This is a genomic window from Spectribacter acetivorans (genome assembly GCF_031846305.1).
Taxonomy (GTDB): domain Bacteria; phylum Pseudomonadota; class Gammaproteobacteria; order Nevskiales; family Salinisphaeraceae; genus Spectribacter; species Spectribacter acetivorans.
In genome coordinates, this window is record NZ_JAVRHY010000011.1 from 1 (window position 1) to 56,783 (window position 56,783).

General features: G+C 66.7%; 53 protein-coding genes, 1 tRNA gene and 1 pseudogene (1 of these 55 running past the window's edge). 18 read left to right on the plus strand and 37 right to left on the minus strand.

The features are described 5' to 3' along the window. The 4 genes and pseudogenes from RM531_RS11605 to RM531_RS11620 all read left to right on the plus strand — a co-directional run. Window positions 1-493: pseudogene (locus tag RM531_RS11605) on the plus strand (PQQ-dependent dehydrogenase, methanol/ethanol family); the annotation flags it as partial. A gap of 133 nt (window positions 494-626) precedes the next feature. Further along, window positions 627-1,214 (plus strand): c-type cytochrome, encoded by a 588-nt coding sequence (locus RM531_RS11610; protein WP_311659449.1) that lies wholly within the window; start codon window positions 627-629, stop codon window positions 1,212-1,214. A 52-nt stretch (window positions 1,215-1,266) separates the two neighbouring features. Further along, window positions 1,267-2,196 (plus strand): quinoprotein relay system zinc metallohydrolase 2, encoded by a 930-nt coding sequence (locus RM531_RS11615; RefSeq protein WP_311659451.1) that lies wholly within the window; start codon window positions 1,267-1,269, stop codon window positions 2,194-2,196. A 5-nt stretch (window positions 2,197-2,201) separates the two neighbouring features. Further along, window positions 2,202-3,050, plus strand: coding sequence for a quinoprotein dehydrogenase-associated SoxYZ-like carrier (locus RM531_RS11620; RefSeq protein ID WP_311659452.1), 849 nt, complete (start codon window positions 2,202-2,204; stop codon window positions 3,048-3,050). Window positions 3,051-3,067: 17 nt separating this feature from the next. On the opposite strand, the gene RM531_RS11625 is transcribed toward RM531_RS11620, so the two are convergent. Continuing rightward, window positions 3,068-3,817, minus strand: coding sequence for a pentapeptide repeat-containing protein (locus RM531_RS11625; protein ID WP_311659453.1), 750 nt, complete (start codon window positions 3,815-3,817; stop codon window positions 3,068-3,070). A gap of 161 nt (window positions 3,818-3,978) precedes the next feature. On the opposite strand from RM531_RS11625, the gene RM531_RS11630 reads away from it, so the two are divergent. Genes RM531_RS11630 through RM531_RS11640 form a run of 3 tightly spaced genes read left to right on the plus strand, consistent with a single transcriptional unit; the run spans window position 3,979 to window position 6,242 of the window. Beyond that, window positions 3,979-4,845 carry a quinoprotein dehydrogenase-associated putative ABC transporter substrate-binding protein gene (locus RM531_RS11630; RefSeq protein ID WP_311659455.1) on the plus strand — a complete coding sequence of 289 codons (867 nt, stop codon included), beginning with the start codon at window positions 3,979-3,981 and terminating at the stop codon, window positions 4,843-4,845. A 45-nt stretch (window positions 4,846-4,890) separates the two neighbouring features. Continuing rightward, the gene (locus RM531_RS11635) at window positions 4,891-5,583 is read left to right on the plus strand and encodes a hypothetical protein (RefSeq protein WP_311659457.1); all 693 of its coding nucleotides are present in this window, start codon (window positions 4,891-4,893) and stop codon (window positions 5,581-5,583) included. 38 nt (window positions 5,584-5,621) lie between these two features. Then, complete coding sequence (locus RM531_RS11640; protein WP_311659459.1) at window positions 5,622-6,242, plus strand: DUF3280 domain-containing protein; 621 nt, start codon at window positions 5,622-5,624, stop codon at window positions 6,240-6,242. Here the strand turns inward: RM531_RS11640 and RM531_RS11645 are convergent. Then, the gene (locus tag RM531_RS11645; protein WP_311659461.1) at window positions 6,137-6,637 is read right to left on the minus strand and encodes a DUF302 domain-containing protein; all 501 of its coding nucleotides are present in this window, start codon (window positions 6,635-6,637) and stop codon (window positions 6,137-6,139) included. The two genes, RM531_RS11640 and RM531_RS11645, sit on opposite strands and share 106 nt — an antisense overlap. Continuing rightward, window positions 6,589-7,551, minus strand: coding sequence for an alpha/beta fold hydrolase (locus RM531_RS11650; RefSeq protein WP_311659463.1), 963 nt, complete (start codon window positions 7,549-7,551; stop codon window positions 6,589-6,591). Before RM531_RS11650 ends, RM531_RS11645 begins: the two co-directional genes overlap by 49 nt. A 112-nt stretch (window positions 7,552-7,663) precedes the next feature. On the opposite strand from RM531_RS11650, the gene RM531_RS11655 reads away from it, so the two are divergent. Beyond that, on the plus strand, window positions 7,664-7,960 hold the full coding sequence (locus RM531_RS11655) for a DUF167 domain-containing protein (RefSeq protein ID WP_311659464.1): 297 nt from the start codon (window positions 7,664-7,666) through the stop codon (window positions 7,958-7,960). 57 nt (window positions 7,961-8,017) lie between these two features. Further along, complete coding sequence (locus RM531_RS11660) at window positions 8,018-8,665, plus strand: hypothetical protein (RefSeq protein WP_311659466.1); 648 nt, start codon at window positions 8,018-8,020, stop codon at window positions 8,663-8,665. Here the strand turns inward: RM531_RS11660 and RM531_RS11665 are convergent, their stop codons facing one another. The 4 genes from RM531_RS11665 to RM531_RS11680 form a co-directional block, all read right to left on the minus strand. Further along, on the minus strand, window positions 8,666-9,091 hold the full coding sequence (locus RM531_RS11665; RefSeq protein ID WP_311659468.1) for a PaaI family thioesterase: 426 nt from the start codon (window positions 9,089-9,091) through the stop codon (window positions 8,666-8,668). It abuts the gene before it with no gap. Continuing rightward, window positions 9,088-9,834, minus strand: coding sequence for a TSUP family transporter (locus tag RM531_RS11670; protein ID WP_311659470.1), 747 nt, complete (start codon window positions 9,832-9,834; stop codon window positions 9,088-9,090). The genes RM531_RS11665 and RM531_RS11670 overlap by 4 nt, the downstream gene beginning before the upstream one ends. Before the next feature lie 119 nt (window positions 9,835-9,953). Continuing rightward, window positions 9,954-10,577 (minus strand): S-(hydroxymethyl)glutathione synthase, encoded by a 624-nt coding sequence (gfa, locus tag RM531_RS11675; RefSeq protein ID WP_311659472.1) that lies wholly within the window; start codon window positions 10,575-10,577, stop codon window positions 9,954-9,956. A 208-nt stretch (window positions 10,578-10,785) separates the two neighbouring features. Then, a complete protein-coding gene (locus tag RM531_RS11680; protein WP_311659473.1) occupies window positions 10,786-12,942 on the minus strand; it encodes a dihydrolipoyl dehydrogenase family protein in 2,157 nt (718 codons plus the stop codon). A 164-nt stretch (window positions 12,943-13,106) separates the two neighbouring features. Between RM531_RS11680 and RM531_RS11685 the strand changes: the two genes are divergently transcribed. Beyond that, window positions 13,107-14,183, plus strand: coding sequence for a 3-deoxy-7-phosphoheptulonate synthase (locus RM531_RS11685; RefSeq protein ID WP_349255439.1), 1,077 nt, complete (start codon window positions 13,107-13,109; stop codon window positions 14,181-14,183). A gap of 37 nt (window positions 14,184-14,220) precedes the next feature. On the opposite strand, the gene RM531_RS11690 is transcribed toward RM531_RS11685, so the two are convergent. Both RM531_RS11690 and RM531_RS11695 read right to left on the minus strand, forming a co-directional pair. Beyond that, entirely contained in the window at window positions 14,221-16,224 is a 2,004-nt protein-coding gene (locus RM531_RS11690; protein WP_311659476.1) for an SDR family oxidoreductase, read from the minus strand. A 78-nt stretch (window positions 16,225-16,302) separates the two neighbouring features. Further along, the gene (locus tag RM531_RS11695) at window positions 16,303-17,280 is read right to left on the minus strand and encodes a TIGR00341 family protein (protein WP_311659478.1); all 978 of its coding nucleotides are present in this window, start codon (window positions 17,278-17,280) and stop codon (window positions 16,303-16,305) included. A gap of 108 nt (window positions 17,281-17,388) precedes the next feature. On the opposite strand from RM531_RS11695, the gene RM531_RS11700 reads away from it, so the two are divergent. Then, the gene (locus RM531_RS11700) at window positions 17,389-17,730 is read left to right on the plus strand and encodes a histidine triad nucleotide-binding protein (protein ID WP_311659479.1); all 342 of its coding nucleotides are present in this window, start codon (window positions 17,389-17,391) and stop codon (window positions 17,728-17,730) included. Window positions 17,731-17,826: 96 nt separating this feature from the next. Further along, a complete protein-coding gene (folE2, locus tag RM531_RS11705) occupies window positions 17,827-18,660 on the plus strand; it encodes a GTP cyclohydrolase FolE2 (RefSeq protein ID WP_311659480.1) in 834 nt (277 codons plus the stop codon). A gap of 454 nt (window positions 18,661-19,114) precedes the next feature. On the opposite strand, the gene guaA is transcribed toward folE2, so the two are convergent. Continuing rightward, a complete protein-coding gene (guaA, locus tag RM531_RS11710) occupies window positions 19,115-20,686 on the minus strand; it encodes a glutamine-hydrolyzing GMP synthase (RefSeq protein ID WP_311659482.1) in 1,572 nt (523 codons plus the stop codon). Between the two features lie 74 nt (window positions 20,687-20,760). After that, window positions 20,761-22,227 carry an IMP dehydrogenase gene (guaB, locus tag RM531_RS11715; protein ID WP_311659484.1) on the minus strand — a complete coding sequence of 489 codons (1,467 nt, stop codon included), beginning with the start codon at window positions 22,225-22,227 and terminating at the stop codon, window positions 20,761-20,763. 87 nt (window positions 22,228-22,314) lie between these two features. Between guaB and xseA the strand changes: the two genes are divergently transcribed. Further along, window positions 22,315-23,688, plus strand: coding sequence for an exodeoxyribonuclease VII large subunit (gene xseA / locus RM531_RS11720; protein ID WP_311659486.1), 1,374 nt, complete (start codon window positions 22,315-22,317; stop codon window positions 23,686-23,688). A gap of 77 nt (window positions 23,689-23,765) precedes the next feature. Further along, window positions 23,766-24,443, plus strand: coding sequence for a hypothetical protein (locus RM531_RS11725; protein WP_311659488.1), 678 nt, complete (start codon window positions 23,766-23,768; stop codon window positions 24,441-24,443). 24 nt (window positions 24,444-24,467) lie between these two features. Here RM531_RS11725 and der read toward each other — a convergent pair whose 3' ends face one another. The 14 genes from der to RM531_RS11795 all read right to left on the minus strand — a co-directional run bounded on the left by der (window position 24,468) and on the right by RM531_RS11795 (window position 36,712). Continuing rightward, window positions 24,468-25,820, minus strand: a complete 1,353-nt coding sequence (gene der / locus RM531_RS11730) for a ribosome biogenesis GTPase Der (protein ID WP_311659489.1) — start codon at window positions 25,818-25,820, stop codon at window positions 24,468-24,470. 17 nt (window positions 25,821-25,837) lie between these two features. Beyond that, window positions 25,838-27,001, minus strand: coding sequence for an outer membrane protein assembly factor BamB (gene bamB / locus RM531_RS11735; RefSeq protein WP_311659490.1), 1,164 nt, complete (start codon window positions 26,999-27,001; stop codon window positions 25,838-25,840). After that, a complete protein-coding gene (locus RM531_RS11740; protein ID WP_311659491.1) occupies window positions 26,998-27,651 on the minus strand; it encodes a YfgM family protein in 654 nt (217 codons plus the stop codon). The genes bamB and RM531_RS11740 overlap by 4 nt, the downstream gene beginning before the upstream one ends. Before the next feature lie 2 nt (window positions 27,652-27,653). After that, a complete protein-coding gene (gene hisS, locus RM531_RS11745; protein WP_311659492.1) occupies window positions 27,654-28,964 on the minus strand; it encodes a histidine--tRNA ligase in 1,311 nt (436 codons plus the stop codon). A gap of 49 nt (window positions 28,965-29,013) precedes the next feature. Beyond that, window positions 29,014-30,003, minus strand: coding sequence for a RodZ domain-containing protein (locus RM531_RS11750; protein WP_311659493.1), 990 nt, complete (start codon window positions 30,001-30,003; stop codon window positions 29,014-29,016). Continuing rightward, window positions 29,996-30,751 (minus strand): type IV pilus biogenesis/stability protein PilW, encoded by a 756-nt coding sequence (gene pilW / locus RM531_RS11755; RefSeq protein WP_311659494.1) that lies wholly within the window; start codon window positions 30,749-30,751, stop codon window positions 29,996-29,998. Before pilW ends, RM531_RS11750 begins: the two co-directional genes overlap by 8 nt. Beyond that, window positions 30,748-31,887, minus strand: a complete 1,140-nt coding sequence (rlmN, locus tag RM531_RS11760; RefSeq protein ID WP_311659495.1) for a dual-specificity RNA methyltransferase RlmN — start codon at window positions 31,885-31,887, stop codon at window positions 30,748-30,750. The genes pilW and rlmN overlap by 4 nt, the downstream gene beginning before the upstream one ends. Before the next feature lie 4 nt (window positions 31,888-31,891). Next, the gene (gene ndk / locus RM531_RS11765; RefSeq protein ID WP_311659496.1) at window positions 31,892-32,320 is read right to left on the minus strand and encodes a nucleoside-diphosphate kinase; all 429 of its coding nucleotides are present in this window, start codon (window positions 32,318-32,320) and stop codon (window positions 31,892-31,894) included. A 110-nt stretch (window positions 32,321-32,430) separates the two neighbouring features. Next, on the minus strand, window positions 32,431-32,760 hold the full coding sequence (locus RM531_RS11770; protein ID WP_311659498.1) for a HesB/IscA family protein: 330 nt from the start codon (window positions 32,758-32,760) through the stop codon (window positions 32,431-32,433). 16 nt (window positions 32,761-32,776) lie between these two features. Beyond that, on the minus strand, window positions 32,777-33,139 hold the full coding sequence (locus tag RM531_RS11775) for an iron-sulfur cluster assembly scaffold protein (protein ID WP_311659499.1): 363 nt from the start codon (window positions 33,137-33,139) through the stop codon (window positions 32,777-32,779). Continuing rightward, window positions 33,139-34,332: a cysteine desulfurase family protein gene (locus RM531_RS11780; protein ID WP_311659501.1), complete on the minus strand. Its 1,194-nt coding sequence runs from the start codon at window positions 34,330-34,332 to the stop codon at window positions 33,139-33,141. The genes RM531_RS11775 and RM531_RS11780 overlap by 1 nt, the downstream gene beginning before the upstream one ends. Then, a complete protein-coding gene (locus RM531_RS11785) occupies window positions 34,329-35,480 on the minus strand; it encodes a cysteine desulfurase family protein (RefSeq protein WP_311659504.1) in 1,152 nt (383 codons plus the stop codon). The genes RM531_RS11780 and RM531_RS11785 overlap by 4 nt, the downstream gene beginning before the upstream one ends. After that, the gene (locus RM531_RS11790; RefSeq protein WP_311659505.1) at window positions 35,477-35,908 is read right to left on the minus strand and encodes an Rrf2 family transcriptional regulator; all 432 of its coding nucleotides are present in this window, start codon (window positions 35,906-35,908) and stop codon (window positions 35,477-35,479) included. Before RM531_RS11790 ends, RM531_RS11785 begins: the two co-directional genes overlap by 4 nt. A gap of 42 nt (window positions 35,909-35,950) precedes the next feature. Next, entirely contained in the window at window positions 35,951-36,712 is a 762-nt protein-coding gene (locus RM531_RS11795; protein WP_311659507.1) for an RNA methyltransferase, read from the minus strand. 89 nt (window positions 36,713-36,801) lie between these two features. On the opposite strand from RM531_RS11795, the gene RM531_RS11800 reads away from it, so the two are divergent. Next, entirely contained in the window at window positions 36,802-37,590 is a 789-nt protein-coding gene (locus RM531_RS11800) for an inositol monophosphatase family protein (RefSeq protein ID WP_311659508.1), read from the plus strand. A 27-nt stretch (window positions 37,591-37,617) separates the two neighbouring features. Here the strand turns inward: RM531_RS11800 and secF are convergent, their stop codons facing one another. The 4 genes from secF to tgt form a co-directional block, all read right to left on the minus strand. Beyond that, window positions 37,618-38,547, minus strand: coding sequence for a protein translocase subunit SecF (secF, locus tag RM531_RS11805; protein WP_311659510.1), 930 nt, complete (start codon window positions 38,545-38,547; stop codon window positions 37,618-37,620). A gap of 1 nt (window position 38,548) precedes the next feature. Further along, window positions 38,549-40,402, minus strand: a complete 1,854-nt coding sequence (secD, locus tag RM531_RS11810; protein WP_311659511.1) for a protein translocase subunit SecD — start codon at window positions 40,400-40,402, stop codon at window positions 38,549-38,551. A gap of 87 nt (window positions 40,403-40,489) precedes the next feature. Next, complete coding sequence (gene yajC, locus RM531_RS11815; RefSeq protein ID WP_349255273.1) at window positions 40,490-40,819, minus strand: preprotein translocase subunit YajC; 330 nt, start codon at window positions 40,817-40,819, stop codon at window positions 40,490-40,492. Window positions 40,820-40,919: 100 nt separating this feature from the next. Beyond that, the gene (gene tgt / locus RM531_RS11820) at window positions 40,920-42,005 is read right to left on the minus strand and encodes a tRNA guanosine(34) transglycosylase Tgt (protein WP_311659580.1); all 1,086 of its coding nucleotides are present in this window, start codon (window positions 42,003-42,005) and stop codon (window positions 40,920-40,922) included. 102 nt (window positions 42,006-42,107) lie between these two features. On the opposite strand from tgt, the gene dacB reads away from it, so the two are divergent. After that, window positions 42,108-43,595, plus strand: coding sequence for a D-alanyl-D-alanine carboxypeptidase/D-alanyl-D-alanine endopeptidase (gene dacB / locus RM531_RS11825; protein ID WP_311659513.1), 1,488 nt, complete (start codon window positions 42,108-42,110; stop codon window positions 43,593-43,595). Window positions 43,596-43,634: 39 nt separating this feature from the next. Then, window positions 43,635-43,721, plus strand: a tRNA-Leu gene (locus tag RM531_RS11830). Window positions 43,722-44,081: 360 nt separating this feature from the next. On the opposite strand, the gene RM531_RS11835 is transcribed toward RM531_RS11830, so the two are convergent. From RM531_RS11835 to ppc, 3 genes are all read right to left on the minus strand, one after another. Further along, entirely contained in the window at window positions 44,082-44,507 is a 426-nt protein-coding gene (locus RM531_RS11835; RefSeq protein ID WP_311659514.1) for a hypothetical protein, read from the minus strand. Window positions 44,508-44,563: 56 nt separating this feature from the next. After that, a complete protein-coding gene (locus RM531_RS11840; protein ID WP_311659515.1) occupies window positions 44,564-45,055 on the minus strand; it encodes a hypothetical protein in 492 nt (163 codons plus the stop codon). Between the two features lie 67 nt (window positions 45,056-45,122). Then, window positions 45,123-47,891, minus strand: a complete 2,769-nt coding sequence (gene ppc, locus RM531_RS11845; RefSeq protein WP_311659516.1) for a phosphoenolpyruvate carboxylase — start codon at window positions 47,889-47,891, stop codon at window positions 45,123-45,125. Window positions 47,892-47,952: 61 nt separating this feature from the next. Here ppc and RM531_RS11850 point away from each other — a divergent pair, with 61 nt between their 5' ends. After that, the gene (locus RM531_RS11850) at window positions 47,953-48,543 is read left to right on the plus strand and encodes an NUDIX hydrolase (RefSeq protein ID WP_311659517.1); all 591 of its coding nucleotides are present in this window, start codon (window positions 47,953-47,955) and stop codon (window positions 48,541-48,543) included. 1 nt (window position 48,544) lies between these two features. Here the strand turns inward: RM531_RS11850 and RM531_RS11855 are convergent, their stop codons facing one another. The 5 genes from RM531_RS11855 to RM531_RS11875 all read right to left on the minus strand — a co-directional run. Beyond that, the gene (locus tag RM531_RS11855; protein WP_311659518.1) at window positions 48,545-49,876 is read right to left on the minus strand and encodes a hypothetical protein; all 1,332 of its coding nucleotides are present in this window, start codon (window positions 49,874-49,876) and stop codon (window positions 48,545-48,547) included. Between the two features lie 76 nt (window positions 49,877-49,952). Further along, window positions 49,953-51,716 carry a hypothetical protein gene (locus tag RM531_RS11860; protein ID WP_311659520.1) on the minus strand — a complete coding sequence of 588 codons (1,764 nt, stop codon included), beginning with the start codon at window positions 51,714-51,716 and terminating at the stop codon, window positions 49,953-49,955. 98 nt (window positions 51,717-51,814) lie between these two features. Beyond that, a complete protein-coding gene (locus tag RM531_RS11865) occupies window positions 51,815-54,898 on the minus strand; it encodes a TonB-dependent receptor (protein WP_311659521.1) in 3,084 nt (1,027 codons plus the stop codon). Window positions 54,899-54,927: 29 nt separating this feature from the next. Next, window positions 54,928-56,133 (minus strand): tetratricopeptide repeat protein, encoded by a 1,206-nt coding sequence (locus RM531_RS11870; RefSeq protein WP_311659522.1) that lies wholly within the window; start codon window positions 56,131-56,133, stop codon window positions 54,928-54,930. A 25-nt stretch (window positions 56,134-56,158) separates the two neighbouring features. Next, a protein-coding gene (locus RM531_RS11875; RefSeq protein WP_311659523.1) for an energy transducer TonB crosses the window boundary here: on the minus strand, window positions 56,159-56,783 show its 3' portion. 17 nt of this gene lie beyond the right edge of the window; 625 of the gene's 642 nt are visible here — the last part of the coding sequence; its start codon lies off the right edge, out of view; it ends in the stop codon at window positions 56,159-56,161.

Sequence of the window (56,783 nt, forward strand, 5' to 3'; positions counted from 1 at the left end):
GCCGTACGTCGGCGCCACCCTGTCGATGTACCCGGCCCCCAACTCGATCACCAATCCGGTCAACCCGGATGAGGCCGACGAGCCGCGGCTGGGCACGTTCATCGCGTGGGATGCCACCAAGGGCGAAATCAAGTGGTCCATCGCCGAGCCCTTCTCGGTGTGGAGTGGCGCCTTGGCCACCGCGGGTGACGTGGTGTTCTACGGCACGCTCGAAGGCTACCTGAAGGCAGTTGATGCCAAGACCGGCAAGGAGCTTTATCGCTTCAAGACGCCGTCCGGCATCATCGGCAACGTCAACACCTGGACGCACGACGACAAGCAGTACATCGGCGTGCTCTCGGGTATTGGTGGCTGGGCCGGTATCGGCATGGCTGCCGGGTTGACCGACCCGAACGCCGGCCTGGGCGCCGTGGGTGCCTACAAGTCGCTGTCGCAGAACACGCAGCTGGGCGGCGTCCTGACGCTGTTCGCGCTGCCGGATAGCGCACTCTAAGTCGACCGACAACCGTTGGTGGACACGCGCCCGCACCCTGCTTCGGGGTGCGGGCGCTTTTCTTGCGGGAAGTGCCCCGGACAGACACACTGAGGCCACCCGACATCGATCACGATATAGGTGCGAAATGAGGATGACCCGCCGACTCTTTTCCCTGTTTTTCCTGACCCTGGTACTGGGCACGGCCGGCCTGCAGGTGGCCTGCTCCGAGAGCCAGAGCAAGACAGCATCGAACGACAGCGCGACCGAGGAACCGGCCGGCGCTGACGAGAGCCAGGACAGCGGCAACACCCAGGTGGCCGCGGCCGACACCGAATCCGAGCCCACCGATGATGCGGCCTCGAACGAAGATGGTGGTGGCGATACGTCCGGCAAGCCGTACGACGTATCCTGTGACGACGATCACTGCGTCGCCAACGAGGCCGTCGTCACCGGCTACGAGAAGTATCACGCCCACTGCCATACCTGCCACGGACCGAACGGCGTGGGCAGCACCTTTGCGCCCAGCCTCGTGGACCGCCTGGAGGACCTGAACCAGGGCGAGTTCACCGGCATCATCGCCAACGGCAAGAAGCGGTTCGATTCGACCACCGGCACCTACTCGGTGATGCCGGCCTGGAAGGACAACCCGGACGTGATGAGCAACGTCGGCCAGCTCTGGGCCTATCTCAAGGCCCGCTCGGATGAAGCGCTGCCGGCGGTTCACCCCGATCCGAAGTAAGGGGCCGCGAGCGGCCACCATTGTGCTGCTGCTCGCCCGACCCTTTCGCCTGATGGCCATCGCGAGATGGCTCGCTTATCGCCTCCTGCCGGCCATGCTGATGGCCGGCAGCGGGGCTGCCGGTGCCGCCCTGCCGGTATCGGAAGTCGCACCCGGCATGTTCGTACACCAGGGGCATACCGAACAGGCCCGTTCGGACAACGGCAATGACATCGCCAATGCCGGCTTCGTGGTCGGCGATGACTGTGTCGCGGTCATCGATACCCTCGGATCACCAGCGCTCGGGCGCCAGCTGGCCGCCAGCGTGGCCCACCGGACGGATCTGCCGATCTGTGCAGTGATCAACACCCACGTGCACCCGGACCATGTGCTGGGCAACAGGGCGCTGACCGGCGATGACCGGCCACTGTTCGGGCATGAGCAACTGCCGCGGGCACTCGCCGCACGCGCGGACGGCTATCTGGCGGCAGCAAACAGGACCTATGTCGCGGATGCCGATACCTCCTGGATTGTTGCACCAACCACCACGGTTGCCGATACGAGGCGAATCGACCTGGGTGGCCGCACCCTGGTACTGGAAGCCTGGCCGACCGCCCACAGCAACACCGATCTGACTGTCTTCGACACAGGCTCGGGCACTCTGTGGACGGGGGATCTGGTTTTTATCGACCGGATGCCGGCGCTCGACGGCAGCATCAACGGCTGGCTGAGCGTGCTCGATGAACTGTCGGGCCGCTCGGACGTCAAACGAATAGTGCCCGGACACGGACCGGCATGTGCGCCCTGGCCGGCCGGCAGCGCCCCGTTACGACGCTACCTTAGCCATCTCCGTACGCAGGTGCGGGACGCGATTGACCAGGGACGCACGATCGAGCAGGCGATCGCGAACATCGGCTATGACCGCGCGCAGGACTGGCCGCTGTTCGATCAAGTTCACCGGCGCAATGTCACCGCGGCATTCGCGGAACTGGAATGGGAGTAGACGTCATGGCCAACCACAGACCGCGCACGATCCGTCGTCTGCTTGCACGGCAATTCATTGCCGCGACCGCAATTGCCGGCCTTCTCGGCCCGACGATGGCCGGCGCCGCGACAGCCGACGACGAACAAATCCCCGAATCCAGCGCCTGGCCCAGCCTCAAGGCGGAACACTTCGGTGACCGGCCGATCCGGGATGGCGAGGCGATCATCGGCCTGGATGCCCCCTATCGCGCCGAGGACGCCGCCATCGTGCCTATCGCCATCACCGACAAGCTGTCATCGGACGATGAGCGTCGTATCGAGCGCCTGTGGCTGGTAATCGACAACAACCCGGTGCCGATGTCGGCCGAGTTCGAGTTCGGGCCGGCCGCGGCCAGTGCCGATATCGCCACCCGCGTCCGGGTGAACGCCTACACCCACATGCGGGCCATCGCGGAAACCGGTGACGGCCAGCTCTACATGACCACCCGCTACGTCAAGGCCAGTGGCGGCTGCTCCGCGCCTGCCTCGAAGGACCCGGACGCAGCCCTGGCCAACATGGGGCAGATTCGTCTGCGCGAGCTCAGCGGGTCGGACAAGCCGGGACGGCGCATCCAGATGCTCACGCGCCACCCCAACCACACCGGCCTGCAGATGAACCAAGTCACCCGGCTGCACGTGCCGGAGCACTACGTGAATGCCATCGAGATCAACGCCGGGGATCGCAATGTCCTGAGTGCCACGATGACGTTCTCACTCAGCGAGAATCCGAGCCTGCGCTTTTCCTATCAGCCGGTCGGCTCGGCACCGCTGACGATTGCGGTTCGGGATACCGAGGAAAACACCTTCACCGCCGAGTACGCGGCCGCGCCATGAGCGCGCACGCGCACGTGTCAGTCGAAGTAGGCGCGGTCGCGCTCCTTGAGGGTGTCGAGCCCCTTGACCGTATCCATGCCCCGGGCACCCCGGAAGTCCGTGCGGGGCACGATGGCGCCGGTGAGGTCGGCATCGGTCAGGTCAGCGCCCCGGAATTCCGCTCCCGCAAGGTCGGCCCGGGACAGGTCCGCCCCGGCGAGATTGGCGTTCGTGAAATCGACGAACTTGAGATAGGCCCGCGACAGGTCGGCGCCGGAAAGATCGGCCGCCACCATCTCCGCGCCGTTGAACACCGCGTTCATCAGGCCCATCGACTGATTCTTCATGTCCGCCCCGCCCCGCAGACCGGACAGATCGGCGCCACTGAAATCGGTGCCCGACAGATCGCCGATGAGCCGCACCTTCGGCAGGCTGGCGTTGACGAAACGCGCGTCCTTGGCCACCACGCTGAACATGCTCGCGCCGGCGAAGCGTGCGCCGCCGAGGTCCGCGCCGATCATGCGTCCCAGATCCAGGTTGACGCCGGCCAGGTCCGCATTGGTCAGGTCGCTGTTCGACACATTGATGCTTCGCAGATCAACGCCGAGAAAATCCAGCCCGGCCAGATCGGCCCCGGCCACTTCGGCATCGTACAGGCCGTTCTGCCGCTGTTGCGCATCCGCCAGGATCGCTTCGACGGCGGTGCGGTCCAGATTGTCGTCCGCGACCGCAGCGCCGGCCATCACCAGGGCGGCGGCTGCCATAACCAATCGTTTACTTGCTGCCATGTGCGGTCTCCTGCGTACCCGGACGGGCGATTGACGTATTCGGTTTCCCGGTTCAGGGTCGATCGGCACCTTTCGGCACCATCCTGTAACCGGACCGTCGGCGCCCGCAAGCCATTGCATCGAACGAGCCACCTTCACCCAGATTGCAAGCGAGGATTCCAATGAAAACACGTTACCCGGCATGGATCGGCGGCATCGTAGCCGCGCTGCTCGGCACCGCCGCCGTGGGCGCGGATGAGCGAGAGGCATTCCGGGCCTGTGCCGATCCGAGCAACATGCCCATGGTCAACGAGGCCGGCGAAGGGTTCGAGAACAAGATTGCCGAACTGTTCGCCGACAAGCTGGGGCTGCCGCTCGAGTATTACTGGGTGCCCCAGCAGATGGGTTTCGGGCGTGTTTCGCTCAAGAACTTCCTCGACGACAAGAACCGCTATGCCTGCGACGTGGTGCTGTCGGCCGGTTCCGGCTTCGAGGTTGGCCAGACCACGCCGGCCTACTTCCGGTCCACCTACGTGATGGTGTTCCCGGAAGGCACCGGGCTGGACGACGTCCAGGAGCCCGCCGATCTGCTCGATCTGCCGGCCGACAAGCGGGAGAACCTGCGCATCGGCGGGTTCACCAAGTCGCCGCCGGTCACCTGGCTGCAGCGCAACGGCATGCTCACCAACCTGGTGGGCTACCGCACCCAGTCCGGCAGCCGCGATTTCGACCCGGGTGACGTGATCCGCAACGAGCTGGTCAACGGCGACCTGGATATCGTCATGCTCTGGGGGCCGATCGGCGGGTATTACGCCCAGCAGATCGACACACCCAAGCTGCGTGTCGTTCCCTTCGAACCCGACGAGGGTCTGGCCGTTTCGTTCCCCATCCGGATGGCGGTACGCTACGGCGAGAACGAATGGATGGAGACCGTATCCAACCTGATCCGCGACAATCGCGACGAAATCGAGTCCATTCTGGCCGATTACAACGTACCCCTGGTACCGCTCACGGAAAGCGACAAGTCCGTGCCGGATGACGACGACTGATACATCGATAACGCATCGCAGACACGCGACACCACGGAGGATGATGTGAAGCGACATACCCTGAGCTGCCTGCTGGCCGCTGCGCTGGCAGTGCCTACCGGCATGGCGGCAGCCGAAACCACCGACGACGAATTCTCACAAGCCAACCAGCTGCTGTTTCTGGAGAATCATCTGGACGGGGCGAGCGGCCCGATGATCTACGAATACCAGCTGACCAAGCGGGCCACCAAGGCCGGCGAGGATGACCTCGACGAAGGCATCCGCATGACCAGCAAGCCCGGCGCGGAAGCCAAGGCGCGCAATGTATCGTTCGATTACGACAGCGGCGACGACAACGATTACGTGCGTAAGGTGCCCTCGGCACGCGGGAATCCGGTGATCATGATGTTCCTGCAGCGCGACGTGGCGGAAATGGATCGCCTGACCGGCGGCTCCTGGCGCTTCTTCCAGAAGCAGGTAAAGCTGGCGCTGGAGCACGAGTCCGAGGTGGAGACGGTCACGGTCGATTACGACGGAAAGCAGGTCTCGGCCCAGAAGATCCGGCTGATGCCCTATCAGGACGAAGACCGGCCGCAAATGGCCCCCTACCGTGGCAAGGTGTACGAGTTCATCGTCTCCGAATCGATTCCGGGCGAAGTGTATGAAATCCGCACGCGAGTCCCCGCGGCGGAGGGTGACCAACCCCTGATCGAGGAATCCCTTCGTTTGACCGGCGTGCAGCCGGCGGGCGATAGCTGATCCGGTTACGGGGCCGGCAACTGGCCGCGCTCACGCTGATGGCGGGCGGCCTGACCCTGGGCACCATCGCCCAGGCGTCGGACCGCGACTGCCGCAGCGTGGCGATCCTGCCCTTCGATCTGCTCGACTCCAGCGTCCAGGCGGATATCGAAGGGCGGCAGGCCGAGGATATCGCCAGGGCACGACGTGCCACCGAGCGCGCCCGCAAGCTTCTCGCCAATCTGCCCGCATTCTGCCCGGTGGACGTCGCCCCGGCGGCGTCGGCCATCGACCAGGCCCGGCAGCGGTATCGCTACCTCCACCGCTGCAACGGCTGCGAACTCGACATCGCGCGCCAGCTCGATGCGGACCTGGTCCTGGTCGGCTGGGCCCAGAAAGTCAGCAGCCTGATCCTCAACATCAACGCGGTCATCCGCGAGGTTGATACCGGCATCGATCTGGCCGGCGGCTCGGTGGACATGCGCAGCAACACCAATGAAGCCTGGCGGCGGGCCACGCGCACCCTGGTCAGCGATATCCTGCGCCGCAGCTACAACGCCACGGTGTCGAAGGTTCAGTCGCCCGAGGCCGCGAAGTCCACGATACCGCGCAGAATCGAGTTGACCTCACGCGCGAATCCGGCCGCGCCCTCGGCCGCGAGCGCTTCCGGCAGCAGGTAGGTCTGGATCAGAACCGTCTCGCCCTGCGCCAGCACAGTGACCTTGCAGGGCATGTACACCATCAGCGCCGGGTCGATATCGATGGCGCGGCGGGCGTACTCCAGATTGCAGAAACTGACGATGTGCGCATCCGGAAAATCCGGGTGGCCGCGCCGGCGAATGGGGTCGCCCAGATTGTTGCGGGCGGTGATTGCGAAATTCTCCTGGGTGATCGCCAGCTCCAGATCAATCATCACATCGGCAACCGGCTTGTCCGTCGATCGCGCATAGCGCAGATCGGCGGCGCTCGGGTCCTGGGTGCAGGCCGCAACAGCGGTGGCCAGCACGACGCTCAGCAGCGCCCGCGTCAGCGCGCCGGCAGGTAGACGCTTGCGCTGCGTAGCGGATTGAGACATCGCTGTTCCAGCCATCCCCGCGGCAGACGCCGCGTTTCACCGGCCCGCGCCATCTGGATCGCGATACAAATGGCGCCGGCAACCACTCCGGGCTGTTCCAGATGCACGTGGTGGCCGCTGTGCTGCGCCACCAGATGCACGGCCCCCGGGTGGGACTCGACGAATTCCTGCTGCATGTCGCGCCATAACTCTTCGGACGCCACCGCCGAGGCGTTGGCCGAGCGGATCGGGCGCCCCCGCGAGACCACCACCAACGGCAGTTCCGGCGGCAGACTGGTTTGCTGCACCTGCAGCGCGCTGTCGCGGAATGCCGCCAGCTCGGTATGGACGGTGCGATTGGTCACCGCACGATAGGTCAGATGCTCCACCACTGCCCGGATACCAGCCGGCAGGGCCGGCGGAATGGTGGCCGGCGAGAACACCATGAAACGGCCCCGCGGCGCCACGGCCGTGCCGGCCTGCTCGTAGCGCTCGATCTGGCGCGCCTGGCTGGCATCAACCAGCACCAGACCGGCCACATCCTCCGGATACTGATGCTCGAACAACTGCATGTTCCAGCCGCCGAAGGAGTGACCGACCAGGACGTAGGGCGGCGCCTCATCCGCCTGCTGCAGCAACTTGTGCAGCTCACGCGCGATCACCGCGCTACTGCGCGTCCCCGGGGTGGCCCGGCTCCAGCCATAGCCCGGGCGGTCATAGCTGCAGACGCGGTTGCTGTAGGACAGCCATGGCTGCACCCGCGACCAGTCGAGGGACGTCCCACCCAGCCCGGAATCCAGCACCACCGTTGGGGCGCCCTGCCCCGTGCAGTGCAGGTGCATGCGATGGCCTTCCACCTCGAACAGCGAGCCCGGCGCCGCATACTCGGTGTCCGCCGACGCCATTCCGACGCCGGTCAGCATCAGTACTGCCAAGCCGAAGATCCGATTTATCATTCGAGCAACTCCCGTGTGAGCACCGGGCCGCATCAAGTGCCAGCCTACCGCATACGGCCGGGCAACGAATCAGGACGCACCAATACCAGGCATGAAACAGGCCAGAACTGTGACCTTGCCGGTCAAGGTCGTGCCCGGCGCCTCGCGCACCGAAATCGCGGGCTGGCTGGGTCATCGGCTGAAGCTACGGGTACGCCAGCCAGCCGATAGGGGACGAGCCAACGCCGCCGTGATCGCGCTGATTGCCCAACAGCTGGCGTTATCGCCGGCTGACGTGCGGATCAGCCGCGGCGCCACCACCCCCGCCAAGACACTGATCATCGGCGGGCTGGACGCCGCTACCCTGCGCGACCGGCTGAAGCACCTGACCGGTGCGACCCCTGATTGACCGGCCAGGGCCGCACCCGGTGTAGACTCGACCCGCGATCACCTCGAATGGTCTGCGATGCCGGATCCCGTTTTCATTATCGGCCTGCTGGGGGCCGTCGGCCTGTTCTTTCTCGCCCTGGGCGGTGCCCGCTTACGCCGACGCCCGGGAGCGGCGCTGCGCAATGGTCTGTTCGGATGCACCAGCCTGGGCCTCGCGGCCCTTCTTGGCGCCATCGGTTTCAATCTACTGACCTACCAGCGGCTCAGCGCGGAGCATCCGGTTGCCACCCTCGCGTTCGAGCAACTCGCGGACCAGCGGTTTCGCGCCCGCCTGGAACTGCCCGAGGCGCCCGCGCGGGTCTACGAACTGGCCGGGGACCAGTGGCAGCTGGATGCCAGATTTCTGAAATGGCACACACCGCTGGTGCTGTTCGGACTGGAACCGCGCTACCGGCTGGAACGGCTGACCGGCCGCTATCGCACCGCCGAGGACGAACAGTACCGCCTGCGCAGCGTGCACCAGCTAACCGACGACGCCGGCCTGGATCTCTGGACCTGGGCCGAGCGCCACCCGGCCTGGCTGCCGATGGTGGATGCCAGTTACGGCAGCGCCACCTATCTGCCCATGCGTGACGGGGCCCGCTACGAGGTCCGGGCCACCGCGTCGGGCCTACTGGCCCGCCCAGCCAACGACATTGCCCGCCGGGCGGCCGGCGACTGGTAGTCAGGCACCGCGCACCGGCGGGAACAGTGAATAGCCGCCGGTGGCATGCAGCACCGGGCGCGACTCACCCTCGCTGTGGATCACCACGGTGCCGGTTACCTGCCGGCGGCCCACGCGCAGCAGCCTGGCCTCCGCGATCAGGTCAGCCGGCGGCGGGCGACGCAGGAACTCGATGTTCAGATGGCTGGTCACCCCGTACTGCCCATGCTCGGCGTGGGCGATCACCGCTGCGTACATGGCCGTATCGACAAGCATCATCAGCACCGGCCCGGAAATCGTCCCCCCGAGGCGCAGCATGCGGTCGTTGTAGTGCAGCTTGACCCGCGCGCCATCGGTCAGGTCGAGGACCTCGAACCGGAAGCCCTCCGCCAGGTCGACGTTGTCGGCAATCATCCGCTCGATGTCGGCGGGGCTCACCTCGCTCATTGCGTTCCTCCCTGTTGCACCAGCCCGATCGCGCCGTCGATACCCAACTGACACGCCAGCACCAGCAGAATCATCTTCACCAGCCAGCGGAAGCGGCTCTCGTCGACCAGCCCGATCAGCCAGCGTCCCAGTGCCGTGCCCGCCACTACTGCCAGGGCCATCGGCCAGAGCAGGTCCAGCTGCCCGTCCAGCCCGAATCCTGCCACGGCGAAGGCCAGAATCTTGGCCGCGTGGCCCGCCGCCTGGCATACCGCCATGGTGGCGATGACGGTCTCCTTCGGCCATCCGCGGTCGAGGAAGAACGGCGCGATGATCAGCCCCGTGGCGCCGACCACCGTGCCCAGGCCACCCGAAAGCGCGCCTGCCACCACCAGGCCCGATGCGCCGGCCAGGCGCAGCCATGTCAGCCACCCCGGCACCAGGGCCAGCAGCAGGAATGCGGCCATCGTGATACGCACCACATCCGCCGGCACTGCCACAACCAGCGGCGCCAGCGCGAACGGTGCCGGCAACGCTCCCACCAGAAACAGCGCGAAACCCGACCACCGCACGTGGGGCAGATAGGCCACCACCCGAGCGGCGTTGGACACCAGCTGGACCGCGGCATGCAGCGGTACCGCCACCGCCGGCGTGAACCCCAGCGCGTACATCGCCGCGATCAGCAACGTGCCGCCACCGAGCCCGGTGAGGCCGGACAGCGTGGCCGCCGCCAGCGCGATACCCGCGAGAACAAGCGCCATCATGGGCGCGAATTCTACGTCGAAAGCGGAACCAGACGCCGCTTTCTGTGTGCTGCAACGAAAACGGGGCCGACGCTCGTGCGCCGGCCCCGTTCAGCGAGGACTGACCTGTAAGGCCCGGATCAGGCCGGCAACGCGCCGGACTTTTTCGCCGTGTGGGTGGCAATAAGGTCCATCAGCGGCGGCGCCAGGCAGTCGTACGGCTCGAGCCCGAGCTCACGCAGCCGGGTGCGCACGGCGTCCATGTTGTCCGGATTCTCCCCCGACTCGATGATCGAGGACACGAATGCGGCAAACTGCGGGGCCGACCAGCCGGACTCCGGCGACAGCTCGGTGTGCACGAAATCCAGCCCGTAGAAGGGATGGTCGGTATTCTCGATGCGACCGAACATGTGCACCCCGCACTCCTTGCAGGCGTGGCGCTGAATGGGGGCGCTTTCATCCACGATCGCCGTCTTGTCGCCGTTCTCGGCCACCGACACCGCATCGCGGGAAACCACCGCGACCAGTGAGAATCGTGCGCCCTCCGGCTTCCAGCACTTGGTGCACCCGCAGGCGTGGTTATGGGCGGTCTGCGCGCCGACCGACACCTTCACGGGATTGCTGGAACAGTGGCACAACAGGGTGCCGCCCTGAAAATTGTCCGATCCCGGCTTGATGCCGTTATCGATGGCCGGATGAATGGACACGTCACCTGCGCCTCCACCGCCGCCTTTCAACGACTCAACAAAAGACTTGATGCTCATTGGCGTTCGCTCCTGATCGGTTGTTATCGCTCCTCCGGCACGGCCCGATTCGCCCTCAGGACGGACCGGCTTCCTCCGTGCAGCCGGGCAACCCGTTCAACAACGGATTCACCCGGCCCCACCATCCTCCTCGGAGAAATAGCGATTGTCCAACCGGGGCGTGTCATCGGCAGGTCAACGACCAACCCGAGTCAGCACCGGCGCGGGATCACAGGCGCCAGGCATGCAACCGCGACAGAAATGCGAGTGCCCACGCCGGCGCATGTGCGCGTTTCCACTCGCCGGCCGCGAACTTGTTGGCCTCGACATACGTGGGGTAGGCGTGGATGGTGCCGAGGATCTTGTTCAGGCCGATCCCCTGCTTCATCGCGGTCACGAACTCGGCGATCAGCTCACCGGCATGCGGGCCCATGATGGTGGCGCCAAGCACCCGGTCCGCGCCCGGCTCGGTGAGCACTTTCACCAGGCCCCGGGCATCACTGTCGGTGATGGCCCGGTCCAGATCGTCGATGCCGTAGGTGGTCACCTCGTACTCGATGCCCTCGCCCGCCGCACTGGTCTCGTTATGGCCGACATGGGCGATCTCCGGGTCGGTGAACGTCACCCAGGGGATCACCGAGTAATCCACCCGGAATTTCCGGAACGTGCCGAACAGCCCGTTGACCGCCGCGAACCAGGCCTCGTGCGCCGCCACGTGGGTGAACTGGTAGGGCGCAATGGCATCGCCACAGGCGTAGATAGTGGGGATAGTCGTCTGCAGGAACTCGTTGACGCCGATGGTGCGGTCTGCCTCGATGCCCAGTTCCGCCAGCCCGAACCCCTCCAGCCGCGCAGCGCGCCCCACGGCCACCAGCAGCCGGTCGAACTCGATTTCCATCGTCTCGCCGCCATGCTCGCAAACCAGCACCTGCCGGCCATCAGTCACCCGCACCGCGACGGCGCGGTGGCCGGTGCGCACATCCACGCCCTCGGCTTCCAGGCGCTGCTGCAGGCCAGCCGCAATTTCCGGGTCTTCCGGCATCATCAGGCGGTCGAGCATTTCCACCTGGGTTACCCGGCTTCCCAGCCGTGCGAAGGCCTGGGTCATCTCGCAGCCGATGGGGCCGCCGCCGAGCACCACCAGACGTTCGGGCAGTTCCCGCAGATCCCAGAGGTTGTCGGAGGTCAGCACCGCCACCGACTCGATGCCCTCGATCGGCGGTATCAGGGGCTCGGCGCCGGTGGCCAGCACGATGGCCCGGGCGGTCAGCCGCCGACCGTCGTCGAGTTCCACCGTCCAGGGATCGACCAGGCGGGCGCTGGCCTGCAGACATTCCACCCCCAGCCCCTCGTAGCGTTCCACCGAGTCATGCGGCTCGATGCGACCCACCACGTCGCGGACCCGGTCCATCACCTGGCCGAAGTCGAATTCCGCCGACGCGGTATGCACGCCGAATGCCTCGCTGCGCTTGACGTCGTGCAGAAAGCGGGCCGTTTTCAGCAGGGCCTTGGACGGCACGCAGCCGGTATTCAGGCAATCGCCGCCCATGCGGTCGCGCTCGATCAGGGTGACCTTCGCCTTGACCGCCGCGGCGATGTAGGCCGCCACCAGCCCGCCCGAGCCCGCGCCGATCACGATCAGGTTGCGGTCGAACCGGGCCGGGCGCCGGTAGCCGCGCAGCGCCTGACGGCTGCGAAACCACTCCAGCCCCTTGCGGGCCACCAGCGGAAACAGCCCCAGCAGCACGAACGACCCGATCAGTCCCGGCGACAGGATGCCGCCCAGGGACTCCACCTGCCCCAGCTGGGTGCCGGCATTCACGTACACCACGGTGCCGGGCAGCATGCCGATCTGACTGACCACATAGAATGTGGCCGTGCGGATGGGCGTCAGCCCCATCGCCAGGTTGATCACGAAGAACGGGAACGCCGGCACCAGACGCAGGGCGAACAGGTAGAACGCCCCGTCCTTCTCGACCCCGCGGTTGATCGCCGTCAGCCGCCGACCGAACCGGCGCTGCACCCCGTCGCGCAGCAGGAAGCGGGCGACCAGGAACGCCAGGGTGGCGCCCACGCTGGAGGCAAACGACACGATCAGCAGTCCCCAGCCCAGGCCGAATACCGCCCCCGTAGCCAGGGTCATCACCGCCGCACCGGGAATCGACAGGGCCGTCACCAGCACGTACACGGTGAAGAAGGCCGCCGCCAGCAGTACCGGCATTTCCTGGCGCAGGCCCTCGATGGCACCCCGCTGGGCATCCAGGCAGGCCAGCGAGAAAAGTTGCCCCTCGCAAGCCCCGCCCAGCCAGCGGCCGGGGTCCAGCAGGAACCAGGCGGTCAGCAAGCCGGCGATGCCGGCCACGAGCAACAGGCGGGTGAAGGTCATCGGCATTATCTCCGTCGCGGTGCCGGAATCGGCTCTGCGCCTGTATGGACCGCGTTCGGCGCCTTCGTATTGCCAGTCCGGCCTGGGACCCCGGGTGGGGTCCCTTGAATCTGCTAGGATACGCGGCCTTTGAACCCGCGCACCGCGCTATTGCCACGCTCATCATGATGTACGAAACCGACAACCTCCGGATCAAGGGCATCAAGGAGCTCGTCACCCCCGACGCGCTGATTGACGAATTGCCCATTACCGACGCTGCGGCCGAAACGGTACACAACGCCCGCACCCAGATTCAGGACATCCTGCAGGGCCGGGACGACCGCCTGCTGGTGGTGGTGGGACCCTGCTCCATCCATGACGTGGCGGCCGCGCGGGAATACGCGGAAAAGCTCATGGCCGCGCGCCACGCTTACCGCAAGGACCTGCTGATCGTGATGCGGGTCTATTTCGAAAAGCCCCGGACCACGGTCGGGTGGAAAGGTCTGATCAACGATCCGGACCTGGATGACTCCTTCCACATCAACAAGGGCGTGCATCTGGCCCGCAAGCTGCTGCTGGATCTGGCCGATCAGGGCATGCCGGCCGGGGTGGAATTCCTCGACCTGATCACCCCGCAGTACCTGGCCGACCTGGTCGCCTGGGGCGCCATCGGCGCCCGCACCACGGAAAGCCAGGGCCATCGCGAACTGGCCTCCGGCCTGTCCTGCCCGGTGGGGTTCAAGAACGGCACCGGCGGCTCCATCAAGCTGGCGGTCGACGCGGTGGGCGCCGCGCATCACCCGCATCATTTCCTGTCGCTGACCAAGGCCGGCAACTCGGCCATCTTTGCCACCAGCGGCAACCCGGATACGCACATCATCCTGCGTGGCGGCAGCAACGGCCCCAACTACGACGCCGACGCCGTGACCGGCGCCGTGGCGCAGCTGGAGAATGCCGGGCTGCCCGGCCACCTGATGATCGACTTCTCGCATGCCAACAGCCGCAAGCAGCACAAGAAGCAGCTGGAAGTCGGGCACGATGTGGCCGGCCAGATTTCGGCAGGCTCGCGCGCCGTGTTCGGCGTGATGATCGAATCCCACCTCAGCGAGGGTAACCAGTCACTGGGCGCGCCCGACGAGCTGGAATACGGCAAGAGCGTGACCGATGCCTGCCTGTCCTGGGCGGACACCGAGCCGCTGCTGGCGGAACTGGCCAAGGCCGTGGCCGAACGCCGGGACGTGGCCACCGCCGAGGCTTCCTGACGCCCGACGGCCACCGCGCCGGGCGCGCCTGTGCGCCCTACCAGTAAGGCCCCGGCAGCAGCGCGGCCATCACCATGCCGCGCAGGGTGGGCTTTTCCTCCTCGGTGCCCGGACGCTTGCCTCGCGCCACCGCCGAGGACGGGAACATGTGGAAGGCCTTGTTCAGCACATAGTCGTTGACCTTGGGCCACAGCGCGTAGCTGACCTGAGCCGTAGTGCCCAGTGGCGAGGCGATGCGCTTGGGCCGCTCGATCACCGCCGATACCACCATGTCCCCCGCCTGCTCGGGCGTGAGGGTCGGCACGTAGTCGTAGAGCTTGGTCGGCGCGATCATCGGGGTGCGCACCAGCGGCATGTAGATGGTGGTGATGTCGATGTTGCGTGACGCCACCTCCCCGGAAATGCAGCGGGAGAAGGCATCCAGGGCCGACTTGCTGGCCACGTAGGCCGAGAATCGCGGCACGTTGGTCAGGCAGCCGATGCTGGAAATGTTGATGATCTGCCCCGTGCGGCGTTTGCCCATGCCCGGCAGCAGCGCCATGATCAGCCGCACCGCGCCGAAATAGTTCAGCTGCATGGTGCGTTCGTAGTCATGAAACCGGTCGAACGACTCGAACGCCGAGCGCCGGATCGACCGCCCCGCATTATTGATCAGGATATCCACGTGGTGGTGGTCGGCCAGCACCTTCTCGGCCATCGCGTCTATGGCTTCCATGTTGTTCAGGTCGCAGGGATAGGTCCAGGATTCAACGCCCATCTTGGCAATGATTTCCTGCGTCTCCGCCAGCTTGTCGCGATTGCGGGCCACCAGGCACACCTTGGCGCCGCCCTTGGCCAGTTTCTTGGCGGTGATGAAGCCGATACCCGATGAAGCGCCGGTGATCAGCACCACCTTGCCGCGGACCCGCGTCATCAGGCGCTTGGGCACCTTGACGTCGTAGTCCATGTGCAGTTCCCAGTAACGCCAGAGCGTCTCGGCATAATCCGCCAGCGGCGGGCACTTGACCTTGCTGCCGCGCAGGGCACTACGGGTGTTGCGATCGTCGAATTCCGTGCGGTTGTTGACGTAGCCCAGAATCGACAGCGGCACGCCGAGCGCCGATGACAACTGCTTTTCCAGCGTGCGGGCCATCGGCACCCGCCCGGCAATCTGGCGAAAGGTCTGCTCGAATCCCGCCGGAATCTCCTGGGTGGGCAGCTGGCGCACGAAACTGGGCCCGTGGGCGGCTTCCATGAACGTCGCCAGCATCTCGCCGGCTGACGGCGGATTCTTCTGCAGCAGGAAGTAGGCCCGGCCGTCCCATTTATCCGCTTCCAGATGGGCGATGCGATCGGTGGCATCCACCACGTAATCCACCGGCGCGATCGGCATCTGCCCGCCGCCGATGCCAAGCAGCGGCATCCATTTCGGTACCCGGTCGCGGATGGCCTGGATCGCCTTGAAGAAATAGTAGGGCCCGTCGACCTTGTCCATCTCCCCGGTTTCGCTGTGTCCCACCACCATGCCGGGGCGATACACCCGCCAGGGGACCTGGGCGTGCTCGCGCACGATCTTTTCGGACTGGAACTTGGTGCGGTAGTAGGGATGCCGCAGGGGCTGACCCTCGTCGAACATCTCGTCGCTGAACACGCCGTCGAATTCGGCCCCGGCAACGGCCACCGACGACATATGGTGCAGACGGACCTTGCCACCCAGCTGGTTGGCGAAATCCACCAGGTTGCGGGTGCCCTCGTTGTTCACGCGGTCGGCCACCGCATCCGACATGCCCATGTCGTAGACCGCCGCCAGGTGAAAGACGTGGTCGATCTCCCCGGCCAGCGATTTGCGCGTGGCGGCGTCGGTCACCCCCTGGCGGGTGATATCTCCCCAGACCGGAATCAGGCGCTCCTCGGACACGCCCAGGCGCTCGCGCAGGGCGTCGTACTTGTCCGCGCTGGCCTTGCGCATCAGCACGTAGACCCGCGAGCCGCGCCGCTTGAGCAGGCGCTCCACCAGAAAACGGCCGATGAAGCCGGTGCCCCCGGTAACCAGATATTTCATGTCACTCGCTCCCCGTTGCCCGACCCGGTCGGTCGCGTTCGCCGCCGACCCCGATGCCCTTATTCTAAACCGGCCGCGTCAGACCACCATGCGCAGGCCGATGACCGCCGACAACACTAACAGGCAAACCAGCCAGACTCCCATTGCCACCAGGCCCGACTGCTGCGCCGAGCGGGCCTCGATCCAGCAGCGCGGCTTCACCCCCTGCCAGCGGAACACGAGGTTGGCGGCCAGGTTCACGCAGACGATGTTCACGGCCAGGAGCAATGCCGCGCCGGCCGCTGCCGACCAGTTTGCCGCCGACAGCATCAGCCCGACCGCCGCCACCGGGGGGAGCAGGGCCACCGCCACCATCACGCCCACAAGGGCCGCGGAAACACCCGTCGTCAGCGACAGCACCGCCGCCGCCCCGGACGCCAGCGCCAGCGCGACCCCGGCCGGACCGACATCCGTGCGGCTGGTCAACTCCGTCGCCGCCTCGAAATTCCCACCCATAATCAGGCCCAGCCCGAAGGCAACCGCACCGGCCAGCACAAGACCGCAACCGGTGGCTGCCGCGGCCCGGGCCATGAGCTGACGGTCCCCCAGCGAGGCCCCCAGGGCCAGCGCGATATTGGGTCCCAGCAGCGGCGCAATCACCATGGCGCCAATGACTACCGCCACGTTGTTCTCGACCATGCCGATAGCGGCGACCACCGCCGACAGCCCGGTCAGCAGAAAGAAATTGAGGTCAATGCGGGCGCCGCGTTCCACTTCGTTGAACAATTCTTCGCGGCTGCGGCCGCCGCTGCCGTTGGACGACTGCGGCTTATCGGTCTCCTCGCGCGGCAGCACGGCTTCGGGCATCTGCAGCACGATGCGCCAGTCGCGTGATTCCGCCGGCGCCTGCAGTGCGTCGAGCAGCGCCTGCAGCGACTCCTCATGCACCAGGACGCGAATGCCCTGGCGGTCGCTGTCGGCCTGCGGCCACCAGCAATCCACCACCTCGTGCGCCCGGGCCAGGTCGGCCACACGTTCGGCGTCCCCCGCCGGCACCGTGATCTCGATCAGCCGCATTGTTCCTCGCCCATTCGCGTTACCGAAGGAATATCAGCGCCTTATGGTATGCGCCGCGGCCCCGCGTTACCATCCGTCCACTGCACACCATCGTCGGGGAGCCAAGCCATGGCCGATACCATCTTCAGCAAGATCATCAACCGCGAGATCGATGCCGACATCGTCTACGAGGACGACCAGTGCCTGGCCTTCCGCGATGTCAATCCGCAGGCACCGCTGCACCTGCTGCTGATCCCCAGGAAGCCGATCGAAAAGCTCGCCGACGCCGACGCGGACGACCAGGCCCTGCTGGGCCACATGATGCTCAAGGCCGGCGACATCGCCCGCGCCGAGGGCTACGGCGAGGCCTTCCGCCTGGTCACCAACAACGGCGCGGACGTGGGCCAGAGCGTGTTCCACCTGCATCTCCATATTCTGGCCGGACGTAGTTTCGACTGGCCGCCGGGTTGATTGCTTTGTGCCGGCCTGAACCGATCGGTTAAACTGTGAACACCGGATGACGGCATGCCGCGCCCGTCCGGTCTCCCCCAGATTCAAGGTGACTGCATGACCGTTGCTTCCCAGGAGATCAACAACCTGGACGGCGAGCCCATCGAGGACGTCCAGGGCCGCCCCGATCCGCGCCGGATTCCCATCAATCAGGTGGGCATCCGCGACATTCGCCATCCCGTGCGCATCCGCGAACGCTCGGGCGGCGACCAGCACACGGTCGCCACGTTCAGCATGTACGTAAACCTGCCCCATCACTTCAAGGGCACCCACATGTCGCGCTTCGTTGAGATTCTCAACAGCCACGAGCGCGAAATCACCGTGGGATCGTTCCGCGACATGCTGCACGAAATGACCCAGCGCCTGGAGGCCGACAACGGCGACATCAAGATGTCGTTCACCTACTTCATCGAAAAGGCCGCGCCGGCCACCGGCGTGACCAGCCTCATGGACTACGAAGTCACCTTCCGGGGCGAACAGAAGGGCGACAGCAGCGACATGTACGTCAACGTTCAGGTGCCGGTGACCACGCTCTGCCCCTGTTCCAAGAAGATTTCCCGGTACGGGGCCCACAACCAGCGCTCGCACGTGAACATCACGGTGCGCGCCGACGAGTTCTTCTGGCTGGAGGAGCTCATCGAGCTGGCCGAAAGCCAGGCCTCGTCCGAGCTTTACGGCATCCTCAAGCGGCCGGACGAAAAGGTGGTCACCGAGCGCGCCTACGAGAACCCGAAGTTCGTCGAGGATCTGGTGCGCGACATCGCCGCGAAGCTCAACGAGGACGAGCGATTCCGGCGGTATGTGGTGGTGGCGGAGAACTTCGAGTCCATCCACAATCATTCGGCCTACGCGAAAATCGAGCGGGACAAGGACGAGAATCCGGTCCACTAGCCGGGGACGCTCGAAGTTGCCCGCACGCCGGCGGTCGCATCCCGGCTGCGCCGGGCCCCTGCTCCGCGCCTCGAACGGGCACTTCTCGTCCATCCACAATCATTCGGCCTACGCGAAAATCGAGCGAGACAAGGACGAGAATCCGGTCCACTAGCCGGGGACGCTCGAAGTTGCTCGTCCGCCGGCGGTCGCATCCCGGCTGCGCCGGGCCCCTGCTCCGCGCCTCGAACGGGCACTTCTCGTCCATCCACAACCACTCGGCCTACGCGAAAATCGAACGCGACAAGGACGAGAATCCGGTCCACTCTAGCCGGTGACGCTCGACGTTGCCCGCTCGCCGGCGGTCGCATCCCGGCTGCGAGATTCGCCATGGCGGGCTGAAGCCCGCCCTACGTTTGCCCCATCAGCGCGGTAGGGCCGGTTTCAACCGGTCCGCCGAACCCGCCTCGAGGGCCTATTCCCATTCGATGGTCGCCGGCGGTTTGCCGGAGATGTCGTAGACCACCCGGCTGATGCCGTCCACGCCGTTGATGATGCGGCGCGAGACATCATCCAGAAACTCGTAGGGCAGATGGGCCCAGCGGGCGGTCATGAAATCGATGGTTTCCACCGCGCGCAGCGCGATGACGTGCTCGTAGCGGCGCCCGTCGCCCATCACACCCACGCTGGCGACCGGCAGGTAGACGGCAAATGCCTGACTGACCTGATCGTAGAGATCGGCGTCGCGCAGACTCTGGATGAAGATGGCGTCGGCGGCGCGCAGCTTGTCGGCGTATTCCTTGTGCACCTCGCCGAGAATGCGCACGCCCAGCCCGGGACCGGGAAACGGGTGACGCATGATCATGTCGCGCGGCAGGCCCAGTTCCAGCCCGATGGCGCGCACTTCGTCCTTGAACAGTTCGCGCAGCGGCTCCACCAGCTTGAGTTTCATCGCCTCCGGCAGGCCACCGACGTTGTGATGCGACTTGATCACGTGCGCCTTGCCGGTGGCGGCCCCGGCAGACTCGATCACGTCCGGGTAGATGGTGCCCTGGGCCAGCCACTCGATACCTTCCAGTTCGGCCGCCTTTTCCTCGAACACGTCGATGAAGGTGTTGCCGATCGCCTTGCGCTTGACCTCGGGGTCGGTCACCCCGGCCAGCCGTTCGAGAAAGCGCTGCTCGGCGTTGACCGCCACCACGTTCACGCCCATGTGCTGGGCGAAGGTCGCCATGACCTGGTCCGCCTCGCCCAGGCGCAGCAGCCCGTTGTCCACGAATACGCAGACCAGCCGGTCCCCGATGGCCTCGTGCAGCAGCGCCGCGGTCACGGATGAGTCCACCCCGCCGGACAACCCCAGCAGCACCCGGCCTTCACCCACCTGCGCGCGGACCCGCGCAATCTGATCGGCGATGATGTCGGTCGACCGCCAGGTGCCGGCGGTGGCGCAGATATCGCGCACGAAACGCGCCAGAATCCGGCTGCCCTGGTTGGTATGCGTGACCTCGGGGTGAAACTGCAGGCCGCAATAGCCGCGCTCGTCATCGGCCATGCCGGCCAGGGGGGCGCCATCGGTCTCGGCGATCGATTTGAAGCCGTCCGGCAGCCGCGTCACCCGATCGCCATGACTCATCCACACATCCAGCAGACCGTGGCCCTGCTCGTTGATGTGGTCCTGAATGTCGGTCAGCAGGCGGGAATGCCCGCGCGCCCGCACCCGGGCGTATCCGAATTCGCGCTGGGCCGAGGTTTCCACGCCGCCACCGAGCTGCGCGGCCATGGCCTGCATGCCGTAGCAGATGCCCAGCAGGGGTACCCCCAGCTCGATCACCACCGGCGGAATCCGCGGACCGTCGTCGATGGTCACCGATTCCGGGCCGCCGGACAGGATTACCCCCACCGGGGCGAATTCGCGGATCGCCGCTTCCGGGGCGTCCCAGGCGTAGATTTCGCAGTAGACGTCGGCCTCCCGAACCCGCCGCGCGATCAGCTGCGTGTACTGGGACCCGAAATCCAGGATCAGTATCTTTTCTTGGTGGATATCCATTTACGTGACTGGTGACTGGTGACTGGCGATTCCTGATCCGTTGCGGCACTGCGGCCAATCACGAATCACGGCAATCAGTCGACGCGGTAGTTGGGCGCTTCCTTGACGATGCTCACGTCATGCACATGGGATTCGCGGATGCCCGCCGCGGTGATCTGCACGAATACCGGCCGGGTGCGCATTTCCTCGATGCTGCTACAGCCGGTATAGCCCATGGAGGCCCGCAGCCCCCCGATCAGCTGGTGCACGATACCCCCCAGCGGCCCCTTGTAGGGTACGCGGCCCTCGATGCCTTCCGGCACCAGCTTCTGGATTTCCTCGCTGGGATCCTGGAAATAGCGGTCCGCGGAGCCCGAGTCCCCGCTCATCGCCCCGAGCGAGCCCATGCCGCGGTAGGACTTGTACGAACGCCCCTGGTAGAGCTCGATCTCGCCGGGCGCCTCCTCGGTGCCGGCGAACATGCCGCCCACCATTACCCCGTTGGCGCCGGCGGCAATTGCCTTGGCCAGATCGCCGGAATAACGGATGCCGCCGTCCGCGATCAGCGGCACGCCGCTGTCACGCAGCGCGGCCGCCACGTTGGCAACAGCGGAAATCTGCGGCACGCCGATACCCGCCACCACACGCGTGGTGCAGATGGAGCCCGGCCCGATGCCCACCTTGATCCCGTCCGCCCCGGCCTCGGCCAGCGCGACGGCCCCCTCGCCGGTGCCCACGTTGCCGCCGATGACCTGGAGATCCGGCCAGCGCTTCTTGATCGCCGCCACCCGGTTCATCACCCCGCGCGAATGGCCGTGGGCGGTGTCGACCACGATCACGTCGACCCCGGCTTCCACCAGGGCGGCGACCCGGTCCTCGGTATCGGCGCTGGTGCCCACCGCGGCGCCCACGCGCAGACTGCCGCCGGTGTCCTTGGCGGCGTTGGGGAAATCGCTGGATTTCTGGATGTCCTTGACCGTGATCATGCCGCGCAGGGAGAAATCATCGCTGACCACCAGCACCTTCTCGATGCGGTGCCGATGCAGCAGCGTCTGGATCTCGTCGCGCGAGGCGCCCTCGCGCACCGTCACCAGCTTCTCGCGCGGGGTCATCACGCTGGTCACCGGGGCGTCAAAATGGGTTTCGAAGCGCAGATCACGGCTGGTGACGATGCCCACCGGCTGGTCGCCGTCCACCACCGGCACGCCGGAGATTCGCCGCGCGCGGGTGAGTTCGATCACCTCGCGAATGGTGGCCGAGGGCGTGACCGTGATCGGGTCGGAAATCACCCCGGATTCGTATTTCTTGACCGTGCGCACATGGGCGGCCTGATCCTCGGCGGTCATGCTCTTGTGCACGATGCCAATACCACCCTCCTGCGCCAGTGCAATGGCGAGACGGGCCTCGGTGACCGTATCCATGGCAGCCGACAGCAGCGGGATGTTGAGCGTGATCTCGCGCGTCAGCCGGGTGGACAGGTCCACGTCCCGCGGCAGTACGTCCGAATAGGCCGGCGTCAGCAGGACGTCGTCGAAAGTCAGTGCTTGCTCGCTGATGCGCATGGGACTACCGTGCCGCGGGAACCGAAGCGCGCCACACCGGGGCGCTTGCCGAGGCGCGATTATAAAGGCCCGCCGCATCGATTGACCATGACCGATTCCGCCAGCACCAGAACCATCTACCAGGTTTCCGAACTGGTGACCGCCGCCCGGGAACTGCTGGAACACAGCTTTCCCCTGCTCTGGGTCGAGGGGGAGGTCTCGAATCTGGCCCGGCCGCGCTCCGGACACTGGTACTTCACGCTCAAGGATGACCAGGCCCAGGTGCGCTGCGCCATGTTCGCCAACCGCAACCGGCGGGTCGCACAACCTCCCGAGGACGGCGACCGCGTACAGGCCCGGGCCCGCGTGAGCCTGTACCCGGCCCGGGGCGAATTCCAGCTGATCATCGAGCATCTCGAGGATGCCGGCGCCGGCGAACTGCAGCGCGCCTTCGAAGCGCTGCGCAACCGGCTGGCCGACGAGGGGCTGTTCGACGACAGCCGCAAGCGCCCGCTTCCGCCAGTGCCCCGCTGCATCGGTGTGGTTACCTCCGCCACCGGGGCTGCCCTGCGGGATGTCCTCTCGGTACTGCGGCGCCGCTATCCCGTGGCCCGGGTGGTGATCTATCCCACCGCCGTTCAGGGCGCGAATGCGGCCGGCGACATCGTCCGGATGCTCGAACGGGCCGGCGAACGGGGTGATTGCGACGTGCTGCTGCTGGTGCGCGGCGGCGGCTCGCTCGAGGACCTGCAGGCCTTCAACGAGGAAACCGTGGCCCGGGCCCTGCGCGCCTGCCCGGTGCCGGTGATCAGCGGTGTGGGACACGAGGTCGACATCACCATTGCGGATTTTGCCGCGGATGTCCGCGCCGCTACGCCCTCGGCCGCGGCCGAGCTGGTCTGCCCCGACCTGGACGAATGGCACCAGCGCCTGGGTGCCCTGATGCGGCGCAGCCACACCAGCCTGCAGCGGCGGATGGCACGTCTGGACCAGCGGCTGACCGGCCTGCACACGCGCCTGGCGCGGCGCCATCCCGCCCGCACCCTGGAACAGCGGATGCAGCGCGTGGATGAGCTGGAACAGCGTCTGCGGCGCCTGGCCCGGCGCCGGCATCAGGAAGCCGGCCAACGGCTGCACGGCCTGACCCGGCGGTTGCAGAGTCATCATCCCGATACCGCCCTGCGCGTTGCCCGTTCCTCACTGGCGGGGCTGGAGCGGCGTCTGGGCATGGCGATGCAGGCCCGGCTGGGCAATGAACACCACCGCTGGCGGCTGGCCACCCGGGCGCTGGACGCGGTCAGCCCGCTCAATACACTCACCCGCGGCTATGCCATTGTCCGTGACGAGCAGCAGCGGGTGATCACCGATGCGGCCGATGCCAGCCCCGGCGACAACATGCAAGTCCGGCTTCGCCGGGGCGGGCTAGTTTGCCGGGTCACCGGTACCATCGCGCAAGACCCGGACAGTGGTGATAAGGTTTGACCGGATAACGCCGATACCCTGAACTGAGTCCCTTCAACAAGCGGCCCGACCGACCGTCCCGGGCCCGGAACATGCCCATGCGGAATCAACCGACACCCCTGATCTCTCGCCGGCGCGCTGCGACGCTTGGCGGCCTGTTCGTGCTGGCCACGCTCGGTGGCTGCGCGAGTATGGAGCCGGCCAAGCCGGCGGCCGTGGATCTGCCCAGCAAGGGCGGGGAAACCCAAGTCACTGCCGCCGACGTGCCGCGCCAGGCGCCGCCGGTGCCCGACCATACCGAGATCGCGCTGCCCAACGGCACGGAAGTTGTCGCCAATACACCGGCCGGCAAGATGATCATCGGCGCCGGGCCGGGCCGCCTGCGAACCTATAGCTGGAACGGCGCCACGCGCTGGGCGGTTCTGGAGCCGCGTCAGGAGCGCTGGGCCGGCAGCCTCGGCCTGCATTACGAGGGCGAACCGGAGGGCTGGCAGCCGCACGAGGGCATGACGCGGGTGAAACTGGAGGAAGGTCAGCGCCACTTCGACAATGTCGACGACGCCATGATCTGGATGCAGATCCGGCGCCTGCACTTCGTGCACAGCAACGACGGCCTGGTGGTGGGCTGGCGTCGCCAGCCGTCGGAAAAGCAACTGCAGGTCGAGGTCTGGCAGTTCTATATCGACGGCGAGAAACCGTCCTTCATGCCCGGCGCCAAGGACTATCTGATCGACGTACGGCAGGCACCGGTTCGCGCCGCCGACAACCGCCCGTAGGCGGCGAACACCGGCACCACGGCGTCAGCGCTTTCGCGGCGACGCGGACCCGCGTTTGTCGTAGGGGTTGTCCCCGGTCCGGAAAACGAGCTCCACCGGCGTGCCGCGCAGACCGAAGGCATCGCGGAAGCGGCGCATCAGATAGCGCTTGTATTCGGCCGAAAGCCGATCGGTCTGGTTACCGTGAATCACGATCCGGGGCGGATTGCGCCCGCCCTGGTGGGCGTATCGCAGCTTGATCCGCCGCCCGTGCAGCGCGGGCGGCGCATGGGCCAGTACCGCCTGCTCGAGCACCCGCGTCAGCGCCCCGGTGGACAGATCGGCCCCGGCGGCATCGCGGGCCTCGCGTATCGCGGCCATCAACTCCCGCAGGCCGGAACCATGCTTGGCCGAAATGGTGCAGATGGTCATGAAATCCAGATGCACCAGCCGGCGGCGCAGGTCTTCGCGCAGCGCCCGGCGGCGGTCCTGATCCAGGCCATCCCACTTGTTGATGGCCAGCACCACTGCCCGGCCCAGGTCGACCATGAGCCCGAGAAGCCGCACGTCCTGCGCCTCGAGGCCACGCTGGGCGTCCACCATGATCACCACGATATGGGCTGATTCCGCGGCCTGCATCGCCTTGATAACGCTGAATTTCTCCAGCGGATCATCGATACGGGACCGGCGCCGGATACCGGCGGTATCCACCACCCGGAAACGCTCACCGTCGTGTTCGAACTCGGCCGCCACCGCGTCACGGGTGGTGCCCGGGGCGTCCATGGTCAGCATGCGGCTCTCGCCGAGCAGGCGATTGACCAGCGTGGACTTGCCGGCATTGGGCCGCCCCACCACCGCCAGCCGGGTGCCGGCCGCGCCGTCGTCGGGATCGGTGCCGGGCGGGAGATCGGCCACAAGGCGCTGAACCAGGGCATCGATACGGCCGCCATGAGAGGCGGAAATGGCGTCGGGCGCGCCCATGCCGAGGGCATGGAATTCCGCCACCGCCTCCTCCGAGGTTCGGCCCTCGGTCTTGTTGACCACCGGGTAGACCGGCACGGTAAGGTGCCGCAGCCGGTCGGCAATCGCCATGTCACCGGGCAGCAGTCCGTCTCGGCCGTCCACCAGGAACACCACGGCGTGGGCCTCGGCCAGCGCCACGTCGGTCTGCGCGGCGGCCAGGGCATCGATTTCGGCGTCGTCCACGCCCAGCCCGCCGGTGTCGACCACCAGGAAACGGCGTTCGCCCGTACGCACCACGCCGTACTGCCGATCGCGGGTGACCCCGGGCCGATCGGCCACCAGGGCGTCCCGCGTGTCGGTCAGGCGGTTGAACAGGGTGGATTTGCCGACGTTGGGCCGTCCGACCAGCACTACCACCGGCAGATCCGGCTGCATGTCAGCGTTGTTCCGGTTCAGTCGTCGGCGTCGTCGGGGAAGATGCCCTCGACCGCGACCACCGTGCCCTCGGCGCCGAGCAGCAGAATCCGGTCACCGACCACAATCGGCGCGGAGCGGATCGGCTCGCCCATCACGTCGGCGTAGCCGATCGGGGTGCCGTCCTCCGGAATCATCCAGTGCAGATAGCCCTCGTAATCGGCCACCATCACGTACGACTTGTACATCACCGGTTGCGTGAGGTTGCGATAGGCCAGCGCCTCGTTGTTCCAGATGGTGGCGCCGCTACGGCGGTTGGTGGCCAGAACGTGGCTACTGCGATCGGTCACGAACAACTGCCCCGGATTGAACGTCAGCCCGGTGCGACTGCCGATATCCCGCGACCAGCGCACCCGGCCACTGGACAGCGCCAGTGATACCAGACGATCGCCGACGCTGGCGGCGTACAACACGCCATCGGCCAGCAACAGTTCGGCATCGACGTCCACTACACGCTCGAGCTCGGTACGCCCGGCCGGCGCGGCGATCCGCTGTTCCCAGAGTTGTTCGCCGGTGCTCAGACTCAGTGCCAGCACCTTGCCGCTATCGAGACCGGCATAGACGGCATCGCCGTCGATCAGCGGCGCCGAGCCACCGCGCAGGGTCAGCGTGGGAACCTGGCGTTCCACCGTCCAGCGCCGCTCACCCGTGGCCAGCTCGAGCGCCACGATCCGGCCATCCAGCGACCGTGCCACCACCGTGCCATTACCGGCAGCCGGCGGCACCAGCAGTTCACTGGACAGGGTCACCGCCCACTGCCGGCTACCGTCCTCGGCCGACAGCGCAACCAGTTCCCCGTCACGGGTGCCGACCAGGAGCCGGCCATCCATATGAACCGGCCCCGACACCAGCCGCAGCTCGGTATCGGCACGCCAGGCGAGGCTGCCGTCCTCGATATTGATGGCGCTGACGCGGCCGTTGCGGTTGGCGGTGTAGACCCGGGCGCCGTCCAGGGCCAGCCGGAAGCCGGACACCTTGTCGCCGGCGCCGTTGCCACCACTGCGCCGCCACAGCACCTCCCCATCGATCAGCTGACGATCCAGATCGGGAAGCGGTGACGGCTCGGGCAATGCCCCGCCGTCGCTGGCGCAGCCGGCCAGCAGGCCGGCGGCGAGGATTGTCAGCCCGGCCAGAACTCTCACGGCGCCTCCGCCGTTGCGGTACGGGTGGGCGCCACGTCATCCAGCTTGCGCTGCAGTGCCGACGGGTCAGCATCCGCCGGCAGGTTGTCCAGGGCCCGCTGGTACGCCTCGCGGGCCGCAGTGCGATCGCCGCGGGCGGCGTGGATGTCGCCGCTGAGTTCCGCATACAACGGGGCAAACAGGTCGGGATGTTCGGTATCCAGTTGTGCCAGGGCCGCCTCGGCATCGCCCTCGCCCCAGATCAGCCTTGCCTGCCGCACTCGGGCCAGATGCCGTAGCGGCGCCTGCTCGGCGTAATCGATCACCCACTGCAGTGCCTGGCGGGCGCGTTCGTTGTCATCCGCCTGCGCGAAATGGCGACCCAGCGCCAGGCCGGCCTTGGCCGCGTAGGGACTGCTACCGTAATCGGACTGCAGCTGTCCCGCCAGATCGACCAGCGCCTGATCGTCGGCACCGCTTTCCTGAAGCGCGGCGAACTGCTGATAGAGATCGGCCGCGGCCATCGACTGGTTCTCGACATAGGCCTGCCAGCCCTGCCAGCCGACAATCACGGCCAGGCCCACCACCACGCCGATCACCAGCGACGCGCCGTTGGCACGCCACCAGCTCTTGATGCGCTGAACGTCCTCGTCTTCGTGCTCGTCTGCCATGGCTATTGCTGTTCCTTGTATTCGTCGTTCCCACCGGGCCCGGCAAGGTACCGCCCGAGGCGGTCCGCCAACTGGTCCCGGCCGACCTGCTCGGCCGCCTGATCGGCCCGCAGATGCTTGATCTGGACCACGCCCTGCGCGGCCTCCTCCTCACCCATCACCAGTGCCAGCGCAGCGCCACTGCGATCAGCGCGCTTGAACTGGCTCTTGAAGCTGCCGCCGCCGGCATGCGTATGCAGACGCAGATGCGGCAGCGCATCACGCAGGGTTTCGGCCAGCAGCATTGCCTGGCGTTCGGCATCGCCACCCTGGTGAACCAAGTAGGCATGCGGCGCCACCTCGTCCGGGGCCGTGCCCTGATCCTGAATCAGCGCTACCAGTCGTTCCACGCCCAGCGCAAAACCCACCGCCGGGGTGGGACTACCGCCGAGCTGGTCCACCAGCCCGTCGTAACGGCCGCCCGAGCATACCGCATCCTGGGCCCCGAGTTGATCGGTCAGCCACTCGAACACGGTACGGGTGTAGTAGTCGAGCCCCCGCACCAGCCGGGGATTCACGGTGTAGTCGATCCCCATCGCATCAAGACGCGCCCGCAGGCCGTCGAAGTGCTCGCGCGACTCGGGGCCGAGGCTGTCCTCAAATGCCGGCGCGGCGGCAATCACCGGCCGCATATCCGGATTCTTGCTATCGAGAATGCGCATGGGGTTACGGTCCAGCCGCCGGCGGCTGTCCTCGTCGAGCTGGTCGACCCGCGCCGAGAAGTAGGCCATCAGTTCCCGGCGATAGTCCTGTCGCTCCTCGACCGTACCCAGCGAATTGATTTCCAGCCGCAGCCCGGTCAGGCCGAGCCGCCGCCACAGGCGTGCGCACAGCGCGATCTGCTCGGCATCAACATCGGGTCCGATCAGACCGTAGGCCTCGACTCCGAACTGATGAAACTGGCGGTACCGTCCTTTCTGCGGGCGTTCGTAACGAAACATCGGCCCGGCATACCAGAACCGCTGCACCTGGTTGTGCAGCAGACCGTGTTCGATGCCGGCCCGTACGCAGCCGGCGGTGCCCTCCGGGCGCAGCGAGACACTGTCGCCGCCGCGATCCTCGAAGGTGTACATCTCCTTTTCCACGATGTCGGTGACTTCACCGACGGCGCGGGTAAACAATTCGGTGCGCTCCAGCAGCGGGAGCCGGATCGGCTGGTAGCCGTAGGCGGCAAAGGTTTCACGACAGACGCGCTCGAGCGTCTGCCAGGCGCTGGCATCGCCCGGCAGGATGTCGTTCATGCCGCGGATAGAGCGCACGCCCCGGCCGCTCATGCGGCGCCCCCGCCCCGCGCCGGGGGCGTTGGCTGTGACGCGCGGCAACTCACTGGATGGAGCCGTCGGCCTGGACGGTAAAACGGGCGGTGCGATCGGGGCCGGCATCCTCGCCGGTGAACAGCGTCTGTTCGCCCATGGTGACGGTGACGCCGGGGGCAAAGCCGAGCACCACGCGGTACGGCGGTTCACCGTCAACCACGCGCATGTTGCCACCACCGATGATGCCCTGGATCAGACGATTGCCGGAAGCGTCCCGCACCTCGACCCAGGATCGATCCTCGAAACGCAGCACCAGGCGGGTGTCGGCAGCCGCGTCACCGGTCCCGGATTCGGCGGCAGCCTCATCAGTCGAGGTGTCGGGTGTTTCCGCCGGCTCGGGTCGTTCGTTCCCCGCCACGGTCTCGTCGGTTGCCGAACTCGACGGGACGGACGGCGACTCATCGGCGCCATCGGTGGCCGGCGTCGGAATGGTCGCACCAGCCGCGGCTGTCGAACTTTCCTCATCGGTTGGAATGCTGGCCGGCTGGTCGCTGGCGGGTGCCGTCGATGCCACCTCGCCATTGCCATCGCCGCCGCCCGGCAGGGCCTGCCAGCCGAATACCGCAACCAGGCCCAGCAGCAGTACCACGGCAACCGCACCCACCACCCGACGGCCGCCGGGGGTGACATCCTGCGGGATCACGTCGACCTGGCCGGGCGATGCCGGCGAGGGTCCCGGCACGCCGGTCCATTCACTGTACGCGGCCATCACCTCGTCCTCGGGCACCCCGAGGACCTTGGCGCACTTGCGGTAGTAGCCGCGCACGAACACCGGCTGCGACAGCCGGTCGAAATCATTGTTCTCGAGGGCCTCGACCGTGCCGCGGGCAAGCAGGGTCTGCGCCGTCACCTCGTCCAGCGACAGGTTCTTCGACTCGCGGGCGCTGCGCAGCAGGTGTCCCGGAGAAACGCGCGCGGGCGCCGACGGTGGCGCGGGCTCGGCCTCGGGTGCCGGGGCCGGCTGGCCGTTGTCATCCTCCTGGGGCTCGTCAATCATCGGATTCGTCTGTCAGTTGATCCATGGTGCGCTCTTCGTCGGGCGCGGCGTCGTTGTAGCGGCGCAGATAGCGCTGGGCGGCGCCTCGTTCGCCCATCGCGAGTTCGTTGCGGGCCGCGAGCAACAGCAATTCCGCGGGCAGCTCGGCCACGCCTTCGCGCCGCTGAACAAAGGCGCGCGCGCTCATGTGATCCCCACGCCGGAACGTGAGCCGCGCCATCTGTGCCAGCGCCGCGCCGTAGGCCGGGTCGGCGTCCAGTGCCCGGCGCAGAAACGATTCCGCGTCGCCGTCACGTCCGGCCCGTGCCAGGCAGATGCCGGCATTGCTCAGAGCAACGGCCGGCGTAGTGTACTCCGGGTGCTTCGCCGCCCGGTCGAATCGGGATATCGCCTCATCCACGCGACCGCGATCACACAGGAATGCGCCGTAGCTGTTCAAGATAGCGGGCGAATCGGTCGACGCCAAGGCCCGCTGGAAATGCGTGTCGGCGCGGTCGAACGATTCCAGTCGGGCATAGACGATACCCAGCCCCCAGTTGGCGCGAACGTGGTCCGGCTCGAAGGACAGGGCCCGCTTGAGTTTGTCCAGCGCCTGTTCGTTGCGGGACTTGCGCAGGTAGTCGATGCCCAGATCGGCATTGGCGTCGGCGGCCTGGGCGGCGTCGGCATCCGCGTTCGGGCCGGTCGCGCAGCCACCCCCGGCCAATCCGAGGCCCAGCAACAGGGCGACCGCAGCCAGCCGGCTCATGCCTCGGCGCGTGGCGCCGCCACCCGGATGGGCACGTCGCGAAAGTGACGCCGCTGCCGGTCCTGCACCCGCCCCACCAGTTGACCGCAGGCGGCGTCAATGTCGTCACCACGGGTTCGCCGCACGGTGGTACGCAGTCCGTGATTGTGCAGCCGATCCTGAAACGCGCGGATGTCGCGCTCGACCGGCCGGCTGTAGCCGGACCCCTCGAACGGATTGAACGGGATCAGGTTGACCTTGGCGGCGCGCTGGCCGAGCAACCGGATCAGCGCATCGGCATGCGCCGGCTGATCATTCACCCCGGCCAGCAGCACATATTCGTAGACCACGTGCGCGCGGCGGTCCTTGCCGGCGGTATAGCGGTCGCAGGCCGCCATCAGTTCGTCCAGCGGGTACTTGCGGTTGATCGGCACCAGTTCGTCGCGCAGGTCGTCGATCGGCGCGTGCAGTGATACCGCCAGCGCCACGTCCACTTCCTCGCGCAGCCGGTCCATGAACGGCACCAGACCCGAGGTGGACACCGTGACGCGCCGCTTGGACAGGCCGAAACCCAGATCGTCCAGCAGGATGCGCAGAGCCGGCACCAGCTGGCGGTAGTTGGCCAGCGGCTCGCCCATGCCCATGAACACGATGTTGGACAACACCCGCTGGTCGGTGCCGCGGTCACCGCGCAGGCCATGTTCGGCCTGCCACACCTGACCGATGATCTCGGCCGTGGTCAGGTTGCGGGCCAGGCCCTGCTTGCCGGTGGCGCAGAAGCTGCAGTCGAGCGCGCAGCCCACCTGGGAGGACACGCACAGGGTGGACCGCTCGCCCTCCGGAATGTAGACCACCTCGATGGCATTGGCGCGGTCATTGCCATCCACCCCCAGCAGCCACTTGCGGGTGCCGTCGGTGCTGCACTGCTCGGCCACCACGCCGGGGGCGCGGATTTCGGCGATTTCCGCGAGCCGCGCCCGCAGGGCACGGCTGAGGTCGGTCATGGCCTCGAAATCGGTGACGCCCCGGCGGTAGATCCACTGCATGACCTGTCGCGCGCGAAACGCCGATTCGCCGATATCCGCAAAGAACGCCACCAGCCCGCCCCGGTCGAGACCGAACAGGTTGACGCGTTCATTGGCGGTGGCCGCACTCATGCTTTCAGCCGCGCGGACAGATCTGCTCGTCGGAGAAGAAGAAGCCGATTTCCTGGGCCGCGGTTTCCGGCGCATCCGAGCCGTGCACCGCATTGGCATCGATGGTCTCGGCGAAATCCGCCCGGATGGTACCGGGGGCGGCTTCCTTGGGGTTGGTCGCGCCCATGATGTCGCGGTTGCGGGCGATGGCGTCGTCGCCCTCGAGCACCTGCACCAGCACCGGGCCGGAGGTCATGAAGCCCACCAGTTCGCCGAAGAAGGGGCGCTCGCGATGCACCGCGTAGAACTGCTCGGCCTCGCTCTGGCTGAGATGGGCCATGCGGGCCGCGATCACGCGCAGGCCGGCCTTTTCGAAGCGGCTGATGATGTCACCAATCACGTTCTTGGCGACGGCATCGGGCTTGATGATGGAAAGGGTCCTCTCGACGGCCATGGGGGCTCCCGCTTGTTGTCGTTGATAACACGACGGCCCGCATCGCTTGCGGGCCGCTCAGCCGGGCAGTTTAGCCCGCAATGCCGCAGTGCGGCAACGAATTCGCCGGTTCAGGACACCAGATTGAAAGATTCACCGCAGCCGCAGCTGTTCTGGGCACGTGGGTTGTCGAAGCGGAACATGCGGTTGAGCCCCTCCTGCTTGAAGTCGAGCGTGCTGCCGTCGAGCATCGGCAGGTGCTTGCGATTGATCACCAGGCGAGCGCCGTGCTGCTCGTAGACCTCGTCATCCGGGCCCAGTTCGTCGGCATAGTCCATCGTGTACATGTAACCGCTGCAGCCGGACTTGCGCACTCCCACCCGCAGGCCGATGCCGGCCCCGCGCTGGGACAACTGCTCCCGGACTCGCTCCGCGGCTTTCTGCGTGAGTTCAATGCTCATGATCGGTACCTGCCGTTCAAGCCTCTACCGTTTGAAAATCGAGTGCCACCATCAACGCATCGTTGACCACCAGCAGCGCGCTGCGATGCGCCGGCGGGGACGACAGCGCCTGCTCCATCTCCGCAATCGTCAGACCACGCGCCGCCGCCTGCGTTCGATCCCGCACACGCTCGCACACGTAATCCGCCGCGGCCACCGTGACCGGGCAGCCCCGCACCCGGAAAGCCGCCTCGCGCACGCGGTCGCGCTCGAACCACAGCCACAACGCCACGCAAGCGTCGGGGGTCTCGGCGCGCCCCGGGATGGCCTCCGGCCGCAGCGCATCCAGCCGATGTTCGGGAGCGAAAAAACGCCGGTGGACCGCCTCGGAAAACCGCATCAGGCCACCACCGCGTCCGCCGGGGCGTCCATCGGCGCCATCGCCCGCAAGCGCTCGATATGCGCCGCGATCACGCGCCCGGCGGTATCCACATCCGCCGCGCTGGTGAAACGGCCCAGCGACAGCCGCAGGCTGGCCGCCGCCAGCGCCGGTTCGCGGCCCATCGCGCGCAACACATAGGATGACGCGGCACTGCCCGCCGCGCAGGCGGAGCCCCGCGATACCGCCAGCGCCGGTTCGCCGGCGGCGCAGGCATAGTGCAGCGCATCCGCATGCACCCCGCCGACACTCACGTTGAGCAGCCCCGGTGCCACATGCTCCGGCCCGCCGTTGCGGACCAGGTTCCCCACCGCCGCCAGGCGCTGCCACAGCCGGTCACGCAGGGCGGCGATGCGGCGGTTTTCCGCCGGCGCGTGCTCGGCGGCCAGCGCATAGGCCTTGCCCATCCCCAGGATCTGGTGCGTGGCCGGGGTGCCCGGCCGCAGCCCGCGTTCCTGCCCGCCCCCGTGCCAGACGGCCGCCAGATGCGGCGCCGGTCGACGCCGCACGTACAGCGCGCCGATGCCCTTGGGACCGTGCAGCTTGTGGGAGGACAACGACACCAGGTCCGCGCCGATGGCCTCGACGTCCAGCGGCAGCTTGCCGGCGCCCTGGGCGGCGTCGACATGAAACGCCGCGGGATGCGCCCGCAACGCCTCGCCGATGGCGGCGAGGTCCTGGCAGACGCCGGTTTCATTGTTGACCTGCATCACCGACACCAGCCGCGTATCCGGCCGCAGCGCGGCGGCCAGCGTTTCCGGCTCGCACCGGCCGTTGGCGTCCACCGGCAGGCGGGTGATGCTCCAGCCCTGCGCTTCCAGCGCCGCCATCGGCCCCAGCACGGCCGGGTGTTCGGTGCACAGGGTGATCATGTGGCCAGGCTGGCGACCGAATGCCGCCGCCACTCCCTGGATGGCCAGATTGTTGGCCTCGCTGGCGCCGCTGGTCCAGATCAGGTCGTCCGGCGCCGCACCGATCGCGGCCGCCACCGGCTCACGCGCCCGCGCCACGGCGTCGGCCGCCCGCTCGCCCGGGTCGTGCGCGGCGGTGGGGTTGGCGCCGTGCCGTGCCAGCGCGTCGGCCATCACCTCGATGACGCGCGGGTCCACCGGGGTGCTGGCGGCATTGTCCAGATAGATGCCGGCCCGGCTCATCCGCCCATCACCGCAGGATTGAGGCCGGGCATGGACTGACTGCGGGCCACGCTCGGCAGCACCGACAGGAATCGGTCGATCTCGTCCTCGGTATTGTCCTTGCCGAGGCTGACGCGGATCGCGCCGCGCGCGACCACCGGGTCAACGCCCATGGCCAGCAGCACGTGGCTGGGTTCGCCGGACCCGGATGCGCAGGCCGAGCCGGACGACACCGCGAAACCGAACTGGTCCAGCGCCATCAGCAGGCTCTCGCCGTCGAACCCGGGCACGGCGAACTGCAGCGTGTTGGGCAACCGCTCGACATCACCGGCGAATATCACCGCGTCCGGCAGGGCCGCCGCCAGGCCGGCCTGCAGCCGGTCGCGCAGACGGGCCGTGTGGTCGGCGCGCGCGGCACGCTCGGCCTCGGCCAGTTCGGCGGCCGCGCCGAAGCCCACGATCGCGGCAGTGTTCTGAGTGCCGCCCCGCAGACCGCCTTCCTGACCGCCGCCGTGCAGCAGCGGCCGGATGTCTACGCGCTTGTCCAGCACCAGCGCCCCCACGCCCTTGGGGCCGTAGATCTTGTGGCTGGACACCGCCAGCGTATGCGCGCCGGTGTCCGGATAGCGCATGGCCAGCTTGCCCGCCCCCTGGACGCCGTCCACATGCAGCAGCGCGCCCGCCGCCCGTACCCGGTCCGCCACCTCGGCGACGGGCTGGATCGCCCCGGTTTCATTGTTGGCGGCCATCACCGCCACCACCGCGACGTCGCCGGCTGCCAGCTGCCGGTCGAGGTCGGCCAGATCCACGCGGCCCTGCCCGTCCACCGCGATGGTTGCGCTGGATACGCTCATCGCCTCGGCGGTTTCCAGCACGGCGGGATGTTCGATCGCGCTGTAGAGCAGACGGCCAGGGCGGCAGGCGCTCAATCCCTTCAGCGCCATGTTGTCGGCTTCCGTGCCCCCGGCGGTGAACACCACCTGTCCGGGATGGGCACCGACCAGCGCCGCCACCTGTTCACGGGCAGCGTCGATGGCCGCCCGCGCCGTACGGCCGGAGGCATGCCGGCTGGCGGCATTGCCGAACTGGCCGCGCAGATGCGGCAGCATCGCTTCGAGCACCCGCTCGTCGAGCGGCGTGGTGGCGTTGTGGTCGAAATAGACGTTCATGCCGATTCCAGGGTGGTCGGCGCGGCCGCGGACCGCGCATCGAGTTCCGCCAGGGTGATCGCCCCGAGATAATCTTCCACGTGCCGGGTCAGGCCGGCCCAGAGGCCGTGGGTGCCGCAACGTTCGTCGTCACCGCAGGCATCGAGGCTGCCGCAGGCGGTGGCATCCAGCGACTCGCCCACCGCGTTCAGCACATCCGATACGGTGATGCCGGCCACGCCACGCCCCAGCCGATAACCGCCGCGGGCGCCACGGGTGCTGCGCAGCAGTCCCTGCTGGCGCAGCTGACGGAACAGCCGCTCGAGATAGGCCGGGGAAATGCCCTGCCGGCGTGCCACGACCGCCACGCACACGGGCTCGCCGGCGCCGTGGCGGGCCAGATCCACCATGGCGCTGACGGCGTAGCGTCCTCGCGATGTCAGTCGCATGTCCGACGAATTCCCGCTTATTCCCGACTTTCCGGGTCGGGATTATACGTCAGACGACCCCGTATCCGCAGCGCGGCGGCGCGGGTCCAGCGCCCGCAACAGTCCGCGCAGCAGCCGCAGTTCCGCGGCCTCGAGCTGACGCCGTCCGAGCAACCGCCGGAAGCGGCGCATCATATGCCGGGGCTCGTCCGGATCGAGAAAGTCACCGGCCCGTGCCACCGCTTCCAGATGGTCGTACAGCCCTTCCAGTTCTCCCGCGGTGGCCAGCGGGAGCGCCTCGGGCGCCGGCTCCGGTTCGTGCGCCGCGGCCATTCGCAGCTCGTAACAGACCAGTTGCACCGCCGCCGCCAGATTCAGCGAGGCGAAGTCCGGATTACAGGGAATCTGCAGATGAACATGGCATCGATCGAGTTCCTCGTTGGTCAGGCCGCTGCGCTCACGGCCGAACACGATGGCGGCGGGCCCGGCATTGCCGATGGTCCGGCGCGCCGCTTCGCGGGCATCCACCACCGGCCAGGGCAGCCGCCGCGAGCGGGCGCTGGTACCGATGACCAGCGTGCAGTCAGTCAGCGCGGCATCGAGATCGTCCACCACCCGGGCCGCCGCCAGCACGTCATCCGCCCCGGCAGCGCGGGCAGTGGCATCGGCATGGGGAAAGCGGTCGGGGGTCACCAGCGCCATGTCTGCCAGGCCCATCGCCTTCATCGCCCGCGCGGCGGCGCCGATATTGCCCGGATGCTGGGGCGCCACCAGCACGATGCGCACCGCCGGCGTGTCGCCCGTGTGCGGATTGTTGTCGCTCATCATCAGTCCCCTGGACGGCAGCCGATTCGCGGCGTCGCAGCTGCCGGATTTGCTATTCTAGCGGGCCTTCCACCCTTGCTTGCGACCCTATGGACCCACTGGCGAATATCGCCGTGTCGGCGGCGCGTGCCGCCGGCAACATCTGCATGCGCCATCTGCGCCAGGGGCGCGGCTTCGACGTGCGCGAAAAGGGCCGCAACGACTTCGTGACCGAGGTCGATCACCAGGCGGAGGTGGCGATCATCGACACCATCCGCCGGGCCTATCCCGACCACGCCATCCTGGCCGAGGAATCCGGCCACAGCCCGGCGCGCCGGCAGGCGGATGTGGAATGGATCATCGACCCGATCGACGGCACGACGAACTTCATCCACGGCATTCCCCATTTCGCCGTGTCCATCGCCTGCCGGGTGGGCGGGCAGCTGGCCCACGGGGTGATCTTCGATCCGTACAAGGACGAACTGTTCGTGGCCAGCCGCGGCCGTGGCGCCATGCTCGACGGCCGGCGCATCCGCGTCAGCCAGTGTCATCAGCTGGGGCCGGCGCTGCTGGCCACCGGGTTTGCCTACCACCGCGAGGCGGGCATGGCGAAGTACTTCCCGGCCTTCGAGTCGCTGCTGAACAAGTGCGGCGACATCCGGCGAGGCGGCTCGGCGGCGCTGGACCTGGCCTGGGTGGCGGCCGGCCGTCTCGACGGTTTCTGGGAGTTCGGCCTCCAGCCCTGGGACATGGCGGCGGGCGTGATTCTGGTGATCGAGGCCGGCGGCATGGCCACCAGCCTGGGCGACGGCGATCCGCTGGAAACCGGGGAGGTCGTCAGCGGGGCTCCCAAGCTGCAGCCGATGCTACGCGCCACCATCGAGCACGCGCTCAAGTAACCACCATCCGACCCGGCCCGCCGGCAGCTACATATGCTCTTCGGCGGTCTCTTCCTTGGGCGGGAACAGGTCTTCCTTGTCCAGCGCCAGCCAAAGCGCCAGGGAACTGGCCACATAGATCGAGGAATAGGTCCCCACCACCACGCCGGCAATCAGCGCGATGGAGAATCCCTCGAGCGCTTCACCGCCGATGAACAGCAGCGCCAGCAGCACCAGCAGCGTGGTCAGGCCCGTCATCAGGGTGCGGGCCAGGGTCTGGTTGATGGAGCCGTTGACTACTTCCTGCGGCGTAGCCTTGCGCATGCGCCGGAAATTCTCGCGGATGCGGTCGAAGATCACGATGGTGTCGTTGAGCGAGTAGCCGATCACCGCCAGCAGCGCCGCGATCACGGTGAGATCGAACTCGATCTGCAGCAGGGAGAACAGCCCGAGCGTGATCACCACGTCATGGGCCAGCGCGGCAACCGCGCCCACCGCCAGCTTCCAGTGGAACCGGAAGATTACATAAATGAGGATACCGATCAGCGCGTAGAGCAGCGCCAGCCCGCCCTTGTTGGTGAGTTCCTCGCCCACCTGGGGACCGACGAATTCGACGCGCCGCATCTCGACGCCGGGCTTGGCGTCCTCCAGCACTCGCAGCACGTTGCTGCTGACCTGGGCGGATTCCGTCCCCTCCTGCGGGGCCAGGCGGATCAGCACGTCGCGCGAGCCGCCGAAGAACTGCACCACGGCGTCGGTATAACCGCCTTCGGCCAGCGCGGTACGCACATCGTCGAGCTCGACCGCTTCCGGGTAGCCCACCTCGATCACCACACCGCCGGTGAAGTCCACGCCGAACGCCAGCTGCTTCGTGGCCAGCGAGCCGACCGCAACCGCCATCACTACCAGCGAGAAAATCACCGCGACCTTGCGCAGGCCGACGAAGTCGATGCGGGTATCGGGACGAATCAGGCGCATGTCAGACGGATACCGATTGCAGCCGCTGCCGGCGGCCGTAGACGAGATTGGCCAGGGCACGGGTACCGATGATGGCCGTGAACATGGACGTGAGAATGCCCAGCGACAGGGTGACCGCGAAGCCCTTGATTGGGCCGGTACCGAAGCCGAACAGCACCACTGCCGCGATCAGGGTGGTGACATTGGCATCGGCAATCGACGAAAGGGCCTTGTCGTAGCCGCTGGCGATCGCCGATTGCGGCGCGCTGCCGCTATCCAGCTCCTCGCGGATGCGCTCGAAGATGAGCACGTTGGCATCAACCGCCATACCCACGGTGAGCACGATCCCGGCGATGCCCGGCAGGGTGAGCGTGGCCTGCAGCAGCGACAGCAGCGCCACGATCAGCAGTACGTTGGTAAACAGCGCCGCGTTGGCAAACACGCCGAAAGCCCGGTAGTAGACCAGCATGAACACCACCACCAGCAGGAAGCCGATGATCACCGCATTGCGGCCCTGGGCGATATTGTCCTTACCCAGACTCGGCCCGACCGTGCGCTCCTCGACAATCTGCACCGGTGCGGCCAGGGCGCCGGCGCGTAGCAGCAGCGCCAGATCATGGGCCTCGTTGCTGCTCAGGCCGGTGGTCTGGAAGCGCTTGCCGAACACGCCGCGGATGGTGGCAACGCTGATGACTTCCTCGATCTTCTTGCGTTCGTAGACCGGTTCGCCATCGACATAGCGAGTTTCGATCTTGTTCTCGATGAACAGCACCGCCATGGGATCACCGACGTGCTCCTGGGTGGTGTTGAACATCCGCTCGGCCGCGGCCCCGTTCAGGGTGACGAACACCGCCGGCTGATTGCTCTGCTGATCGAAACCGGAGGACGCGTCGACCAGCTGATCGCCCGAGGCAATCACGTCCTCGTCCAGCAGGATCGGCTCGCCGCTGCGGCGCTGATGAAGCTCGGTTCCCGGCGGTGCAACGCCGGATTGTTCGGCGGCGCGCGGGTCTTCGCCCCGCGCCACCAGCCGGTACTCCAGCGTGGCGGTCTTGCCCAGCAGCCGCTTGGCCTGGGCGGTGTCCTGCACGCCCGGTAGTTCCACCACGATGCGATCCTGCCCCTGGCGCTGAACCAGCGGCTCGGCCACGCCGATCTCGTTGACCCGGTTGCGCAGGGTGGTCAGGTTCTGCTCGAGCGCGAAGTCGCGGATGCGCTCGGATTCCTCTTCCGACAACGTCACCACGAGCGTGGTGGACTCGTCCTCCGACACCCGGACATCCAGCTCGGAGAACTCGCTGTTCAGTGCATCCTGACCGGCGTCGAACGCGGACTGAGTAGGGAAGCGAATCTTGACCTGCTGGTCATCACGGAAGGCGCGCGAATAGCGAATGTCGTTGTCGCGCAGATAACGTGGCAGATCGCGGGCATAACGATCGTAGGTTTCCTCGATCACCGTTGCCATGTCCACTTCCAGCAGGAAATGCACGCCGCCACGCAAGTCCAGACCGAGATTCATGGGTTTGGCGCCCAGCGAACGCAGCCAGTCAGGCGTCGTGGGCGCAAGGTTGAGAGCCACGATGTAGTCGTTGCCCAGCGCCTGCTTGAGCGCGTCCGCCGCACGCAGTTGGGCTTCGCTGCTGCCCACCCGGATCAGCAGCTTGCCCTCATTGATGCTGGCGTCCCCGCTTTCGATGCCAGCCGCGCTCAGTTCACTGCGCACCCGCTCGGTGAGACCGGACGCCACGCTGCTGCCATCATCGCGCGACACCTGTATCGCCGGCTGTTCGGGGAAGATGTTGGGTAGCGCGTACAGGGCGCCGAGCCCGAGCACGACCAGCAGCAGCAGATACTTCCAGAGCGGGTAACGGTTCATAGCAGACGCGGGTCGGCAGCGGCGGCTGGCACCGTCACCGCGGAAAACGAAAAGGCGGGGTCAGACGTCGCGTACTCGTCGGCCACGTCAGAGCGTCTCCAGCGTACCCTTCGGCACTACGCTGGAAACGGACTGCTTCTGGACCTTGATCAGGACGCCGTCAGCCACTTCGATGGCGATGAAATTCTCGCCCAGATCCCGCACCTTGCCGGCGATGCCGCCCTGCGTGACCACCTCGTTGCCCTTCTCCAGGCTTTCCAGCAACTGGCGGTGCTCCTTCTGGCGTTTCATCTGCGGCCGAATGATCATGAAGTACATGAACACGAAGAACAGGCCCACCATGATCAGCGTGGGCATGATGCTGGGACCGGCGGCCTGCGCACCCTGCGCATAGGCAGGCGAAATCAGAAAATCCAACATGTTTCTGGTCCGGTGATGGAGTCGGGTCGGCGTCGAAAGCGCGGCATTATGCCACAGCCGTCCGGTCAGACGCCGGCAACCACCGATGGTTTCATCATCACGGCAGAAACTCGCGCGCCAGCGCGGCGAACCGGTCCTCGGCGATGGCCTCGCGGATGCGGCGCATCAGCCCCAGGTAGTAGGCCAGGTTGTGCCAGGTGTTAAGCCGCGCGGCGAGAATCTCCCCGCAACGGTAGAGGTGGTGCAGATAGGCCCGGCTGTAGCGGCGGCACACGTAGCAGTCACAGTTGGGATCGAGCGGATCGGTGTCGTGGCGGTAGGCGGCATTCTTGATCTTGACCGTGCCCACGGAGGTGAACAGATAGCCGTTGCGGGCGTGGCGGGTAGGCATCACGCAATCGAACATGTCCACCCCGGCGGCCACCCCTTCGATCAGATTGGCCGGCGTGCCCACGCCCATGAGATAGCGCGGCGCCTCGGCCGGCGCCTCGGGCAATGTGGCGGCCAGCACCTCGGCGCGTTCCTCGTCGGTTTCGCCCACCGACACGCCGCCGATGGCATAGCCATCAAAGCCGATATCCACCAGCTGGCGCATGGATTCCCGCCTGAGCGCCGGATACACGCTGCCCTGGTTGATGCCGAACAGGGCGTTGGCATTGTCACCATGTGCCGCCTTGCAGCGCGCCGCCCAGCGCATGGACAGCGCCATCGAGCGCCGCGCCGCGTCCTCGGCAACCGGGTAGTCGGTGCATTCGTCCAGCACCATCACGATGTCCGAGTTCAGCGCGTGCTGAACGGCTATCGCATCCTCCGGGGTGAGCCGTCGCTTCGAGCCGTCCAGCGGCGAGCGGAAGGTTACGCCGTCCTCGTCCATCTGCCGGATATCGGCCAGGCTCCAGACCTGGAAGCCGCCGCTGTCGGTCAGGATCGGGCGATCCCAGCCCATGAAGCCATGCAAACCGCCGTGCGCGCCGATCACTTCGGTGCCCGGTCGCAGCATCAGATGAAAGGTATTGCCGAGAATGATGTCCGCACCCAGCGTCTGCAGTTCCTCCGGCAGCATGCCCTTGACCGTCCCGTAGGTACCCACCGGCATGAATACCGGCGTTTCCACCACCCCGTGGCTCAGGGTCAGGCGGCCGCGGCGCGCCTGACCATCGCGTTTGATCAGCTCGAATTTCATCGCGGGCGAAGTGTAGCGGCAATCGTCGTCGAGCCGAATGCAGACCCCGGCCGGCATGGGTACTATCGAGGCCGATTCCGACATACTCCGAGGGCTCCTGACATGCAGGCGCGCTGCCTACTCCCCGTCCTGCTGGCGACCAGCCTCGCCGCCCATGCCGCCGATGAAGCGACGTTGCCGGCCTTGCAGGCGCTGGCCGGCGATCAGGCCCGCGTCAGCGCATTGGTAGTCGACCTGGGCAGCGAACGGACACTGGCGGCACTGGAACCCAAGACCCGGCTGACACCCGCCTCGGTGAGCAAGCTCTATGCCGCCGCCGGTGCGCTGGCGCGCTGGGGGCCGGATCACCGCTTCGTCAACCGCGTGGTCTCCGGCGGCAAGGTACGCGACGGCAAGCTGGCCGGCGACCTGATGCTGATCGGCGCCGGCGATCCGGGCCTGGATCATAGCCGGCTGTCGCTGCTGGCCAGCCGACTGCGCCAACGCGGCATCGAACGTGTAAGCGGCGACCTGGTGATCAACGACAGCCTGTTCGGCCCGGTTCCCTGTCTGACCGAAGACCGCTGCGCCGCCAGGCAGGTCAGCGAGAACAGTTACGACGCCCCGCTGTCCGCCGCCGGCGTGAATTTCAGCAACGTCGAAGTCACCATCATTCCCGGTCGCGAACCCGATCAACCGGCCCGGCTGACCCTGATGCCACCGGGACTGGAAGGCTTCGCCCTGCGCGGTGACATCGCCACCGGCGAGCCGGATACCCGGGCCGCCTACTGGGCCTGGCGGGCCACCGACGGCGACCTCCAGACCCTGCATCTGGCCGGCGTGGTGCCGGCCGGCGGCGGCCACTTCTCGCTGCTGCGGTCGGTGTCGGAGCCCAGCCGTTACGCCGGTCAGGTGCTCAAGGCCGTGCTGGCCGGTCAGGGCATCGACGTGGCGGGCACGGTACGCGTCGATCACGCGCCGCCGGACCCGGATATGGTCACGCTTGCCGAGGAAACCAGCCCCACCCTGGCCAATCAGCTTCGCGACATGATGGCCTACAGCAACAACTACATGGCCGACGTACTCACGCTGGGACTGGCGGCGGAAGCGGACAGCCCGGGCCCGGCGCAATCCGGACTGGCGGCCGCATCCACCATGCTGGCAGAGCTCGGCCGGCGCGCGAATGCCGAGGCCCAACCGTGGCTGGGCGCATTCCCCGACGACCCGCCGCTGACGCTGACCACCGGCAGCGGCCTGTCCGTGGACAACCGGCTGTCGGCAGCGGACGTGGTGTCCCTGCTCGCCTACATGTACCGGCAGCCGGCACTGTTCCCGGCGCTGATCGGCAGTCTGCCGGTACCCCAGTACACGCCGTCCCGGTCGGTGAAGAACGGCAACAACGACTTCGCCATGCGGGTGGCGGCCAAGACCGGCTCCCTGACGGAACCGGTCAGCGTGCGGGCGTACGCCGGCTATCTGCGCCTGGAAGATGGCGGCTGGGGCGCGTTTGCCGTCATCATCAACGGCACCGAGGCCAGTCCGGAAATCCGGTTCGAGGACAGCATGGGCGCGATCCGCACCGACCTCGAGCGGATTCTGTCCGAGTACTGATGGGCAGCCGGGAGCGCGGCCGTTATAATGCCGCGCCGAGCCCGGGTGGCGGAACTGGTAGACGCGTCGGACTCAAAATCCGATTCCCGCGAGGGAGTGCGAGTTCGAGTCTCGCCCCGGGCACCAGGTTGGTTGCGAGTTGTTCGGCCCATCCGTGGGCCGAATCCTTCGGACTCGTTTCGCTCGCGTCGATTTATTCCCGATAAATCGATCGAGTCCCACCCCGGGCACCAGGTTGGGCGCGAGTTGCTCAGCGCATCCATGCGCTTCACCCTTCGGGCTCCCTGCGGTCGCGCCGATTTGTTGCCGATGATTTCCTATCATCGGCCATCCGGGCTCGCTAACGCTCGCGTCGCTCCGGCATCCTGCCTCGCGATCCTGACAAATCGGTCGAGTCTCGCCCCGGGCACCAGGCTACATGCGAGTTGTTCGGCCCATCCGTGGGCCGAATCCTTCGGCCAGGCGACGGATCAAAGGCAAGCCCAGCTAGAACTGGATGCCGCTCCCGCCGCCACCGGGCATGCCGCCGGGGCCACCCATGCCGCCACCGCCGCCCATGCCGGGCGAGTCCTGGCCGGGCACGTAGAGGCCGGAGCCGGACTGCTGACGGCGCATTTCCTGAAGTTCCTGCATGGTCTGTTCAATCGATGCCTTTGCGGCATCCGGGAACTGTGCCAGCGCCTGAGCCAGATCCTCGGCGTCGAGCTCGAAGTGGATCGGCAGGCTGCCAGCCGGCGTCATTAGGTTGGTGTAGCCCTCGTAACGCACGGATCGCTGCTCGTCGCGTTCGCCCGAGTCGGTCACGGGAATCATCATGCGGATGGAGCCACTGCGGCCGTCGGTAACGGTTTCCTCGCGATAGAGGTTGTCCGCATCGAGCTTGATTTCCGGGAGTTCCTGTTCAGCGGCCATGATCGGTTACTGCGTTTGAATCAATGGCGGGAAGGATAACACCGCGCCGCAACGGATCAGCGACGCAGGCGGTCGAGATGCGCCAGAGCCTTGCCGATGCGGTCCGCGAGTTCCGCGTCGAAGGCCTCCCGCACCGCGATACCGGCCTCGGCCAGTTCCGGCGCCTGCCGCACGCTCTGCTGAATACCGTCGTAGAGGGCGAGCGTGAGCTTGCCGCCGCCGATATCCGAGCCCTCGAGCAGTTGCGTGGACGCGGAGGCAGCCACCAGCGGGGTGTCGGCCCCGGGCTGGGCATGAACGATGTACTGCACGCGCAGGACATAGGTGGCGACGGGCACGCCCTCGACCCCGGCCCCGGCGCGATAGCCGTTCGCCTCGATAGCCTGGTTCACCGCGGCGCGTACGGCCTCGGTGCCGAATACTTGCTGCATGGAACCCGGCACGGCGCCGATCGCCCGCACCTCGGGCTGGATGATGGGCGCAGCGGACTGCGCGAAAGCGCCCAGGGGCAGGACGATGGCCACCAGGGCCAACCAGCGGATCAACATGGCGGGTCTCCCGACCGGATGAATGGCCGGTTCAATATGCCACAGGCCCGGCCGCCGGGGCTGCCGCTCAGCCGGTGTTGCGCATCCCCGCCGCCAGGGCGTTGATGCTGCGCAGGACCGGGTCCAGCCACTCGTCCCCGCCCCCGCCGCGGTAATGGCCGATGGCCACCCGCTGGATCTGGTTCAGCGGATCGAGATAGGGCCGGCGCCGCGCCAGCGAACGCTGCAGCACGGGGTTGTCGTCCAGCAGCCGATGGCCTTCGGTCAGGGCCAGAATCTCGTCCCGGGTGCGGTCGTATTCGGTCCGGATGGTCTGCTCGAACCGCGCCCCGATCTCCCGATTTTCGCACAGGGCGGCGTAGCCGGCGGCGATGTCCATGTCGGCCTTGCACAGCGACATCTGCACCGCATCCAGGAAGGCGCCGAAGAACGGCCATTCCTGCAGCATGCGCTGCAACGGGGCGGCGCCATGCTGACGACGATACGCCGCCAGCGCCGTGCCCACGCCGAACCAGCCCGGCAGGGTGTGGCGGGACTGCCCCCAGGCGAACACCCAGGGAATGGCGCGGATGGAAGACTTGCTGCGTTCGGCCGGGCGCCGGTGACCGGGGCGTGAGCCGATGTTGAGCGCGCCGATCTCGGTGATCGGCGTGGCATCGTAGAAGAAGTCGAAGAAGCCGGGCGTGTGTTCGGTGAGTTCCCGGTAGTGGCCCTCCCCGGTCTCGGCGAGATCCGCCATCACCTCGTCGTAACCGGGCGGGTCCTCCCGGCCGGGCAGACTGGCGGCCATGGTGCCGGTCAGGCCCAGCGTGATCTCGTTGACCGCGGTTTCCGGGTTGCTGTACTTGGCGAAGATCATCTCGCCCTGTTCGGTGAAACGGATGCGCCCCCGCACCGTATCCGGCGGCTGGGAGCGGATGGCGGTATAGGTGGGCCCGCCGCCGCGCCCGACGGTACCGCCGCGGCCATGGAACAGCACCGAGTCCACCCCGGCCGCATCGCAGATGGCGACCACCCGCTGCTGGGCGCGGTAGAGCTGCCAGCGCGAAGCCAGAATGCCGCCGTCCTTGCAGGAATCGGAGTAGCCGAGCATCACCTCCTGGGTGGGATCGGCCGCCAGGAAACGCCGGTAGGCCGGGTTGGACAGCAGCGCTTCCAGGACCGGCTCGATGTGGGTCAGGTCCTCCACGGTTTCGAACAGCGGGCTCACGCGCACCGGGCAGACGGCGGCACGGGTCGGGTCGTAGGCGCCGGTCAGGCGCAGCAGGAAGACCACTTCCAGCACGTCGCTGACGGCATGGGTCATTGAGATGACATAGCTGCCGAACGCGCCGTCGCCCAGGCTGGTCCGCATGTCGGCAATGGCGCTCATGCTGGCCAGGGTGTGACGGGTCTCGGCGCTGATCTGGGCTCTCTCGGCCTGGAAGGCCGGGGGCTGCGCGATCAGCTCGGTCAGGCAGCGTTCGCGCGCCGCCTCGTCCAGTTCGATGTAGTCGACGGGCTCGTCCACCGCGCCCAGAATCTCGGCCACACAGGCTTCGTGCCGGCTGGATTCCTCGCGCAGGTCCAGCCGTGCCAGGTGGAAACCGAAGGTATGGGCCAGGCGCAGCAGATCCTTGATGCCGCCGTCGGCCACCGCCGCGTCGCCGTGGCCGATCAGGGATTCGCGGATCAGTTCGATATCGTCGATGAAGGCTTCGGCATCCTCGTAGGCCACCGCCGGCCGTTCGGAGCGCTGGGCCCGCAGCCGCAGCTCCGTCTGCAGCTGGTCGTGCATCGCCTGCAGTCGGCCGCGCATGAAGAACAGCTTGCGACGGTAGGGCTCGGTGGCGAACCGTTCGGGACGCTCGCCGGCATGGGCAGCCAGCTCCTGCTCGTCGGTTTCCAGACTCTCCAGCAGCGCCGGACTGGGCTCGCACCAACGCAGCGCATGACTGAGTTCGCGCATCAGCTTTTCGGTCCGGCGCAGGTACTCGGCCAGCACTTCGCGGGCGGCCATGCGCAGGGCGTACCGGGTCTCGTTTTCCGTGACGAACGGGTTGCCGTCGCGATCGCCGCCGATCCAGGAGCCGAAGAACAGTATCGGCGGCGCCGGGGCCTCGTCGCCGTAAACCAGTTCCAGCGCTCGCTCCAGGTTGCGGTAGATACGCGGCACGCTGGCGAACAGCGATTCGCGGAAATAGTAGAGCCCGTTACGGATCTCATCTTCGACCGTGGGCCGGGCGCGGCGCAGTTCCTCGGTCTTCCACAGCACCTGGATGTTGAGCCGCAGTTCGTCCTCCAGCCGCTGGCGCGCCACCTCGCCCACGGACTCATCCGCGAGACGATGCATCAGCTGGAACATACGCCGCAGCGCCTCCAGCACCACCCGCGGCTTGGCCTCGGTGGGATGCGCGGTGAACACCGGCGTGTACGACAGGCGCTCGAGCAGGCGGCGGACCTGCTCGCCGGAGACACCGGCATCGTGCATCTCGCGCAGGCTGCGTTCGAACGAGCCGCGCCACTCGGCCCCGCCCCGTTCCATCAGCGCCCGCCGGGCCCGGTGGGCGTGGATTTCCTCTGCCAGGTTGGCCAGGTTGAAGTAGATGGCGAAGGCCCGGACCACCTCGGTAAGCACCGCGGGCGGGAGTTCCGTCGCCAGTTCCTCCATGCGCCGGGCCAGGGCCTCCTCGCGGTTATCCCGCAGCTCGATATAGCCGCGCCGGAACTCCTCGACGTGATCGAATACCTGTGCCGAAGCATGGACCCGCAGCACGTCGCCCAGCAGTGCGCCGCAGCTGCGCACCAGCGCCCGCAGATCGCTGTCGTCGGGCGCGTCGAAATCTTCATTCGCCATGCGCCCAAGAATAGCAGCAACGCGCGCCGGAACACGGCCGCCCATGCTAGGGTTTGGCGCCATGAAACCCGGCTTCAAGTTCTGCCCCGACTGCGGCGCCCCGATCACGCACGAAACGCCCGCCGGCGACGACCGCAACCGCGATGTCTGCAGCCGTGACGGCAAGATTTTCTACCACAACCCCCTGTCGGTCGTGGGCACCGTGGCCGAATGGGAGGGCCGCATCCTGATGTGCCGACGGGCGATCGAACCGCGCCGCCACTTCTGGACCCTGCCGGCCGGCTTCCTGGAACTGGGCGAAACCGTCGCCGACGGCGCCATCCGGGAAACCCGCGAGGAAGCCCGCGCCGAAGTCGACATCGGCCCGCTGTTTTCGCTGATCAACGTCACCCACATCGGCCAGATCCACATGTTCTACCGCGCCGATTTGCGCAACGGCCGTCATGCACCGGGACCGGAAAGTACCGAGACGGTGCTGATGGACGAAGGCGACATTCCCTGGACGGAACTGGCTTTCCCCACCGTCTACCTGACGCTGGAACGCTACTTCGCCGACCGGCGGGCCGGGCGGTTCACGCTGCATGACGAGGACCTGGCACGGGACGAGTGGCGGCGCATGGGGCTGCGCGAGACACCTACCCTGCCGGCCTGACTCAAGCGTTCCCAGCGGGACCGAATACCGCGCCCGTGGGCCCCAGCGCCGCGCGCGCCTGCTCGGCCGAACGCCAGCGAAACCGGAACAGGGCCGGACACCACTCGCCGGCCTTGCGCAGCCACCCGTGCTGCTCGATCCAGAGCGCGTATTCGACGTACACCGGGTCCAGCGCCAGATGCCGCTCCTCCGTGCGGGCGCGGACGTAATAAATGGCATTCACCAGGAGCAGCAGTACCGAGTTACGCAGCGCGTCGTCCCAGCCGCCGGCGGCCACGAACGGTACGGCAATCAGCCAGTAACTGAGATTCTTGGCGATATAGGCCGGATGCTTGGTCACCCGGAACGGCCCGCTGGTGATGATGCCCCGGTGGGTGAGGTTGGAAAAGCGCAGCCCGAAAGCCACCGTCGCCCAGGCGTAGATCGCCGAAAGGCCGATGATGAGCACGGACCAGACCAGCGTCAGCGCATCCGAACCGGCCAGCCAGTTCTGCCAGCCGAAACCGTCGCGGTCGTAGGCGAGATAGGTCGCGCCGATCACGCCCCAAAGGGGCTGATAGCAGGCCAGTGCGGACAGCCAGCCGAGCACTGTCGGCTCGGCCGAGCGGATTTGGCTGTCCAGCCAGCGCATGGCCAGCGTGTAGCCCGGCACGCCGAATACTAGGTCCACCAGAAAGGTCATTTCCAGCGCCACTCGGAACCATTGTGCCGAATGCCAGAGGGCACCCGTTTCAATGCCCTGAAGCACATAGGCCAGCGAGCGGGCCAGCAGCGCAAACATCAGCGGCAGGAAGAAGGCCTTGATCAGCCAGCCTAGCGCGAACTGACGGAGCATCAGGTGGTCTACCCGCCGCCACTGCCCGAGCACAACCATCCCGGCGTGCCAGGCCCCGTCTCGCGGTTCGATCAGGCGGGCGTCCAGCCACAGGAAATACGGCACCGCCAGTGCCGCCAGCCAGGGCCACACATCGCGCAGCACGTAGAAGAACGGCCCGTAGAACCGGTCCGCGTACTCGGGAAACAGCCAGTACCCGATAGCAATCAGGGTAAAGGCCGCGTACAGCCCCAGCAGCTTCGCGGCCACCCGGGCGATATCGATACGCCGGACCGGCTTGCGCGTACCGCCCTGGCGATACCGGCGGAACCAGAGCGTCTCCACCAGCATCATCGGGAGCGCCGCGGCGACACATACGAACAGCGCCTGCTGCACCTGGTTGAGCCCGATATCGTACCGGGCAAGCACCACAAGCCCCGTGAACAGCCCGGCCAGACCGAGCAGGCCGGTAACCGGATGGGTGGCGGAGACCGGCGGTTGTTTCGGCGTCGCGGTCACAAACATTCCGTACCAATGAAAAGAGGGTGCTGCCGAAGCAACACCCCCTTATACCAACCGATTGTCGGGTCGGCGATTACTGACCGAAATGCACGGTCCAGCCGCGCCACCACTCGGTCTGAGCCTGGGCGTCGGCGGAACTCACCGGGCCCATGTAGTCGTCGGCTTCGCTGACCGCGCTGCTGGGGCTCACGGCCGTCGTCACCTGATAGGACGCCGGATCAACACTGATGGTGTTGTCTTCCATGCCTTCGAACGTCACGGTGGTGCCGTCCTGGGCCATGCCGGCGAACCAGTCTTCTTCGAACGTGTCACCGTCCGGCTCCGCCGCACCAACGCTGCAGAAGTAGGCCAGACCGAACGCGTTCAGGTCTTCGTCAACTTCGTCGTCGTTATCGATACAGCTGGTGCCGGCGACTGCGGCACTGGGCGCACCCATCAGGGTCGCGCCGTCGGCAAAGACGACGTTCTCGAAGTTCGCGCCGTAGCCTTCACGCAGCAGCGCGCCGCCGGACTCGCCGTCACCCCAGATCAGGAACAGACCGTTGGCCAGAACCGGGCGACTGACGGGCATGGCGCCGAAATCGTCACCATCGTTGTCCGATTCCGTGCCGTGGTCACCAAGACCATTGGCCTGACGCACGATGAAGTTCTTGATCGTGCCGCGGAAGCCCAGGTCGATATCCAGACCGTCGTCCTCGGCGCCGTTGATCAGGATGTTGCTCTGATTGACCGCACCACCGAACCACTCGATGCCGTCATCGTTGGAGCCGATGACCTGGATGTTGTTGATGGTAGTGCCACTGCCAACCCCTTCCAGCGTCAGACCCTGCACTTCCGCATCGGGCGCGAAGGCAACGCCGGACTCGGCGATGATGACGTAGCTCACCGTGCCGCTGCTGTCCCCATCGTCGTTACCACCGAAGAACACGTTACGGTTGGTGGCTTCACTGGTCAGCTCGTTGGGAATGTTGCCGGCATCTTCGGTGCTGTTGGTCTGGGCATAACCGTTGAGAACCAGACCGCCCCAGTCGCCGCGACCGGTAAGATCGGTCGGATCACCGTCAATCTCACGAGCGAAGCCGGCCACCGGGACAGCCGCCATGATGATCGGCTGCTCCATGGTGCCCTGAGCGTCGATCTGGGCGCCGCGGGTCACGCGGATGGCCGAAGCCGAACCCTGATCCGCGTAGATCTGCACACCGGATTCGATCGACAACACGACTTCGTCGCCCGGGGACGGCGGCGCCGCGTCTTCGGCATCACCGGTGCCCACGAACACTTCGCCATCGAGCACGTAGACGTGATCATTGGTCAGTGTAGTGTCCGCGAGAATGTCGCTATCGAGCACGCAAACCGGAAATTCCGGGTTGGCCGAGCCGCCCTCGAAGTAGTCACCGTCGTCGAACATCACCACGGTGGTGCCCTCGTCCGTGGTTCCACTCGGGCAATTCGGGGAAGAAGCCGGCGTGATATCGGCCGAGGAGCCGTCCATCGGGTCGATGTTGTCGACCAGCGGATGGATGTCCTCCGGAAGCAGCATGCCGAGCTGATTGAAGGTGCTCATCGGATCACCGATAGCGCCTGCTCCCGGGGTGCCGGAGGTGCCGGACGTGCCCGAGGTCCCGGACGTGCCAGAAGTACCGGACGTTCCCGACGTACCGGAGGTGCCCGAGGTCCCGGACGTACCAGAGCCCGAAGTACCGCCCTGACCGCCGGAGCCGCCCTGACCGCCGGAAATATTGCCGGTAATCAGATCGCCGCCCTCGCCGCCGCAAGCGGAGAGCACCAAACCGAGTACGAAGGCGCTGCAGAGAGTGCGCGCGTGTTTAAAAGCCATGTCCTGTATCCCTCCCAGATGGATTAAATATCGGCGTAAGCAAGGGCTGACGCTTACCGATGCCAAGGTAAGTGGCCGCTATTGCAATTGCGTGACAATCAGAAAACTTCCCAGGACAGCGAGGCACCGAATGACCGGCCCAGAATGAATCGCTGCTGAAGCAGCGGGCCCTGCATGAAGTCGATCTCCTCGTTGAGGAGGTTCTCCGCCTTCAGCTTCAGCTTTCCGCGATTGAAGAAACCGAGGCTGTAAGTCAGATCAACGAATGTACTGGGCTGCTGGAATACGTCCGGGCGACCGTTTGCTCCGGCGGCATCCAGCCGTTCACCAACCCGGTTGAGTGCCAGTGTCCAGTCGTGGATGGCGCCGTCGTAGCCAAGCTGGAAGTTGAATACGGTGTCGGCCTGCCCCTGTAGCCGGCGCTGCCGGTTGGTCGCAATACCGCCGGGACCGATTTCCACCTCAGATTCGGTAATGGTGAAGTTGGCCTGCACGTAACTTTTCTTGAGGAGCTCCGATTCCGGCATCAGGCCAATGTCCGAGAACCAGTCAAGGCCGGCGCGTCCGTCGATCTCGAACCCGTAGACCTCGCCGATCTCGCCATTGGTGAACTGGATGCGCTGACCGCCGCCCGCCACCGGCAGGAACTGCCGCTCGATCGGGTTCTTCAGGTCCTTGAGAAAGATACCGGCGGTCACCGCCTCCTTGGCCGAGGGGTACCACTCCCAACGCAGGTCGTAGCTCTCGATCTCGGTGGCTTCCAGATCCGGGTTGCCGGCGAACTGCTCGCCGGTATCCGGGTCCAGGAAGAGCGTGTCGGAGATCTCTACCAGCAGCGGATACGACACCGACTTGCCGGTGGTGAAACGAACCTGGGTGTTCTCGCTGGCGAACCAGGTCAGGCCCAGCGACGGCAGGGTATCGGTGCGATCGAAGCCGCTGACCGTTCCTACGTCGTCGGTGATCGATGTCGGCGTCGTGACCTCGTAGTTCGCCTCCTCGCGGCGAACCCCGAGTGTCAGCCGCAGCAGATCCGCCCAGCGAAGGTCGGTTAGCGCATAGAAACCCGAAACATCGGCGGTCCCGAAGTAACGGTCGGAGCCCACGGTGCGCTCGGAAAAGTTCACCGTGTCACCAATAGTGAAATCGTTGATGATGAACTCGGGAATCGGCTGCGCCAGGTTCGCAAGCGAGCCGGCCGGTTCGAAGTTGAAACGCCGTGTGACCGACACACGCTCTTGCGCGGAGTCCGCCAGGCCGACCTTGATCATCGGAGTCAGGCGCCCCCAGTCGTTCAGCGGGAAGGTCAGGTCCAGTCCGTAGCTGTTGACCTCATCGGTGACGACGTTGAACTCTCGCTGCAACGCGTCCTCGGCGGCGAATTCCAGCGGGTCATCGTTGAACAGCGGACCCTGGTAATTCCAGGTGCGGCGATCCGGCCGGTCACGGTCGCCGTCCGCGGTCTGGGCGCGCCAGTCGACCTGCACGAAATCGAAGTCGTGCGAACCCACCAGCTGATGCAGCAGCGTTTCACGCTGATTGAACTCGAGCAGGAACTGGCGTTCACGGAATTCGTCACTGACCACGCTGATGCCGTCGGCAATCGAGGTCCGGTCCTTGGTGTCGCGAATGAAGAAGTTGTTCAGCGATACCGAATGGCTTTCCCACTCGCCGCTGAAGACGGCCAGCGCACTCATGCGGATGTCGCGCTCGGTGCGCCGATCGGTGAAATCCTGTTGAACGCGCAGCGTGTCGGCGCTATTACCTTCGTAGGTAATGTCCCGCTCCTCGATAAAGCGGTACTTGTGATCGTAGGAGGCGGAGGCCAGCACGCCGAAACGGCCATAGCTGGTGTCGAAGCCCTTGCCTCCACTGAGGCTGCCGCCGACGTCCGCCGGCAGCTCCATGGTTTCGGGAAGGTGCACGTCGTTGAAGCTCTTGCCGAGCGCGATGCGCTCCTGCTCGTTCGCAACGGACTGCAGGTTGCCGCCGGCGGCCCGGATCGGGCCCGGCAGGGCCCGGGCGCCGTTATCCTGGCCGAGGAAATCCTCGACGCTGCCGTCGTAGGTGGCACCAGTCTCGCCGGTACTGGCCGAGTTGGCGCCAGTCGATACGGACAGATCGACGAATCCCGACTGCGGCACCTTGCGGGTATCCAGCGACACCAGACCCGCGCCGAATGCGCCCGGCTGATCCGCCGAATAGCTTTTCTGCACCTCGATACCGGACAGCACACCGGCCGGAAACAGATCCAGCGGTACCGACTGACGCACCGGATCGGTACTGGGCAGCGGCGAGCCATTGAACTGCGCGTAGGTATAACGCGAGGGCTGGCCACGAATGACCACGAACTTGCCCTGCTCCAGCGTCAGACCCGACACGCGGGTCAAGGCTTCGGCGGCGTCGCTGTCGCCGGTACGCGAAATCTGCTCGGCGCCGAGGACCTCGGTCACCTGCGAAGATTCCCGCTGAAGCGTGAAGGTGGACGCTACGCTGCCCTCGATGAACGGTGCGGTCACGGTGTATTCGGCAAGCTGCACGCCGGAGGGCGCCATTTCCACGCTGGCGGTCACTGCCTTGCCGGGTATCACGCGAATATTTTCCAGCGTCTGGGCGGCGTAGTCCGGGTGCACGATGGACAGGGTGTAGTTGCCGGGCGGCAGTTCCGCCTGGTACTGGCCGGCGGCATTGGTGCGCATGCGGGTTTCGGTGCCAGCCACGAAGATCTCGGCGCCGACAATCGGGGCGCCGTCCTCCACCGACACCACTTCGCCTTCGAGCAGACCGGGCTTGAACGCGCCAACAATGCGCTGCTCTTCGGTCTGGCCGGCCAGGACCGGATCGGTCCCGGAACTTTCGATGGCCACGTCCGGCTCGCGGCCGCTGCGCAGCGTCACCAGGATCTGGATGTCTTCCTCGTCGGCGGTGAGCAGATCAAGTTCGAGCAGGGTTTCGCCGTCGCGAACCAGACTGACGTCACGACGGCCCGCGGCGATGCGCGCGTAGATGGCGCCGGCGGGGCTGCTGGTGTCCACCGTGTCGCCGTCGACCCGCATGTCCACGTCGGCGACCGGACTGCCGTCCTCGGCGAAGATGAACAACCAGACGTCACCGCCGGTCTGGGCGAAGGCAGGGGCACACAGGCTGAGCACTGCGAACAGGGCTAGCACACGATAGAACATGATTCGGCTCGCTGTCGGGGGCCGGCGCGTTACGCGCACAGCCAGGGATCGCTACGGCATTCCTGCATGTACTGGCGTAACTGGGTGGCCTGGCGAACCAGATCCCCCTTCGTGAGTCGGCTGAGATGCGCCTCCGCCGCATCGAACTTGCCGGCCTTGAACAACGAATAGGCCAGGGCGTAGCGAATGTTCTGGTCTTCCAGCAGGCCCACGCGATTGAGCGAGGCCTGGGCGCCGGCGACCTGCTCGTAGCGTTCCAGCTCGACCAGGATCGCCACGCGCTGGCGCATCTTTTCCTTGGGATCGCGTACCCGGGCATTCAGGTTCAGCGCCCGGAACAGCTGCCCGGCGCGCCGGTGGAATTCGGCCGCCTCGTGGGTCAGCTCCGGGTGCACGGCAGCGGCCTTTTCATAGACGTCCGCCGCCGCCTTGCCGCGGCCGGTGTCGAAATACACCTGCGCCAGGGCCTGGGTGATCTTGGTGTTCTCGGGGAAACGCAGCTGGGCGTATTCCAGGAAGGACAGCGCCTCATCGCTCTCGCCGCCCCGGTGCAGGGCCACCGCAATCGCGAGGTAGTCCTCGGGCCCGCCCTCGATTTCGCCGAGATAACGTCGCCCCAGTTCCGCGGCCGACTGGTAGGTGCCCAGTTCCATCATGTAGAACACCTGACGACGCAGGAACTGATGGTTGTCCGGATAACGCGCCAGCCCGGCCTCGAGCGCCCGGAACGCACCCACCGGCTGGTCCAGTTTCCAGTGCGACTCGGCCCGTAGGATGTACAGCGACGGGTATTTCGCCGCGGCGCTGCCCGCCTTGTCGATGGCATCCAGGGTGTCCGCGTATTCCTGCAAGCGAAAATGCGCCTGACCCAGGTAGACGTAGATAACCGGCTTGTCCTGACCGGCGGTGATCGAGTCGCGGAAGTCGTCTCGCGCCCCCGCCGGATCATCCCGGTTCAGGCGCGCGAGGCCGCGCAGGGTATAGAAGCGCACCCGGTCGAGATCCTCCGCCGACGGGTCGATATCGGACAGCACGGTCAGCGCGCGATCGTAATAGCCGTCGCCCACCAGCAGACCGACGAGCGACAGGCGGTCCGACACCGTCAGATCGCTGGTATCGCCGTCGGCCGGCATCTGCACCGCCGGCTCGCCGTTGCCCTCGTCCTGGGCCAGGACGGCGGGACCGGCGATGGCCAGGGCCAGCGACAGGAATGCAGCAGTGAGCGTGGGGCGCATGGGATTCAGACTCCGCGACATCCGTTTAGCTGAGATCGAAGCTGATCCGCTGGCGCACCCAGGTCTTGACCGTTTCGCCCTTGTACTTGGCCGGGGTGAAACGCCACTGCTGGATGCCCTGCGCGGCAATCTGATCGAACACGCCGCCCGGCTCGGCACTGAGCACCTTCACCTGCTCCACGGAACCGTTCTCGTCGACCAGCACGCTGAGAAGCACGTAACCCTCGACCCCCTCGGCGCGGGCCTCTGCGGGATAATTCATCGCACCCTGACGGATCGGCCGCGGGGCCTCGTCGACGGTATCGCCGGTCATCACCACGTCGCGCGACTCACCCAGCAGGTCATCGCTGGCGCCGGCGACGCCGTCCATATCCACCGAGGGAATACCCAGATCCAGGCCCGGCAGTGAGGAATCCAGACCACGCAGCGGGTTCTGCGGCGGGTCGAGCGGATCACGCTCGGGCGGCGGCTTCGGCTTCTGGACCACCTGTTCCGGCTCCGGCTGCTCCAGCTTTTCCACCGAGAACTCGGCGCTGGTGGAGCGCTCTTCGCGATCCGGTGCCCGCGAGAATTCGTTCATCAGCACCACGAGGCTGAAGATGGAAAGCGAGCCCGCCACCATGTAGGACAAGGCAATGCCGTGACGGCGT

Bases quoted from the DNA above. Each gene is read 5' to 3' on its own strand.
- RM531_RS11610 (WP_311659449.1), top strand. From the start codon at position 627: ATGACCCGCCGACTCTTTTCCCTGTTTTTCCTGACCCTGGTACTGGGC.
- RM531_RS11615 (WP_311659451.1), top strand. From the start codon at position 1,267: ATGGCCATCGCGAGATGGCTCGCTTATCGCCTCCTGCCGGCCATGCTG.
- RM531_RS11620 (WP_311659452.1), top strand. From the start codon at position 2,202: ATGGCCAACCACAGACCGCGCACGATCCGTCGTCTGCTTGCACGGCAA.
- RM531_RS11625 (WP_311659453.1), bottom strand. From the start codon at position 3,817: ATGGCAGCAAGTAAACGATTGGTTATGGCAGCCGCCGCCCTGGTGATG.
- RM531_RS11630 (WP_311659455.1), top strand. From the start codon at position 3,979: ATGAAAACACGTTACCCGGCATGGATCGGCGGCATCGTAGCCGCGCTG.
- RM531_RS11640 (WP_311659459.1), top strand. From the start codon at position 5,622: ATGGCGGGCGGCCTGACCCTGGGCACCATCGCCCAGGCGTCGGACCGC.
- RM531_RS11645 (WP_311659461.1), bottom strand. From the start codon at position 6,637: ATGTCTCAATCCGCTACGCAGCGCAAGCGTCTACCTGCCGGCGCGCTG.
- RM531_RS11655 (WP_311659464.1), top strand. From the start codon at position 7,664: ATGAAACAGGCCAGAACTGTGACCTTGCCGGTCAAGGTCGTGCCCGGC.
- RM531_RS11660 (WP_311659466.1), top strand. From the start codon at position 8,018: ATGCCGGATCCCGTTTTCATTATCGGCCTGCTGGGGGCCGTCGGCCTG.
- RM531_RS11665 (WP_311659468.1), bottom strand. From the start codon at position 9,091: ATGAGCGAGGTGAGCCCCGCCGACATCGAGCGGATGATTGCCGACAAC.
- RM531_RS11670 (WP_311659470.1), bottom strand. From the start codon at position 9,834: ATGATGGCGCTTGTTCTCGCGGGTATCGCGCTGGCGGCGGCCACGCTG.
- gfa (WP_311659472.1), bottom strand. From the start codon at position 10,577: ATGAGCATCAAGTCTTTTGTTGAGTCGTTGAAAGGCGGCGGTGGAGGC.
- RM531_RS11680 (WP_311659473.1), bottom strand. From the start codon at position 12,942: ATGACCTTCACCCGCCTGTTGCTCGTGGCCGGCATCGCCGGCTTGCTG.
- RM531_RS11685 (WP_349255439.1), top strand. From the start codon at position 13,107: ATGATGTACGAAACCGACAACCTCCGGATCAAGGGCATCAAGGAGCTC.
- RM531_RS11690 (WP_311659476.1), bottom strand. From the start codon at position 16,224: ATGAAATATCTGGTTACCGGGGGCACCGGCTTCATCGGCCGTTTTCTG.
- RM531_RS11695 (WP_311659478.1), bottom strand. From the start codon at position 17,280: ATGCGGCTGATCGAGATCACGGTGCCGGCGGGGGACGCCGAACGTGTG.
- RM531_RS11700 (WP_311659479.1), top strand. From the start codon at position 17,389: ATGGCCGATACCATCTTCAGCAAGATCATCAACCGCGAGATCGATGCC.
- folE2 (WP_311659480.1), top strand. From the start codon at position 17,827: ATGACCGTTGCTTCCCAGGAGATCAACAACCTGGACGGCGAGCCCATC.
- guaA (WP_311659482.1), bottom strand. From the start codon at position 20,686: ATGGATATCCACCAAGAAAAGATACTGATCCTGGATTTCGGGTCCCAG.
- guaB (WP_311659484.1), bottom strand. From the start codon at position 22,227: ATGCGCATCAGCGAGCAAGCACTGACTTTCGACGACGTCCTGCTGACG.
- xseA (WP_311659486.1), top strand. From the start codon at position 22,315: ATGACCGATTCCGCCAGCACCAGAACCATCTACCAGGTTTCCGAACTG.
- RM531_RS11725 (WP_311659488.1), top strand. From the start codon at position 23,766: ATGCGGAATCAACCGACACCCCTGATCTCTCGCCGGCGCGCTGCGACG.
- der (WP_311659489.1), bottom strand. From the start codon at position 25,820: ATGCAGCCGGATCTGCCGGTGGTAGTGCTGGTCGGACGGCCCAACGTC.
- RM531_RS11740 (WP_311659491.1), bottom strand. From the start codon at position 27,651: ATGGCAGACGAGCACGAAGACGAGGACGTTCAGCGCATCAAGAGCTGG.
- hisS (WP_311659492.1), bottom strand. From the start codon at position 28,964: ATGAGCGGCCGGGGCGTGCGCTCTATCCGCGGCATGAACGACATCCTG.
- RM531_RS11750 (WP_311659493.1), bottom strand. From the start codon at position 30,003: ATGATTGACGAGCCCCAGGAGGATGACAACGGCCAGCCGGCCCCGGCA.
- pilW (WP_311659494.1), bottom strand. From the start codon at position 30,751: ATGAGCCGGCTGGCTGCGGTCGCCCTGTTGCTGGGCCTCGGATTGGCC.
- rlmN (WP_311659495.1), bottom strand. From the start codon at position 31,887: ATGAGTGCGGCCACCGCCAATGAACGCGTCAACCTGTTCGGTCTCGAC.
- ndk (WP_311659496.1), bottom strand. From the start codon at position 32,320: ATGGCCGTCGAGAGGACCCTTTCCATCATCAAGCCCGATGCCGTCGCC.
- RM531_RS11770 (WP_311659498.1), bottom strand. From the start codon at position 32,760: ATGAGCATTGAACTCACGCAGAAAGCCGCGGAGCGAGTCCGGGAGCAG.
- RM531_RS11775 (WP_311659499.1), bottom strand. From the start codon at position 33,139: ATGCGGTTTTCCGAGGCGGTCCACCGGCGTTTTTTCGCTCCCGAACAT.
- RM531_RS11780 (WP_311659501.1), bottom strand. From the start codon at position 34,332: ATGAGCCGGGCCGGCATCTATCTGGACAATGCCGCCAGCACCCCGGTG.
- RM531_RS11785 (WP_311659504.1), bottom strand. From the start codon at position 35,480: ATGAACGTCTATTTCGACCACAACGCCACCACGCCGCTCGACGAGCGG.
- RM531_RS11790 (WP_311659505.1), bottom strand. From the start codon at position 35,908: ATGCGACTGACATCGCGAGGACGCTACGCCGTCAGCGCCATGGTGGAT.
- RM531_RS11795 (WP_311659507.1), bottom strand. From the start codon at position 36,712: ATGAGCGACAACAATCCGCACACGGGCGACACGCCGGCGGTGCGCATC.
- RM531_RS11800 (WP_311659508.1), top strand. From the start codon at position 36,802: ATGGACCCACTGGCGAATATCGCCGTGTCGGCGGCGCGTGCCGCCGGC.
- secF (WP_311659510.1), bottom strand. From the start codon at position 38,547: ATGCGCCTGATTCGTCCCGATACCCGCATCGACTTCGTCGGCCTGCGC.
- secD (WP_311659511.1), bottom strand. From the start codon at position 40,402: ATGAACCGTTACCCGCTCTGGAAGTATCTGCTGCTGCTGGTCGTGCTC.
- tgt (WP_311659580.1), bottom strand. From the start codon at position 42,005: ATGAAATTCGAGCTGATCAAACGCGATGGTCAGGCGCGCCGCGGCCGC.
- dacB (WP_311659513.1), top strand. From the start codon at position 42,108: ATGCAGGCGCGCTGCCTACTCCCCGTCCTGCTGGCGACCAGCCTCGCC.
- RM531_RS11835 (WP_311659514.1), bottom strand. From the start codon at position 44,507: ATGGCCGCTGAACAGGAACTCCCGGAAATCAAGCTCGATGCGGACAAC.
- RM531_RS11840 (WP_311659515.1), bottom strand. From the start codon at position 45,055: ATGTTGATCCGCTGGTTGGCCCTGGTGGCCATCGTCCTGCCCCTGGGC.
- ppc (WP_311659516.1), bottom strand. From the start codon at position 47,891: ATGGCGAATGAAGATTTCGACGCGCCCGACGACAGCGATCTGCGGGCG.
- RM531_RS11850 (WP_311659517.1), top strand. From the start codon at position 47,953: ATGAAACCCGGCTTCAAGTTCTGCCCCGACTGCGGCGCCCCGATCACG.
- RM531_RS11860 (WP_311659520.1), bottom strand. From the start codon at position 51,716: ATGGCTTTTAAACACGCGCGCACTCTCTGCAGCGCCTTCGTACTCGGT.
- RM531_RS11865 (WP_311659521.1), bottom strand. From the start codon at position 54,898: ATGTTCTATCGTGTGCTAGCCCTGTTCGCAGTGCTCAGCCTGTGTGCC.
- RM531_RS11870 (WP_311659522.1), bottom strand. From the start codon at position 56,133: ATGCGCCCCACGCTCACTGCTGCATTCCTGTCGCTGGCCCTGGCCATC.